Source organism: uncultured Amnibacterium sp. (assembly GCF_964250715.1).
In the GTDB taxonomy this organism is placed as follows: Bacteria; Actinomycetota; Actinomycetes; order Actinomycetales; family Microbacteriaceae; genus Amnibacterium.
This window is the reverse complement of sequence record NZ_CAXUGX010000003.1, coordinates 115344-172703: the sequence shown is the minus strand read 5'-3', so window position 1 is coordinate 172703 and position 57360 is coordinate 115344. Positions and strand designations below refer to the sequence as shown.

At 67.7% G+C, this 57360-nt stretch carries 50 protein-coding genes (1 of these 50 cut by a window edge); 12 read left to right on the top strand and 38 right to left on the bottom strand.

Annotated elements, in window-relative coordinates:
* The 6 genes from ACFE7H_RS04900 to ACFE7H_RS04875 all read right to left on the bottom strand — a co-directional run.
* Window positions 1-501 carry the 5' portion of an IclR family transcriptional regulator gene (locus ACFE7H_RS04900; RefSeq protein ID WP_375400099.1) on the bottom strand. Its footprint begins 213 nt before the window's first position, so 501 of the gene's 714 nt are visible here — the first part of the coding sequence; its start codon is at window positions 499-501; its stop codon lies off the left edge, out of view.
* A 99-nt stretch (window positions 502-600) separates the two neighbouring features.
* Window positions 601-1758: a pyridoxal-phosphate-dependent aminotransferase family protein gene (locus ACFE7H_RS04895; RefSeq protein ID WP_375400098.1), complete on the bottom strand. Its 1158-nt coding sequence runs from the start codon at window positions 1756-1758 to the stop codon at window positions 601-603.
* Between the two features lie 51 nt (window positions 1759-1809).
* Window positions 1810-2742, bottom strand: coding sequence for an ABC transporter permease (locus ACFE7H_RS04890; protein ID WP_375400097.1), 933 nt, complete (start codon window positions 2740-2742; stop codon window positions 1810-1812).
* On the bottom strand, window positions 2739-3938 hold the full coding sequence (locus tag ACFE7H_RS04885) for an ABC transporter permease (protein WP_375400096.1): 1200 nt from the start codon (window positions 3936-3938) through the stop codon (window positions 2739-2741). Before ACFE7H_RS04885 ends, ACFE7H_RS04890 begins: the two co-directional genes overlap by 4 nt.
* Window positions 3925-5544, bottom strand: coding sequence for an ABC transporter ATP-binding protein (locus tag ACFE7H_RS04880; RefSeq protein ID WP_375400095.1), 1620 nt, complete (start codon window positions 5542-5544; stop codon window positions 3925-3927). The genes ACFE7H_RS04885 and ACFE7H_RS04880 overlap by 14 nt, the downstream gene beginning before the upstream one ends.
* Window positions 5545-5655: 111 nt before the next feature.
* A complete protein-coding gene (locus tag ACFE7H_RS04875; protein ID WP_375400094.1) occupies window positions 5656-6744 on the bottom strand; it encodes a BMP family ABC transporter substrate-binding protein in 1089 nt (362 codons plus the stop codon).
* 171 nt (window positions 6745-6915) lie between these two features.
* Between ACFE7H_RS04875 and ACFE7H_RS04870 the strand changes: the two genes are divergently transcribed.
* From ACFE7H_RS04870 to ACFE7H_RS04855, 4 genes are all read left to right on the top strand, one after another.
* Window positions 6916-7404: a hypothetical protein gene (locus ACFE7H_RS04870; protein ID WP_375400093.1), complete on the top strand. Its 489-nt coding sequence runs from the start codon at window positions 6916-6918 to the stop codon at window positions 7402-7404.
* 161 nt (window positions 7405-7565) lie between these two features.
* Window positions 7566-8324: an N-acyl homoserine lactonase family protein gene (locus ACFE7H_RS04865; RefSeq protein WP_375400092.1), complete on the top strand. Its 759-nt coding sequence runs from the start codon at window positions 7566-7568 to the stop codon at window positions 8322-8324.
* A 63-nt stretch (window positions 8325-8387) separates the two neighbouring features.
* Window positions 8388-9116, top strand: a complete 729-nt coding sequence (locus tag ACFE7H_RS04860; RefSeq protein ID WP_375400091.1) for an SDR family NAD(P)-dependent oxidoreductase — start codon at window positions 8388-8390, stop codon at window positions 9114-9116.
* Window positions 9117-9119: 3 nt separating this feature from the next.
* Window positions 9120-10667, top strand: coding sequence for a GMC family oxidoreductase (locus tag ACFE7H_RS04855; protein WP_375400090.1), 1548 nt, complete (start codon window positions 9120-9122; stop codon window positions 10665-10667).
* A gap of 8 nt (window positions 10668-10675) precedes the next feature.
* Here ACFE7H_RS04855 and ACFE7H_RS04850 read toward each other — a convergent pair whose 3' ends face one another.
* The 7 genes from ACFE7H_RS04850 to ACFE7H_RS04820 all read right to left on the bottom strand — a co-directional run bounded on the left by ACFE7H_RS04850 (window position 10676) and on the right by ACFE7H_RS04820 (window position 17117).
* Complete coding sequence (locus tag ACFE7H_RS04850; RefSeq protein WP_375400089.1) at window positions 10676-11395, bottom strand: amidohydrolase family protein; 720 nt, start codon at window positions 11393-11395, stop codon at window positions 10676-10678.
* Between the two features lie 2 nt (window positions 11396-11397).
* A complete protein-coding gene (locus ACFE7H_RS04845; RefSeq protein ID WP_375400088.1) occupies window positions 11398-12240 on the bottom strand; it encodes an alpha/beta fold hydrolase in 843 nt (280 codons plus the stop codon).
* The gene (locus ACFE7H_RS04840; protein ID WP_375400087.1) at window positions 12240-13175 is read right to left on the bottom strand and encodes a 3-hydroxyacyl-CoA dehydrogenase NAD-binding domain-containing protein; all 936 of its coding nucleotides are present in this window, start codon (window positions 13173-13175) and stop codon (window positions 12240-12242) included. The genes ACFE7H_RS04845 and ACFE7H_RS04840 overlap by 1 nt, the downstream gene beginning before the upstream one ends.
* A gap of 64 nt (window positions 13176-13239) precedes the next feature.
* Window positions 13240-14001, bottom strand: coding sequence for a class II aldolase/adducin family protein (locus tag ACFE7H_RS04835; protein ID WP_375400086.1), 762 nt, complete (start codon window positions 13999-14001; stop codon window positions 13240-13242).
* A gap of 27 nt (window positions 14002-14028) precedes the next feature.
* Complete coding sequence (locus ACFE7H_RS04830; protein ID WP_375400085.1) at window positions 14029-14622, bottom strand: amino acid synthesis family protein; 594 nt, start codon at window positions 14620-14622, stop codon at window positions 14029-14031.
* A 22-nt stretch (window positions 14623-14644) separates the two neighbouring features.
* The gene (locus tag ACFE7H_RS04825; RefSeq protein ID WP_375400084.1) at window positions 14645-15796 is read right to left on the bottom strand and encodes an FAD-dependent oxidoreductase; all 1152 of its coding nucleotides are present in this window, start codon (window positions 15794-15796) and stop codon (window positions 14645-14647) included.
* Between the two features lie 160 nt (window positions 15797-15956).
* On the bottom strand, window positions 15957-17117 hold the full coding sequence (locus ACFE7H_RS04820) for a pyridoxal-phosphate-dependent aminotransferase family protein (RefSeq protein WP_375400083.1): 1161 nt from the start codon (window positions 17115-17117) through the stop codon (window positions 15957-15959).
* Window positions 17118-17285: 168 nt separating this feature from the next.
* Between ACFE7H_RS04820 and ACFE7H_RS04815 the strand changes: the two genes are divergently transcribed.
* Complete coding sequence (locus ACFE7H_RS04815; RefSeq protein WP_375400082.1) at window positions 17286-18446, top strand: M20/M25/M40 family metallo-hydrolase; 1161 nt, start codon at window positions 17286-17288, stop codon at window positions 18444-18446.
* Between the two features lie 170 nt (window positions 18447-18616).
* Here ACFE7H_RS04815 and ACFE7H_RS04810 read toward each other — a convergent pair whose 3' ends face one another.
* From ACFE7H_RS04810 to ACFE7H_RS04765, 10 genes are all read right to left on the bottom strand, one after another.
* The gene (locus ACFE7H_RS04810) at window positions 18617-20083 is read right to left on the bottom strand and encodes a phytoene desaturase family protein (protein ID WP_375400081.1); all 1467 of its coding nucleotides are present in this window, start codon (window positions 20081-20083) and stop codon (window positions 18617-18619) included.
* Between the two features lie 4 nt (window positions 20084-20087).
* Window positions 20088-21035: an alpha/beta hydrolase gene (locus ACFE7H_RS04805; protein WP_375400080.1), complete on the bottom strand. Its 948-nt coding sequence runs from the start codon at window positions 21033-21035 to the stop codon at window positions 20088-20090.
* Window positions 21036-21076: 41 nt separating this feature from the next.
* Entirely contained in the window at window positions 21077-22450 is a 1374-nt protein-coding gene (locus ACFE7H_RS04800; protein WP_375400079.1) for a carboxylesterase/lipase family protein, read from the bottom strand.
* A 14-nt stretch (window positions 22451-22464) separates the two neighbouring features.
* A complete protein-coding gene (locus ACFE7H_RS04795; protein WP_375400078.1) occupies window positions 22465-23535 on the bottom strand; it encodes an oligopeptide/dipeptide ABC transporter ATP-binding protein in 1071 nt (356 codons plus the stop codon).
* Window positions 23532-25481: a dipeptide/oligopeptide/nickel ABC transporter permease/ATP-binding protein gene (locus ACFE7H_RS04790; protein WP_375400077.1), complete on the bottom strand. Its 1950-nt coding sequence runs from the start codon at window positions 25479-25481 to the stop codon at window positions 23532-23534. Before ACFE7H_RS04790 ends, ACFE7H_RS04795 begins: the two co-directional genes overlap by 4 nt.
* The gene (locus tag ACFE7H_RS04785; protein ID WP_375400076.1) at window positions 25478-26419 is read right to left on the bottom strand and encodes an ABC transporter permease; all 942 of its coding nucleotides are present in this window, start codon (window positions 26417-26419) and stop codon (window positions 25478-25480) included. The genes ACFE7H_RS04790 and ACFE7H_RS04785 overlap by 4 nt, the downstream gene beginning before the upstream one ends.
* 69 nt (window positions 26420-26488) lie before the next feature.
* Window positions 26489-28069, bottom strand: a complete 1581-nt coding sequence (locus ACFE7H_RS04780) for an ABC transporter substrate-binding protein (RefSeq protein WP_375400075.1) — start codon at window positions 28067-28069, stop codon at window positions 26489-26491.
* 29 nt (window positions 28070-28098) lie between these two features.
* Window positions 28099-29556 (bottom strand): mannitol dehydrogenase family protein, encoded by a 1458-nt coding sequence (locus ACFE7H_RS04775; RefSeq protein ID WP_375400074.1) that lies wholly within the window; start codon window positions 29554-29556, stop codon window positions 28099-28101.
* Window positions 29553-31148 carry a carboxylesterase/lipase family protein gene (locus ACFE7H_RS04770; RefSeq protein ID WP_375400073.1) on the bottom strand — a complete coding sequence of 532 codons (1596 nt, stop codon included), beginning with the start codon at window positions 31146-31148 and terminating at the stop codon, window positions 29553-29555. The genes ACFE7H_RS04775 and ACFE7H_RS04770 overlap by 4 nt, the downstream gene beginning before the upstream one ends.
* A 170-nt stretch (window positions 31149-31318) precedes the next feature.
* Window positions 31319-32098 carry a DeoR/GlpR family DNA-binding transcription regulator gene (locus ACFE7H_RS04765; protein WP_375400165.1) on the bottom strand — a complete coding sequence of 260 codons (780 nt, stop codon included), beginning with the start codon at window positions 32096-32098 and terminating at the stop codon, window positions 31319-31321.
* A 262-nt stretch (window positions 32099-32360) separates the two neighbouring features.
* Between ACFE7H_RS04765 and ACFE7H_RS04760 the strand changes: the two genes are divergently transcribed.
* Window positions 32361-32528, top strand: coding sequence for a hypothetical protein (locus tag ACFE7H_RS04760; protein ID WP_375400072.1), 168 nt, complete (start codon window positions 32361-32363; stop codon window positions 32526-32528).
* Between the two features lie 140 nt (window positions 32529-32668).
* Here ACFE7H_RS04760 and ACFE7H_RS04755 read toward each other — a convergent pair whose 3' ends face one another.
* Window positions 32669-33340 (bottom strand): TetR/AcrR family transcriptional regulator, encoded by a 672-nt coding sequence (locus tag ACFE7H_RS04755; protein WP_375400071.1) that lies wholly within the window; start codon window positions 33338-33340, stop codon window positions 32669-32671.
* A 93-nt stretch (window positions 33341-33433) separates the two neighbouring features.
* Here ACFE7H_RS04755 and ACFE7H_RS04750 point away from each other — a divergent pair, with 93 nt between their 5' ends.
* Both ACFE7H_RS04750 and ACFE7H_RS04745 read left to right on the top strand, forming a co-directional pair.
* Window positions 33434-34822 (top strand): MATE family efflux transporter, encoded by a 1389-nt coding sequence (locus ACFE7H_RS04750; protein WP_375400070.1) that lies wholly within the window; start codon window positions 33434-33436, stop codon window positions 34820-34822.
* Window positions 34823-34880: 58 nt separating this feature from the next.
* Window positions 34881-35747 carry a PaaX family transcriptional regulator C-terminal domain-containing protein gene (locus tag ACFE7H_RS04745; protein WP_375400069.1) on the top strand — a complete coding sequence of 289 codons (867 nt, stop codon included), beginning with the start codon at window positions 34881-34883 and terminating at the stop codon, window positions 35745-35747.
* On the opposite strand, the gene ACFE7H_RS04740 is transcribed toward ACFE7H_RS04745, so the two are convergent.
* The 6 genes from ACFE7H_RS04740 to ACFE7H_RS04715 form a co-directional block, all read right to left on the bottom strand.
* Complete coding sequence (locus tag ACFE7H_RS04740; RefSeq protein WP_375400068.1) at window positions 35744-36136, bottom strand: RidA family protein; 393 nt, start codon at window positions 36134-36136, stop codon at window positions 35744-35746. The genes ACFE7H_RS04745 and ACFE7H_RS04740 overlap by 4 nt on opposite strands.
* An 8-nt stretch (window positions 36137-36144) precedes the next feature.
* Entirely contained in the window at window positions 36145-38565 is a 2421-nt protein-coding gene (locus tag ACFE7H_RS04735; RefSeq protein WP_375400067.1) for a bifunctional salicylyl-CoA 5-hydroxylase/oxidoreductase, read from the bottom strand.
* Window positions 38566-38644: 79 nt separating this feature from the next.
* Complete coding sequence (locus tag ACFE7H_RS04730; RefSeq protein ID WP_375400066.1) at window positions 38645-39526, bottom strand: acyl-CoA thioesterase; 882 nt, start codon at window positions 39524-39526, stop codon at window positions 38645-38647.
* Window positions 39523-39969 (bottom strand): cupin domain-containing protein, encoded by a 447-nt coding sequence (locus tag ACFE7H_RS04725; RefSeq protein ID WP_375400065.1) that lies wholly within the window; start codon window positions 39967-39969, stop codon window positions 39523-39525. Before ACFE7H_RS04725 ends, ACFE7H_RS04730 begins: the two co-directional genes overlap by 4 nt.
* A 1-nt stretch (window position 39970) precedes the next feature.
* A complete protein-coding gene (locus ACFE7H_RS04720) occupies window positions 39971-40174 on the bottom strand; it encodes a hypothetical protein (RefSeq protein WP_375400064.1) in 204 nt (67 codons plus the stop codon).
* Window positions 40171-41559 (bottom strand): phenylacetate--CoA ligase family protein, encoded by a 1389-nt coding sequence (locus ACFE7H_RS04715; RefSeq protein ID WP_375400063.1) that lies wholly within the window; start codon window positions 41557-41559, stop codon window positions 40171-40173. The genes ACFE7H_RS04720 and ACFE7H_RS04715 overlap by 4 nt, the downstream gene beginning before the upstream one ends.
* 174 nt (window positions 41560-41733) lie before the next feature.
* Between ACFE7H_RS04715 and ACFE7H_RS04710 the strand changes: the two genes are divergently transcribed.
* The 3 genes from ACFE7H_RS04710 (at window position 41734) to ACFE7H_RS04700 (ending at window position 44978) form a co-directional block, all read left to right on the top strand.
* On the top strand, window positions 41734-42585 hold the full coding sequence (locus ACFE7H_RS04710) for an arginase family protein (RefSeq protein WP_375400062.1): 852 nt from the start codon (window positions 41734-41736) through the stop codon (window positions 42583-42585).
* A gap of 105 nt (window positions 42586-42690) precedes the next feature.
* Window positions 42691-44118 (top strand): dihydrolipoyl dehydrogenase family protein, encoded by a 1428-nt coding sequence (locus tag ACFE7H_RS04705; protein WP_375400061.1) that lies wholly within the window; start codon window positions 42691-42693, stop codon window positions 44116-44118.
* On the top strand, window positions 44115-44978 hold the full coding sequence (locus ACFE7H_RS04700) for an SDR family NAD(P)-dependent oxidoreductase (protein WP_375400060.1): 864 nt from the start codon (window positions 44115-44117) through the stop codon (window positions 44976-44978). Before ACFE7H_RS04705 ends, ACFE7H_RS04700 begins: the two co-directional genes overlap by 4 nt.
* Window positions 44979-45117: 139 nt before the next feature.
* Here ACFE7H_RS04700 and ACFE7H_RS04695 read toward each other — a convergent pair whose 3' ends face one another.
* The 6 genes from ACFE7H_RS04695 to ACFE7H_RS04670 all read right to left on the bottom strand — a co-directional run bounded on the left by ACFE7H_RS04695 (window position 45118) and on the right by ACFE7H_RS04670 (window position 50735).
* Window positions 45118-45801 (bottom strand): ABC transporter ATP-binding protein, encoded by a 684-nt coding sequence (locus tag ACFE7H_RS04695; RefSeq protein ID WP_375400059.1) that lies wholly within the window; start codon window positions 45799-45801, stop codon window positions 45118-45120.
* Between the two features lie 29 nt (window positions 45802-45830).
* Window positions 45831-47282: an ABC transporter permease gene (locus ACFE7H_RS04690; protein ID WP_375400058.1), complete on the bottom strand. Its 1452-nt coding sequence runs from the start codon at window positions 47280-47282 to the stop codon at window positions 45831-45833.
* Window positions 47283-47384: 102 nt separating this feature from the next.
* Window positions 47385-48827: an amidase gene (locus ACFE7H_RS04685; RefSeq protein ID WP_375400057.1), complete on the bottom strand. Its 1443-nt coding sequence runs from the start codon at window positions 48825-48827 to the stop codon at window positions 47385-47387.
* Window positions 48828-48838: 11 nt separating this feature from the next.
* Window positions 48839-49417, bottom strand: coding sequence for a GNAT family N-acetyltransferase (locus tag ACFE7H_RS04680; RefSeq protein WP_375400056.1), 579 nt, complete (start codon window positions 49415-49417; stop codon window positions 48839-48841).
* A 31-nt stretch (window positions 49418-49448) separates the two neighbouring features.
* Window positions 49449-50144, bottom strand: coding sequence for a uracil-DNA glycosylase (locus ACFE7H_RS04675; RefSeq protein ID WP_375400055.1), 696 nt, complete (start codon window positions 50142-50144; stop codon window positions 49449-49451).
* A gap of 63 nt (window positions 50145-50207) precedes the next feature.
* Window positions 50208-50735 carry a phosphoribosyltransferase gene (locus tag ACFE7H_RS04670; RefSeq protein ID WP_375400164.1) on the bottom strand — a complete coding sequence of 176 codons (528 nt, stop codon included), beginning with the start codon at window positions 50733-50735 and terminating at the stop codon, window positions 50208-50210.
* Window positions 50736-51071: 336 nt separating this feature from the next.
* On the opposite strand from ACFE7H_RS04670, the gene ACFE7H_RS04665 reads away from it, so the two are divergent.
* Complete coding sequence (locus ACFE7H_RS04665) at window positions 51072-53450, top strand: phosphoketolase (RefSeq protein WP_375400054.1); 2379 nt, start codon at window positions 51072-51074, stop codon at window positions 53448-53450.
* 676 nt (window positions 53451-54126) lie between these two features.
* Here ACFE7H_RS04665 and ACFE7H_RS04660 read toward each other — a convergent pair.
* Window positions 54127-54972 (bottom strand): hypothetical protein, encoded by an 846-nt coding sequence (locus ACFE7H_RS04660; RefSeq protein WP_375400053.1) that lies wholly within the window; start codon window positions 54970-54972, stop codon window positions 54127-54129.
* A 906-nt stretch (window positions 54973-55878) separates the two neighbouring features.
* On the bottom strand, window positions 55879-56931 hold the full coding sequence (locus tag ACFE7H_RS04655) for an RHS repeat-associated core domain-containing protein (RefSeq protein ID WP_375400052.1): 1053 nt from the start codon (window positions 56929-56931) through the stop codon (window positions 55879-55881).
* Between the last annotated feature and the right edge of the window lie 429 nt (window positions 56932-57360).

The following is a 57360-nucleotide window of genomic DNA, read 5'->3' as shown; positions in this document are numbered from 1 at the left end:
CGTGTCGAGGTCCTTGTCCAGCCGCTCCCGCACGGCGGGGTCGAGCGGAGGCGTGAGCCGATTGAGATATTGCGCGCGCCGCGCGTCGGTGAACCCTGCGAGCAGCACCTTCGCTCCGGCACCGGCGTGGAGCGGCATCACGTGACCCGGCCGGAAGGAGATGCTGATGGCGTGATCTGATTCGGAGATCGTCAGGCACACCGCCGCATCGTTGAGCTGGCGCAGGTAGAGGGCGGTCTCGCCGGTCGATGCCGCGAGCCTGTCGAGTACGGGCTGGGCCTCCACGCGGTAGTCGAGCGTACGTTCCGCGGCCTGGGCCAGCTGCAGGATCTCCGGCGACAGCACGTAGGAACCCTTGCCCCGCTCCTCGATGAGGTACATCTCGCGCAGCAGTGACAGATAGCGATAGGCACTCGGCAACGAGATGCCGTGCATCTCGAGGATCTCGTCCACCGTCAGCTCGGGTTTGCTCTCGCTGAATTGCAGCAGGATCTCGAGCACGCGACGCGCGCTGTCGACCCCCTTAGTCCGCTGAGAGGCCATCCTCGACACCTCTCTGACCGGTCACCGTCAAAACCCGAGCGCGTACGCCACCGCTCTTCACTGCTGGTTACTGAGCAAAGCGAGCGCCGCCTCGACCCCGTCGCCGACCTTCACGTGCTGCCCGAGATCAACGAGGCTCCGCCCGAGCGCAGCAACGCCGACCACGGGATGGAGACCGCTGGCCGTCGGACCCATGTGAGCGACCCTAATGAGGTTGCCGGCGCCCTGACCACTCGACAGCATCACACCGTAGCGTTCGCGCACGTGCGTACGGACCGCGATGTGGTCGACGGCGTCGGGCAGGCGCACGCTGGTCACGCACGAGGCGGCGATGTCGTCGCTGACCGGCCACAGCTCGAGGCCCATGGCCCGGACACCTGCGCGGGCGACCTCGGCCGAGGCGAAGTGACGCGCGATCGACGCATCCACCCCTTCCTCCAGGATCTCGTCGAGGCATGCCTCGAGGCCGTGCATGTCCGAGACCGAGGGCGTGTACGGGAAGGCGCCACCCTCGAGCCACTTCGTCTTCCAGTCGATGAGCGAAAGATAGGAAGACCGCGGCGCATGATCATTCGCGAGCATCGAATCCCACGCAGCTGGGCTCACGGTCACGAGGGCGACGCCGGGAGGGCCCCCGAGGCACTTCTGGGCGCCGGCGACGCAGACGTCGAGACCCCAGTCGTCCGTCAAGAACTCCATCCCGCCGACTCCGGAGACGGTGTCCACGAGGGTCAGGACACCACGGGATCGACAGATCGGTCCGATCCGCGCGATGTCGGTCACGGTTCCCGACGGGGTCTCCGACGCGACCAGGGTGACCAGCTCCACCTCGGGGTGCGCATCGAGGTACTGCTCCACCGCTTCCGGATCGACCGCCTCGTTGTACGGAACCTGGATCTCGTGGAGCACGGCGCCGAAATCGGTGAGCCAGTACCCCATGCCTTTCCCGAACACGCCCTGCACGAGATTGAGCACGTGCATGCCGGGCCGCACCAGGGAACGCGCAGCGCCCTCGAGACCGACGATGGCCTCGCCCTGCATGAGCACGACGTCGTTCTTCGTGCGGAACAGCTCGGCGACCTTGCGCTCGGTCCGCCGGAACAGCGCGAGAAAGTCGGGGTCGTAGTGGTAGGTGATCGGCATCCCGAGCGCCGCAAGCGTGCGCGGGGAGGCGACTGTCGGCCCCGCGGCGAGGGTGAAATCCAACCGGACCAACGTCGATCCTCTCTGTCGTGCGCGGAGGCTGTGGTGAAACGAACTGCGGCGTCAGCGCGCGCCGCGGGTGTACGGCGCACCGAGAACGGGCGAGTTGTTGACGTCCCGGCCGAAGATCAGCAGCACGATCATGACCACGATGTACGGCAGCATCGTGATCAGGTCCGTCGAGACGTTCAGGCTGGTCAGCTGCAGGACGGTCCCGACCGCGATCGTCACGCCGTAGAGCAGGGACACGATGACGACCCGCAGGATCTTGCCGCGCGAGAGCATCGTCACCACGATCGCGATGTAGCCGAGCCCGTTCGTCATGAAGGGCGTGAACGCGCTGGTCGCGAGCACGGAGAGGTATGCACCGCCGAGACCGGAGAGCACACCCCCCAGCAGCACCGCCTGCGAACGGGTTCGCATCACGCTGCCACCGGCGGCGTCGAGTGACGACGGCTTCTGCCCGGCGGCTCTGATGCTGAGGCCCCAATTGGTTCTGATCAGGAACCACGCCACGATGACCGCGATCACGAGCGATACCCAGAACATCGCGGGCTGACTGAAGAGCGAGTGCCCGACCACCGGAATGTCCGACAGCACCGGGATCGTCCAGTTGTCGGTCACGACGCGCGGCGCGGTCTGCGCATAGAGCTGGTCGTAGAGAACGGTTGTGATTCCACCGCCCGCGGCGGTGATCGCGATACCGACCACGATCTGGTTCAGCCCGAACCAGACATTCAGGATCAGCAGCACGAGCGAGGTGACGGCGCCGGCGACCAGGCCTCCGAGCATCCCGAGCCAGGTGGAATGTGTGCCGAGTGCGACGACGTACCCGAAGTACCCGCCCATGAGCATGACGCCCTCGATGCCGAGGTTCAGCACGCCCGACTGCTCACCCACCGTCTCTCCGATGGACGCCAGCATGAGGGGAATCGCGCCCGCGAGGCAGGCGACGATGAATGCCGCGATGAACGTGGGCGTCATGAGGTCGGTCACGGGCGCACTCTTCCTGTGAGGGCGCTGAGGGGTCTGCGGATCGCGCCCTTCAGCTCGTCGGGCAGGTAGCTCTGGCCGAGGTCGCGCTTGGTCCCGATGTATTCCGTCACGGTCATGAACACGAGGATGAGCGCGACGACGATCTGCAGAAAGTTCACGGACACGTTCGACTCCTGCGCGGCGATGGTGCCGCCGGTCGCGAACACCGAGTAGAAGGCGATGAACGGGATCGATCCAACCGGGCTCAGCCGGGCGAGGAAGACGAACGGCAGAATCGCGTTGCCGTAGGAAGGGTTCCAGTTGGTGCGCATGTAGCCCCACTGGCCGAAGATGTCCATCGCCGCCGCCAGACCGATCAAGCCGCCACTGATCAGGAACAGCAGGATCGTCATGGTGCGCGAGTTGATCCCCACGTGACGGGCGGCCTTCGCACTCGATCCGAAGACGTCGAGACGCAAGCCGAACGAGGTGCGGCTGAGCACGAATTGGAACGCGACGGCGACCACGATCGCCACGAGGAAGCCGATGGTCACCTGCGTACCCGGGATGTAGGGCAGGAGGTCCCCCGGATCGATGGCCCTGGTCTGGGGTGTGCGGACCTCCGGGTTCTGAAAGACGTACTCGATCAGGATGTTGGTGAGTCCCACGCCGATCGTCGACATCACGATCGTCGTGATGATCTCGTTGGTCCCGAAATAGGCTTTGAGCCACGCGGGGATGAGAGTCCACGCGGCGGCGATGGCGATCGCGGCGATCGTCAGCACGAGATAGGCGACGCCGGGGGATGTCGCGCCGATGAGCTGCGGGGCGAGACCGGCGACGACGACACCGCTCAGCAGGAACTGCCCGTCGTACCCGAGGTTCCACAGCTGGCCTCGGAACACCACGATCAGGCCGATCGCGATGAGCAGCAGCGGCGTCATCATGACGAGGCTGTTCTGCCAGTTCTGGCCCATGAGCCCGTTCTCGATGACGGCGCCGTAGAACTGAAGCGGATTCTTGCCGAGGGCGAGCAGGATCAGGGCGGCCACGATCAAAGCGAGCACGATCGGGACGATGGAGCGCACGACGATGTCGAAGGCACGCCTGCGGGGGGACGACTTCTGGGTGGTCACCAGTTCCGCGTCGTCGTCGAGCGGCGTGATGTCGCTGGTGAGTCCGTCCGTGCTCTCGGTCGGGGTCTCAGTCGAGGTCATGCGCACCGCCTCCGATCATGTGATTGCCGACTCGTTCAGCGACATCCGCCCCGCCGTCGTTCTGTACCGTGCCGACGATGCGACCACGCGAGATCACTCCGATCCGATCGCAGAGCTCGATCAACTCGTCCAGCTCCGTCGAGATCAGCACGGCGCACCCTCCACCGGCGACGAACTCCCGCAGCAGATCGTGCACGAGGCGAACGGACTTCAGGTCGAGTCCGTAGGTGGGCTTGTTCACGACCACGACGCGGGCACCGTCCTCCAGCTCCCTGGCGAGCAGCACCTTCTGGATGTTGCCGCCCGACAGCGTCCCCACGCGGGTGCTGGGCGAGGGAGTCCGGATCGTGTACTGCTTGATCAGGTCTTGCGCGTGGAGGTTGACGGCCGCGGTATTGATCTGCCCGAACCGCCAGAACGGCGCGGTGCCGATCCGTTTCAGCAGCAGGTTGATGGACACGGTCAGGTTGCCCACGGTTCCCTCGTGAAGCCGGTCGTCGGTGACGTACCGCACGCCTTTCTCCTGACGTGATCGAACGCCCAGGCGAGTGATGTCCACTCCGTCGAGCGAGATGCTGCCCGCAGCCGTCGCCCGCTGGCCCGCGAGTACCTCGGCGAGTCCGGCCTGGCCATGGCCGTCGATCCCCGCGATTCCGAAGATCTCGCCCTCGTGGACGGCGAAGGAGACGTCGGCGATGGAGACGTCCATCGACTTGCCGACACTGGACACGCCGGAGAGTTCCAGGCGCACCGGCCTGCCGTTCAGGTCGACCCGACTCGTCGCGGGGGCCGCCTCGGTGGCACCGGCGAGCTCCGCCGCCGATTCGAGTCCGCCGGCCGCGGCAAGGTCCTCGCCGAACATCGCCTGCAGGATCTCTGCCTGGGCCTGCTCCTCGGTGAGGATCTTCAGGTGCTCCCGGGAGAGCGCTCCGACCTTGCGGCCGCCCCGCAGCACGGTCACGCAATCGCCCATGGTGTAGGCCTCGCGCAGCTTGTGGGTGATGAAGACGATCCCCAGCCCCTCCGCCTTCAGTCGGTTCATGCTCTGCGCGAGGCTCTCGATCGCCGACGGGGTGAGCATGGAGGTGGGCTCGTCCAGGATCAGCAGCCGCGTTCCCGTCCACATCGCTTTTGCGATCTCGACCTGCTGCTGCTGGCCGAGCGCAAGGTCGCTGGCGAGGATGTTCGGGTCGATCGATGCCCCGAGAAGTCCGGACAGTTCCTGGAGCCGCTTCGCCGCCTGACTCTGCTTGAGCCTGAGGCCGCCCTCGCCGAGCATCAGGTTCTCGAGCACCGTGAGCGACGGAACGAGCGTGGAGTGCTGGTGCACGACACCGATGCCGTGTCGCATCGCCGCCTTGGGCGAGTCGATCGTGACCGGCACGCCGTCGATCGCGATCGAGCCGGAGTCCGGAAACTGCATACCCGCGAGGATGCTGATCAGCGTCGATTTGCCGGCGCCGTTCTCGCCGAGGAGGCAGTGCACCTGGCCGTTCACGATGTCGAGCGAGATGTCGTTGTTCGCAATCACACCCGGAAACGCTTTGGTGATGCCGCTGAGTGACACCACGCCGGGCTCCGGGACGAGGGTGGAGGATGCTGACATCGCGGTGTCCGGCCCTTCGATTCGTGGTCGGTGCAGTTCGTGACCGGTGCAGTGGGGAGAACGGGCGAGAGTCTGACTCGGGCCGCCCGGCCTCCCCCTGCTCCGCTCGAGTCAGTTGAGCAGCGCCGTCAACTGTTTCTTCGTGGTGGTGTCCGGCACCGCGATACTGCCGTCCTCGATACCGGCTTGCGCCTTGGTGGTCGCAGCCGTGATGTCCGCGGTCATGTCGGCGGTCTTCTGGAGCTTGATGCCACCATTCTTCAGATTGAGGTCGTAGGGCGCCCTGGCGAACGAACCGGCCTTGATGTCCTTGATCGCCTGCGTGTACGCGCCGTCGAAGATCCACAGCACCGAGGTCAGCACCTCGTCGGGGTTGGTCACGAGATCGGAGACATCACCGATGTCGGCGATGTACTTCACCTTGTTACCGGCCTGGTTGGCCTCGTCGACTGCTGCGACGTAGCCGACCGTGGCGCCGTCGCCCATGCCGAAGATCACGTCGTCACCCGCGGCGATGAGCTGCTGGACGACCTTCTTGCCGCCGGCCGAGTCGTCGTAGGAGGCTGCGCCGATGTAGGCGACATTGACCTTGATTGAGGGGTTCACGCTCTTCGCGCCGGCGATGAAGCCGCCGGACATCGTGAACCAGTTGACATCGTCGGCCGAGATGGCGATCCCGAGCTTGTTCGTCTTCGTCGTCTTCGCTGCGGCGATGCCGGCCAGGTACCCGCCCTGCTGCGCACTGAACGTGATGACGCCGATCTTGTTCTTCACCTGTGCGGTCGGCACGTCGGTGATGAGGAACGGCACGCCCGTCTTGGCGTTCGCCGATGCCGCGGCCTGGCCGAATCCGCTGGCATGGGCGATGACGAAGCCGACGCCGGACTTCTGAGCGGCCTGCGTGAGGATCGTCTGGGTGTTGTCGTATCCGACGTTCGTGTCGCTTGCGAGCTTCATCGAGGTGGCCGCGGCGGCCGCCTTCGCTCCCGCGAGCCCCATCTGGTTCCAACCGTGGTCGGACTCGGTTGCAGGGGTGACGATCGTGACGGTCGTGAAATCCGTCTTCGCGGAGGGGTTGGCCGGGGCGGTGCCGCGGCCCGCGCATCCGGTGAGGACGGCCGCAAGCGCGATCGCCGTGAACAGGGGTACCGCGCGTCTGGTACTGAACGATCGCCTGGCGAACGAGGTGGGGCTGTGCATGAGAAAGCGTTCCTCTCGGTCGGTGATCCGGTCTGGCGGGATGCCACCGATTCTCACGATGTGTCAACGGTTGCTGACACTATGAGAACGACGAGACGCCGGTCAACGCATGAGAACGGGTTTTTACAGGGTCGAAACGTAACCTTCACGCCCGGACCGCTTAATGAACGGGTGACCCTGGTGATGCGAGCCCGGTCCCGGTTCGCCACCTGCCTGATCATGCTGCTCGTGCTCGCCGGATGTGCCCGCCAGACAACGAATCCGCCGTCGGCCAGCTCGACACCAGCCGGCTCGCCGATGCCGATGGCCACCAACGTGGCAGTCGTCCCGCTGGACACCGCCGCGTTCGTGCAGCTCTCGAACGTGGCACCGAAGGCGCTGAAACTCCGCGGAGGGACGGTCCGGTCGACCGCCTGCTGGACCCCCTCCGAACATCTCTTCAACGACCCCGCCGTCGCCAAGGGGGGCACCTGGAAGGTCCTCTGTCGCGTGTACTACGACCTGCACGGCACGCCCAGGTACCAGGACGCCACCTGCATCGGCGACTTCGACACGACGCCGATGCTCGACCATTGCTACGTCTGGGAGCTCTACTCCGGTGAGGCGCGCTTCGAGGACGGCCGGCGACTGGCCACGCCCCCACCCACACCGCTTCCGTGACCGCTCTGTTTCAGTCGTGTGAAGACGGGCTGGGCGCCACCGGCCGAGGTCTTGACCCGTGCAGGTCACTTCTCATACTGTGATGCCGAATTAGCGCAGGGTGAAAACTCGCGCACTGCGACCATCGTGCTGGAACGAGACAGTCCCCTCCGGAGGAAGCAATGACCGATTCGAAGGTGTACCTGCTCGACGGCGGAACCCTCGTCATCGACGCGTCGGACGTCCACTGGCACATCGACGCCGGAACCCCCGTGCGATTCCCCGTGTACTCGGTGCTCATCGAGCATCCCGATGCACTGATCCTGTACGACACCGGCTACGACCTGGACCACGTGAACGCCGTGCTGCCGTTCGAGGAGCCGCTCCAGACCCCCGAACAGACGATCCCCGCGCAGCTCGCCCTCTGCGGCTACAAGCCGGAGGACGTGGACATCGTGGTCAACTCGCACTTCCACTTCGACCATGTGGGCGGCAACAAATACCTCACGAACGCGACCACGCTCGTGCACAAGGAGGAGTTGCGCCACGCCAAGGTTCCCGAGCCGTTCGAGCGCCTCGGCTACTCCGACGTCTCGTTCGACCACCCCGCGGTCACGTACAAGCCGATCTCCGGCGACTACGAGATCGTCCCCGGCGTCTGGCTCTTCGAAACCCCCGGCCACACCATCGGTCATTACTCGCTGCTGATCGAGCTGGAGCACGAGCGCAACATGCTGTTCTGCGGCGACGCCGCGTACACGCGCACCACGCTCGAGAAGGAGTGGATCGCGGGATTCCACCTGGACCCGACCAAGTCGGTCGAGGCGATCCGCCGCCTCAACTACCTCGCCCGCACGCGCGATGCCGACATCTATCCGTCGCACGAACTCGCCTCCTACCAGGGCTGGAAGCTCGCCCCGGACAACTACGGCGGCGCGTGAACGACGCTGACGAACACGACCCGATCCGACCCGATCCTCCAAAGAACGAGAGAGCAAGAGCACATGACTGAGCAGCGCGTCGCCGTCGTCACCGGAGCAGCACAGGGCATCGGTGCCGCGATCGCCAAGGAACTCGCGTCGGACGGCTGCACAGTGGTCGTGGCCGACATCAACCTCGACGGCGCGACCACGGTCGCTGCAGAGATCGGCGGCGTCGCGAAGAAGCTCGACGTCAGCGACCCCGAGCAGGTCGCCGCCTTCGCCGCGGAGGTCGTCGACGAGTTGGGCCGCATCGACATCCTCGTGAACAACGCGGCGCTGGTTCCCTTCGTGCCGTGGCCCGAGCTGGATTTCGCCGAGTGGCGCCGGGTCATGTCGGTGAACCTCGACGGCATGTTCCTCATGACGAAGTCGATCATTCCGGTGATGGCCGCGGCGGGGTACGGCCGCATCGTCAACATCGCCTCGAACACCTTCGTGGCGGGCACGCCCAACCTCGCGCACTACGTCGCGACCAAGGGTGGGTCCATCGGCTTCGTCCGCGCGCTCGCCGGTGAGATCGGCAAGGACGGCATCACCATCAACGCCGTCGCCCCGGGGCTGACCGAGACCGAGGGCGTGCTCGCGAGCCCCCACAACGAAGGGTTCGCCTATGTGCTGCCTGCCCAGGCTTTCGACCGCAGGGGCGTGCCGGCGGACATCGCTCCCGCCGTCGCCTTCCTCGCCTCGGAGAAAGCCGGCTGGATCACCGGACAGACCCTCGTGGTCGATGGCGGCCATACCCGCAACTGAGCCATGACCGCTCATGACGTTCTGATCATCGGAGCGGGCTCCGCCGGATGCGTGCTCGCCAACCGACTGAGCGCAGATCCGTCCAGGCGCGTCGTGGTGCTCGAGGCGGGCGGACGGATCACCGATCCCGACATGCGTCGGCCGGAGCGATGGCCGTTCAACTACGGCAAGTCGTACGACTGGGCTTACGAGACGACTCCGCAGCCCGGCCTCGCCGGCAGGTCACTCGACTGGCCACGCGGCAGGGGCCTCGGTGGATCGAGCACGATGCACGCCATGGCGCACATGCGGGGGTGCCGTGCCGACTTCGATCGCTGGGTCGCCGCCACGGGCGATGACCGCTGGTCCTGGGAGTCTCTCCTGCCGTACTTCATCGGGTACGAATCGTTCTCGGGTGGCGCGAGCGACGTGCACGGCGCAGACGGTCCGCTCCCGGTGCTGCTGCCCGGCCCGGACCTCAGCAGCCCGCTCGTGCAGAGCTACCTCGACGCCTGGACGACGCTCGGCGTGCCCCGCATCCCCGACCACAACGGCGGCGAGATGCTGGGTGCGACCCCGAACTCGCTGACGATCCGCAACGGCAGCCGCGTCACCGTCGCCGACGTGTACCTCGACCCGGTGCTCGACCGCCCCAATCTGACCGTCGTCGAGGGCGCGACGGTACATCGACTCGTCATCGACGGCGACCGCGTCGTCGGAACGGAGTACGAGGTGCGCGGCAGGCTCGAACGCGTCGAAGCGGATGCCGTCATCCTGTGCGCCGGCTCGCTCGCCGACCCGCTGCTGCTGATGCGCTCCGGAGTCGGGGATCCGACGGTGCTCGCCGCGGCGGCCGTGCAGACCCTCGTCGAGTCGACCGGCGTGGGGCGCAACCTGCACGACCATCTGCTCGGTGCGGGCAACGTCTACGCGGCAGCGCGGACCGTCCCTCCGTCGCGCCTGCAGCTCTCCGAGTCGATGACCTACCTCTCGCTCGGCGCACTCGATGCCGTCAGCGGAGCGCCGGACGTCGTGGTCGGCTGCGTCGTCGGGCCGAGTGGCTCGGAGGTCTACCAGCCCGGCCTTGCGGACCTGCCCGCCGGCGGCGCGTACTCGCTGCTCTTCGGGGTGACCAACCCGACCAGTCGCGGGTCGGTGCGGATCAGCGGACCCGCCGTCGACGCGGCGCCGATCGTCGACCCCAACTACCTCGACACAGAGCACGACCGGGCGACGTTCCGTGCCGCCCTCGAGCGCGCCCGGCTGGTGGGCTCGTCGGCAGGTATGGCCGAGTGGCGCGGCGAGGAGCTGCTGCCCGGGGCATCCGTGGCGGCCGCGGATGCCGTCGACTCGTTCATCCAGCGGGCGGCGATCACCCACCATCACCCCGTCGGAACCCTGAGCATGGGTGCGACCGACGATGCTCCCGTCACGCCCGACCTGCGACTGCGGGGCCTCACCAACTGCTCCGTGGTCGACGCGTCAGTGATCCCGTCGATCACCGCCGGCCCGGTCCATGCTGCGGTGTTGGCGATCGCCGAGTCGTTCGCCGATCGATTCGTGAACGGCTGATCCGCAGCTCAGGCGTGCGGCCCGAGGAACAGCCGTTCGGCCGTGCCCGCCATCACTTCGACCAGATCGGCCGCGTCAAGACCGGCGAGTTCCACCTTGAGCTGCTCCACCCTCGGCTGGTGGAACGGACCGTCCGATCCGTACATCACCCTGTCGTTGCCGACCCGCCGAACGGCCTCGAGGATCTTCGAACTCATCGGCATGCCCGACGTTTCGAGCCACACGTTCGGATGCCGTGACGCGACCGCGATCGCTCCGTCGATGTAGACGATGTTGCCGTGCCCCATGTGGCCGAGGATGATCTTGGCCTCCTCATATCGGGTCACCAGCTCCTCGATGCTCCACGGCAGCGTGAAGATCGGGTGCCCGCAGTGGATGAGTGCGGGCAGCCCGTGTTCGATCAACACCTCGATGACCGGCCAGACGAACGGCTCGTCCGGGTGGTAGCCATCGAGCAGTGGATGCAGCTTGACACCGCGGAACTTCGGATCGGCGAGGTAGTCGCGCAGCTCGGTGGCGCAATCCGGGTTCTTCGGGTTGGCCCAGTAGAGGCCGTACGCGTTCTCGACCTCGTGCACGGTGTCGCGCACGAGCGCGTTGTCGGGATTGAAGATCATGCCGACATCGATGCCGTTGTCGCCGAGGTAGCCGGCCAGGCTGTGCCGGTCGAGACGAACATCGAAGAGCGGGAACTCGCCGACATGCATGTGGGCATCGATGATCCGCACGATCAGCGCCCGAAAGCGAGGAATCGCTGCAACTCGGCGATCACGAGCTGCGGGTGCTCCTCGGGTAGGTAGTGGTCGGCATCGGGGTCGACGACGGCTCGGTCCTGCGGCCGGGCATCGAGGGCGGTCTGCCAGGCCGTGTCGCTGACGATGGCGCTGTGCGCGCCCCGCAATTGACTCATCGGCACGCCGACAGCCTCGAACTCCTCGGCCCACGGGGTGCGGAACCCGTCGATCAGCTGGTCCATGGCAACAGGGTCGGCGAGCGGCCGCCAACGACCGTCGGCACCCTGGCGGTAACCCCACTCGGCCCGTCGGACGACCGCGTCGGTGGGGAGCAGCGGGTAGCGGCTCTGCAGGTACGCCTCGATCTCGTCGACGGAGGTGAATGCGCGATCGCCCGCCGCGACCCGCACCTGCAGCACGTCGATCACCTCGGTCTCGACCCAGGGGGTGTAGTCGACGGCGAGTACTCCCCTGATGCGCTCCGGGTGCAGCGCTCCGACCAGCCACGCGTTCCGAGCGCCGAGCGAATGACCGCCAACGATCGCGGAGTCGATTCCCAGGGCGTCCAAGACGGTCACGACATCGCCGGCGAAATCGGGACCGGTGTATCCGGTCGGCGGTTTGTCGCTGCGGCCGTGGCCCCGCTGATCCAAGGTGATGACCGTGGCGAAGGACGCGAGCGCAGTCGAGATCGGCTCCCACACCGCATGACTCGCCGATGTGCCGTGCAGCAGCACGACCGCGGGGCCGCTGCCGCGGATCCGGAAGGCGATATCGACATCCGCTCCCCGGGTCCGCTGCAGTCCGTCGGCCGTGCGCTCCACCGCGAGTGCGGACATCAGACCGGGGTGATGCTCGACAGGGTCTTGCGCGCTGCGACCAGCCCGGCGGTGATGTCCTTCAGCTTCGCCGCGACATCGCCCTCGCCGTACTCGTACATGCCGCCACCGGTCTTGAAGCCGAGCTTGCCTGCCGCGATCATCTCGGTGACGACCTGGGGCGTCTCGGTATCGGAGTTCAGCTCCTTGTTCAGGTAACTCGAGACCGCTGCGTAGATGTCCATGCCGGCCATGTCCAGCAGCCGTGTGGGGCCGATCACCGACAGCTTGTATCCGATGCCCCACTTGACCGCCGTGTCAAGGCCTTCCGGCGTGACGATCCCCTCTTCGAGCAGGGCGACGCACTCGCGGAGGATCGCGTAGAGCACGCGGTTCTCCACGAAGCCCGCGATCTCCTTCTCGATCACCGGGTGATAGCCGAACGCCTTCACGATGTCGACCAGCTGGTCGGTGACCGCCGTGTCGGTGGCGTCGCCCGGGATCACCTCGATCATCGGGATCAGGTGCGGCGGGTTCGACCAGTGCATGCCCACGAGCCGAGCAGGCACCGTCATCGACTCGGCCATCGTCGAGATCGGGATGCCCGAGGTGTTGGTCGCGATGATCACGTCGTCGCCGACCAGGCCCTCGATCTGCTCGAGCACGCTCTTCTTCAGCTCGAGCTTCTCCGGCACGGCTTCGATCACGAACAGGGAGCCGGCCAGCGCCTCGCCGATGTCGGTGGTGAAGCTGACCGAGCCGCCCTCGACCGAGTCACTGCCCAGCTGGTCGAGCACACCGGAGGCGAACGCGAAGGTGTTCTCGGCACGGGCGAGTGCTTCTGGGCTGATGTCGTAGACACGAACCTCGGCGCCGGCGCGGGCGAGTGTCGCCGCGATACCGGGGCCCATCGTGCCCGATCCGACGACGGTCGCGATAGTGGGAAGTGAGCTCATGGCCTGTCTCGCTTTCTTCTGGGAAGTGCGTCTGGGTACTGGTGATGGTGGGCGGGACGACTGGTCAGACCTGGGCGATGCCGATGCCCTGAAGGGCCTCGACACGATCCAGCTTGCGGTTGAAGTACATCCAGTAGTTGCGCTGGGCCTTCGGCGGGTAGATCCGGCGACGCTTCTCGACGCTCTCCTCGTGGTCCGGGCGATCGAACGTCACTCCCGTCGAGAGCAGGTCGAGTTGGAACTTGGACGCCCACTCGAGGAAGATCCCCGCGAGCATCATCTCGGCCACGTCGTCGCCGACGAACGCGATGCCGTGGTTCTTCAACAGGATCGCCTCGGCGTCGCCGAGTTGCCTCGCCACCTCGACACCGAGCTCGACTGTGGTCACGATCTGGCTGGTGTCACTGAAGCGGGGCACGCCGTGGTCTGCGAACCACACGCCGTGGTTGTTGAACGGCCCCAGCTCTTGGTCGGTGGCACCGAAGACGGTGGCGTAGTGCGCGTGCGAGTGGCCGACGAAGTGCACGTCGGAACGGGCACGCATGATCTCGGCGTGGAGCGGCCACTCCAGATGGCGGAGGCCCGTTCCCTCCAGCATGGTGCCGTCGAAGTCGATGAGCACGAAGTCGTTCCCCTCGACCTCCGACAGGGCCAGGTTCCCGCGCTTGAGCCACAATCCGCGGCCGAACGGATCACGGTAGGAGATATGGCCCATCGACATGTCGCCGTGGCCCTCGAGTTCGAGGATGCGGTGCGCGCGAGCGACATCGTCGAGGGCGTTCGAGATGGACTCGTCCTGGTGGAACCTGCCGGCTGTGTACGCCATGCGCGTGCCTTTCGTTACGAGGGAGGGCTAGTTCGAGAGTCGGGCGATCGCCTCGTCGCGACTGAGACCGCCCACGCGCTCGTGGATCCGGCCACGGGTCGACGCACCCACGCAGATGAGCAACTCGTCCGGTCGCGGCGCGTCCGGCACGGTGAGGGTGACGGCGTCGTAGTGGGAGCGGACATACAGCTCGTCTTTGAACGCCAGCGGGATGTCGATGGGTGTTCCAGCCGACGCCGTCTTGGACGCCGACGAGATCCAGGCGGCGCCGCCCCCGACCCCGGCGCGGAACGCATCGCCGAAGACCGTGGTGATGCACGCCACCACGTGATCCTGGTCGCCGTTGACGCCCGCGATGCCGCCTTTGCCATAGCCCTGCACCGGGCGTCCGCCGAGCAGGGCGAGCACGCGTGCACCGAGGGCGGTGCCGAGGCTCGCACTCGGCGCCGTCAGCGGCGAGAGATCCTCGACGTAGCGGCCCGCGAACGGATTGGCGATGACCACGCCCGACACCGCCTTGTAGAGCGGCTCGTCCGGCACGGGGCCGCCCTCATGGCTGATCTCCTGCACGAAACCGAACCACTCGCGCACCCGGTAGTAGGGATCGATCTCGGGGAACATGCCGGCCTCGTCTCTCTGCCGCTCACGCCACCGCGTCCTGGCGGTGGCGCTCGCGGTGCGTGGGGTCGTAGAGGGTCGTCTCGTTCACGTCGCCGGTGAACTGGTTGCCGTAGGCCATGCCCCGGGTGTTCGCGTAGTCCTGCGAGCGGCTCTGGCAGCGATCGGTGAGAGGCCGCTCGAGCCGCTCCCACTCCCCCAGTGCCTCCGGGATATCGGCGATGTCGGACTCTGATGCCGCCTGGGCGACGGTGTAGGCGTTCATGATCGCGCAGCCCCCGCCTTGCGCCAGAGCCGGGCACATCGCGTGCGCGGCGTCCCCTACCAGCGCGACGCGTCCCTTGGTCCACTGCTCGAGGCGGGTGGTCTGGTACCCGTAGTACTTGCCCTCGACCTTGACCGCCTCCTCGAGCACGGGAGCGAGCTGCGGATGGATCGACGTCCAGAGATCGAGGTCGATCGGAACCGCCGATCCTTGCGGGTCGTCGGAGGGTGCCATGAGCGCGATGTAGAGCTCGTTCTCGTTCGCCGGCGTGTAGAGCACGCGGAGCACCCGGGGTTCGAGGTTCCAGAAGTCGATCATGTTGTCCCAGTCGGTGTCGGGCTCGATCGCCTGGAGCTCGGCCTTCTTGCGCGGGACCAGGAACCGGGAGATGCCGTCGCGACTGGTCTGCCGGTCGAACTCGATCCCGAGGGAGTCGCGCACGGGCGAACCGACACCGTCCGCACCGATGACGAGGTCCGCCTCGAACTCCGTGCCGTCCGTCAGGCGCAGGGTGCCCTGTTCGGTGGCACCCACCACCGTCGAGCCCGTGAGGATCTCGACGCCCTCGCGTCGAGCGGCGGAGGCGAGCACCGAGTGGAGGAACGGCCTCGTCATGGTCCGCCACCGGATGCCCGCCAGATCCTCGTCGGAGACGATGCTGTTCTGCATCCGGGTCTCGTAGTAGGGCGGCGTCATCGAACCCGCGTTGATCTCATCGGTCAGCCCGAAGGCGTCGAGCACCCGGAGACTGTTCTGCCAGAGGACGATCCCCGCGCCCTGTTCACGCAGCTGACCGGCGCGTTCGTGGACACGCACCGACCACCCCTGACGCGCGAGGGCGATGGATGCGGTCAGACCGGCGAAGCCGGCGCCCGAGATTTCGGCGTGCCGGGTGTCGAAAGTGGAGCTCATGATGGATTCCTCGAAGTTTTTCTTACCATGTGCAGGCTCTTTATCATCGGGCGAGTAAGACGTTATCCGTTGGAACCCCCTTCTCGTCAAGGGCAAGCACGGGGCCGAAACAATGACTTAACGTGCGAGCGGCTGAGTGGACGGGTTCGGCACGCTCGGGTCATGACGCAGCGCCACCGAGCACACGCATGGCCGCTTCGATCCCCGCCCCGAGGTCGACGTCCGCGCCGAGGTCGATGAGCCCTCCGCCGAGGGCGGCGAGTCCGATGATCTGGTGCATACCGGTCGCCGTGGGACCCATGTGCGCGAGGTGGATCAGGTTCCCGGCGCTCTGGCCGGTGGAGAGCATCACGCTGTACCGCTCTCGGATGTGCGCGCTCAGATCCGTGTGCACGATCCCGTCCGGAACCCGGACCGCGGTGATCGGGTTGCCCGAGATCGCCTCGGACACCGGCCACAGTTGCAGGCCCATGGAGCGGACGCCGGCGCGCGTGACCGCCGCGGCCTTCGCATGACGGGCGATCGAGTTCTCGACGCCCTCCTCGAGAATCGCATCGAGCGCTGCCTCGAGACCGACGACATCCGTGACCGACGGGGTGAACGGGAACGTGCCGTTCTCCAGCCATCCGATCTTCCAGTCGATCAGTGAGATGTAGGAGTAGCGCGGCGCATGCTCATTGGCCAGCATCCGCTCCCAGGCGGCGGGACTGACCGACACCATCGCGACGCCGACGGGGCCGCCCAGGCACTTCTGGCCGCCGGAGACGCACACGTCGAGTTGCCACTGATCCGGTTCGAACTCCACCCCGCCGATCGACGAGAGTGCATCGACCAGGGTCAGCGCACCGTGACTGTGGGCGATCGGACCGATCCTGGAGCAGTCCGAGATCGTCCCCGAGGGCGTCTCGGAGTGCACGATCGTCACGAGCTCGATCTCCGGATGCGCGGTGAGGTACTCATCCACATCGGCCGGGTCGACGGCCTCGTTGTACGCGACCTCGATCTCGTGCAGCACCGTGCCGTAGCTCGCGAGCCACTGCCCCATGCCCTTGCCGTAGACACCCTGCACCAGGTTGAGCACATGCATCCCCGGACGAGTGAGGGACCGCGCCGCCCCCTCCAGCGCCAGGATGCCCTCACCCTGCAGGAGGAGCATGTCGTTCCCCGTGTGGAAGAACGCCGCCGCCTTCTCGGTGGTGCGGCGGAAGGTCTCGATGAAGCTCGGATCGAGATGATGGACGATCTGCGAGCCGAGCGCGTGCAATGTGCGCTCGGCGGCCATCGTCGGGCCGGCGGTCAGGGTGAAGTCGGGTGCTTTCACAAGTTCGTCCTCTTCAGGGGTGCGCCCGGGGCGCTCGGACACCGCCCGCGTGTCTCGTTCGCTCGACGACCTTTCTCAGCATACGACTCGGTACTCTCGTCACCTGGAAGCTCCCCTCGTAGGCGATCGCCGCGGTTCACCTGCGCGAAGGCCGTTCCCGCCGTCTCAATGACCGACCCGACAGTGGAGAGCCACGTGCCATCGAGACCACTCGACGCGACCTACCTCGCAGCACTGTCCGCGCAGCGCGCCTCCATCGCGGCGGCCGTGGACTTCATCAACTCGCATCCCGAGCTCGCACACGAGGAGATCGAGACCTGCGGCTACCTCGCCGACAGGCTCGAGGCAGCCGGTTATCAGGTTCGACGCGGGGTCGCCGGCATGCCCACCGCATTCCGTGCCGAGTTGCGCGGAGCGCTTCCGGGCCGGCGCGTCGGGGTCGCAACCGTCTACGACGCCGTGACGACCCATCGGCCCGATGGGACGATCGAGGCGGTGCCCGCGTGCGGGCACGGACCGATGTCCGGCGGCATCCTCGGCACCGCCCTCGCGCTCGCCGCGATCAGCGAGCGGTTGACGGGCTCGTTCGTGGTCGTCGGATGCCCGGCGGACGAGATCCATTCGGCCGGAACCCGCACGCTCGGCAGCGGTAAGGCGGTGACTGCTGCCGCGGGCGTGTGGGACGACATCGACGTGGCGCTCTACGCGCACCCCGAGTTCATCGACACCGTGTGGCAGCGTGCGCTCTGGATGCGCCGTGAGACGGCGATCGTCGGCGGCCACCGGAGCCTCGTCCGCGGTGCCCCGTCCGGTCCGATGGACGCGCTGCGCGAACTGGCCAGAATCGCCGACGAGACCGATCCGGCGCGCCTCATGGTGGAAACCGCCATCCTGGACGGCGACGTGGAGGAGGGGGTAGGGCTCACCCTCACGGTGCGATTCCTCGCCTTCGCCGACACCGAGGAGGGCCTGGAGGAGGTCATGGCGCCGGCGCATGCCGGGCTCGAAGGGGCCGTCTGGTCCACTTCGTCCCTGATCCAGGCGATCCGTCCGGACGCGGCCGTCACGGCAGTCATGGCCGATGCGTTCGCCGCAGCCGGTCGCACCATGGTCGAAGATCCTCCGGCACTTCCCTTCGCGACGGACTTCGGCAACGTGACGCAGCGGGTGCCCGCGGCGATCGTCGGAGTCGGACGCCCCGAGGGCTGGGGCTTCCACCAGGACCACGGCGTCGAGCAGTTCGCCGGCGCCGAGGGCAAAGAGCTCGCCGAGTCGATCGCGACCGTGGTCGGCCTCGCGGCGATCCGGCTCACCGAGCCGGTGGGCTGACAGCGACTCAGGTCTGCCGCGACCACGGCGTCGTCCCCTGCCGACGCAGGATCTCGTCGAAGAGACCCATCCCTCCCGCTGAAAGCGGCGAAACGGCAGGAGGATGAGGCGGCACGCTTCGATGGAAGCGTGCTTGTCCCGCGTGGGGGTGGATCGAGCAAACGACTCCGTCAGCGCTCACTCAGTAGACCGGCGACGATTGCCGCGGAACCACCGTGTACGCCCCCTCCCGGATGCACGCCAGCACCCGCGCGCCAGAGGCCGGGCACCGACGTCCGATAGTGCTCCACTCCCGGCCGGAGTCGTATCTGACGATCACCGCGTCCCGGGGGCGCGACGTGACCGGCAAGCAGCCGAGGCTCGGAGCCGCCCGCGTAGTCTCTGAGTCTGCTCCAGGTCGCGGCGGAAAGGTACCGACCGATCCCCTCGATCTCCTCACCGCTCAAGGTCTGCACGCCTGGGAATGTCGAGTCGACGAGCAGGAGATCACCCTCCCGCGGACGTTGCGTCGCGTCTGCGATCGTTGGTCGGAGCAGGGCGCCCCCAGGAGCAGGGAATGCTCCCCGTCCGATCATCGCGAGTCGATCGAGCATCTCCGTCGGCTCATCCCAGCCGAAGAACGTCTGCACCGCTCGATCGGTCGTAGCCCGTTCGGATGCCAGCCGAAGCGGAGCATCGAGTACGAGGTGCTGGCGTAATACCGATGTGGTTCCGAGCGTCCTCGCGGGCTCGGCGGGTATTTCGGCCAACTCGTGCGTGGCCACCTCCCCCAGCGTCGAGACGATCGAAGGCGCACTGATGATGCGACCGTCGGCACAGACGGCGCCGGCTACGCGGCCTTCCTCCCGGATCAAGCCGACGACGCGCGCGTCGGTGAACAAGTCGGCGCCGGCGTGCGCGGCAACCGCCCGAATTGCTGCGACGACCGACCCCATCCCCCCGATGGGCACAGCTCGCCGGCCGATCTGCCACGCCACCACACCGAGGAACCCGATCGCGCTGCCGGGCGCGAAGGGATCGCCTCCGAACTCGTGAGCGAGCGCGAGCAGCAGGCTCTGAACCTCCGGTGAAACGAAGGCGGTCGTGATGAGTTCGATTGCGGTCGCCTCGACCGACGAGGGCAGCGGCAGGCCCGAATACACCGCGTGCACCGCGTCGAGGTGCCGAACGACGGTGTCCAGATCCGGTGCTGTCACAAGGAGACGACCGACGGCGATCGAAAGGGTTTCGGACCGTTGGAGGATTTCGACGAGCAGTGTCGCGTCCGCCCGAGAGACTGCGGCGATCGAGTCGTGGGTCATCCGCAAGTGATCGCGCCGATGGAGGACGACGGCCGGGCGACCGTCCGCGAACGCGAGCGCGTGCTGCGCCACGGGCACAGCCCACCGGAGGCCTACCGACCGCAGTTCGTGACGGAGTGGCATCACGTCCGCGAAACCCAACAGCACGGCGTGCGGGTGATGGATCAGGTCGGCGCCGAGGGCATGATCGGCTCGCGCCCTACCACCGAGTTCAGACTCTTGCTCCAGGACCGCGACGTGGCGCCCGGCAGCGCCGAGGAGCGCGCTCAACACCAAACCGGTGTAGCCCCCACCGAGGACAACGACGTCGTACCCCGGGTCGGCGGAGGCGCTCATCAGGTCATCCTGTGCCGACCGACGAACCGAGTGCCCTCCGCAGGGCATCGACGAGGCGAGCCATCAGTACCTGAGGATCGCCCGGGTGCCCCCGTTCCGGATCGACGTGCAGTTCTACCGGAACACCCGCGTCGCGGAGCCTGTTCGCGTACTGCACGTCCTCGTCGCGGAGGATGTCCCAATCGCCGACCGTGATCAGGGCCGGGGCGACGGCGGCCATGGATTCGGCGAGCAGAGGTGACGCTCGCCATTCCCAGCGGTCTTCCGGATCGGCGAGGTAGGCAGAGGTCACGAAATCGCCGTCGCTCTTTCGCAGACCATATCCATCGGCGAACTCGTATTGCGATCGGGAGTCGTTCCGCAGATCCGACGGCCAGGACTCGAGGAACTGCAGCGCGAGTTGCGGCGCGCCGGCGTCGCGGGCCATCAGTGCGAGCACCGCCGCCATATTGCCGCCCGTGCATCCGCCGCCGACCGCGATCTTGGACGTATCCGCACGCTCGCCGACCCCGCCTGCAGCCGCCCACCGGAGCACAGCCCAGCTTTCCTCGAGGCCGATCGGGAACCTGTCTTCCGGAGGGAGACGGAAGTCGGGATGCACGACCAGGGCCGGCACGCCCGCTGCAATAGCCGAATCGAATCCGTTCCACTGATCGAAACCGCCTCCGGCGATGAATCCGCCGGAATGAGTGTGCACGACGATCGGTAACGGTCCGCCGGTGTTCCGCGGTTCGAAGATTCGCACCGGGACCAAGCCATGCGGCCCCATGACCTCGACGTCGCGCCAGTCGACACCCGGCGTCACCGGCATCGTGCGGTTACCGTCTTCGATCACCTGACGCACCCCCGCCACACCGAGCGCGACGAGGTCGGGGAATTGCAGAAGCTGTCGCTGCTCGTCGGTCAACTTCGCGAACCGCGCTTCGCGAAGTCGGTCGTATTCGGTCGTCATCGGCTTGCTCCGCCTTTCTGCCGATGATCTGTCGCCGCGGCTCAGGCCGCAGAGTCAGTGGGGAGTCCGAGATCTCGGACGGTACCGACGCGCGACGGGGTGTCGAACAGCTTGACCGCGCCGGCCCGTTCGTACGCCGGCCAGCCGGGATCTCCGGTGCGGGCGAACGCAGCGAACGCGTCGTGGTCCTCGTCGGCGAGTGCGACCGGTGGGTTCGGCCCGGTGTAGTCGAGCACATAGGCCGCATCGAGCGTGTGGAAGCAGAACGGTATGTCGAGCGAGTGACCCGCGCGGATATAAGGTGCGGCGCTTGACTTCCACTGGAACTCGTAGCGGAAGGTCGGCGCCGCACCGGCGTCGGCCCGCGCGTCGGCGAACCGCTGGATCGGCAGCCGGAACAGCTCATCGGCGAACAACTGCTGCCCCTCTGCCTTCGCCTCCTCGTCGTCCGGACGATCGCGGTAGGTCATCCAGGCGAACTCGTTCGCGGTCGAGCCGACGAGCACCGGTATTCCTGCGCTGCGGCCCTGTGCGACAGCGTCGAACAGGTCGCCGTCGAGCAACGCGCCGTCGACGACCGGCGCCCACGGCGGCATCAACGACCCGCCTTCCTCCACCGGACGGTCGTTGACGCGCTCGTGCGCCGCGATGATTTGATTCGGGGTCGCGGAGCGCGCGCCCTCGAGCGTTCGAGCGATGCCGGCCTCCTGGGTGACGTCCTCTGCAACGGCGATCGCCGCATCCCGCGACCAGATGCTGCTCGCGCTCACGCCGCTGGCGATGATCGCACGGTGGAACAGCCGCTCCGCGGCAGGGGCGCTGAGCAGCGCCGAGACCGCCATGCCACCTGCTGACTGGCCCATGATCGTGACCGCGGCGGGGTCACCGCCGAACGCCGCGATGTTGTCGCGGATCCACTCGAGCGCGGCGATCCAGTCGAGCACCCCGCGGTTCGCGGGCGCTCCCTCGAGTTCCAGGAAACCTTCGGCACCGAATCGGTAATTGCAACTGACGAATACAAGACCCTGACGAGCGAACGAGGTGCCGTCGTACCAGGGGTTCGCACTGCAGCCTGCGAAGAATCCCCCACCATGGATCCACAACAGCACCGGCAGCGGGCCGCTGCGGTCGACCGGTGTCCATACATTGAGGTTGAGGATCTCATCGCCAGCGATGATCGGCTCGATCACGTCGGGTAGACCGCCGGGCGATGCACCCTCCTTCTGCGGTGCAGTCGGCCCGAATCGATCGGCCTGGAACGGCTCGATCCACGGCGCGTGCGCCTGAGGGGCGAGGAATCGAAGCGCTCCGAACGGCGCCGCCGCGTACGGCACTCCGAGGTACCGCTCCACGCCCTCGACCGCACGGCCCTGCACAGGCCCCGCTGTCGTGTCGATGATGGGCTGATCTGTCATCCCGTCCTCCTTACTCACGCCGCGCCGGACTCGTCCGTAGGCAGCCAGGCGGCCGCCGCGATGGAGACCTCGAGCGCCGGGATCTCGTCGGCCGCGGGGATGTCGGCGAGTCGGATGCATGCGGCCTTCCGTCCATCCCCGACATCGACGAGCGGCGGCGTCGCCGCGACGCACTCCGGCCGGGCGTACGGACAGCGTGGCGCGAACGGGCAGCCGATGCCGTCCTTCGGCCCGATACCTGAACGCGTGCTTGCCGCAAAGCGCGCTTCACGCCTTGCGCGCTGCGCCGCCACATCAGGTACGGGCACGGAGGCGAGCAGCGACCGCGTATACGGGTGCGCTGGTCGGTTACAGACCTGGTCGGCCGGCCCCTCCTCCATCACCTGCCCGTGGTACAGAACGAGAACCCGGTCGGAGATGTGCCGAACAACCGCCATGTTGTGAGAGATGAAAACGTAGCTCGTTCCCCGCTCGAGCTGAAGCTCCTCCAACAGGTTGAGGACCTGCGCCTGCACGGACACATCGAGCGCGCTGACCGCCTCATCGCAGACGACGATCTCCGGCTCGAGCACGAGCGCCCGCGCAATTGCAATGCGCTGCCGCTGGCCGCCGGAGAACTCCGCCGGGAACTTCGAGGAAGCGGCCGGGGCGATACCGACCCGGCCGAGAATGGCCCGGACCCGCTCCGCTCGCTCAGCCGCCGAGAGCTCCGGGAGCGCGACCGCCAGCGGTTCACCCACGATCTGACCGACGGTCTGCGAGGGGTCGAGTGAACTGAACGGGTCTTGGAACACCGCCTGCAACGAGGTGCGCAGCGCACGCCGCTGCCTGACCGACGCGTGGGAGATGTCGTTCCCCTTCAGCAAGATCGTCCCGTCGGCGACGGGCTGAAGGCCGAGGATCGCGGAACCGATCGTCGACTTTCCCGAGCCTGACTCGCCGACGATTGAAACGGTCTCGCCGCGACGGACCGTCATCGACACACCTGAAACCGCACGGAACGGCGCCTTGCCGAACCCCCGCGGGTAGGTAACACTCACCTCGCGGAGATCGAGCACGATTTCAGCGCTCTGCAGGTCGCTCATACTGCCTCCCGCACCCTCTCCAGTTCGAGCAGCTCCTCCACGCGGATGCACCGAGCGTCGTGATCCTGGCCGTCGTCGACCACCTCGAGCGGGATCGGTCTCGCAGTGCATGCGTCCACGCGGAGCGGGCAGCGGTCCGCGAAATGACAACCAACCGGCCAGTCCGCGGGGCTCGGCACCGTTCCCGCGATCGACGGAAGCGACTCGCCCGGCGTCGAGACGATCGGGTTCGAGCCGAGCAGCCCACGTGTGTATGGATGCGCGGGCCGCGTGAACACCGTCTCCACGTCCGCCTCCTCGACCACCTCGCCCGCGTACATGACGGCGACGCGGCTGCAGAGGTCGGCGACAACTCCAAGGTCGTGGGTGATGATCACGATTGCCATGCCCGTCTCCTCCTGGAGATGACGCAGCAGCCCGAGGATCTCGCCCTGGATCGTCACATCCAGCGCGGTCGTCGGCTCGTCGGCAACGAGCACGCGCGGTCGGCCCGCGAGCGCGCACGCGATCGCGACGCGCTGGGCCATGCCGCCGGAGAGCTGATGCGGGTACCGCTTTGCGACATCTGCAGGCTTCGGCAAACCGACCTGCGTCAGTAGCTCGAGCACGCGCGCACGGCGGCGGGGGCCGCGCAGCTTGTCATGCCGGCCGACGAGCTCGCCGAGCTGGCTCGCGACCGTGAACGACGGATCGAGCGCGACCATCGGGTCCTGAGAGATGTAGGCGATTCCGGTGCCACGGACGGAAGACCGCAGCTTCTTCGACGCCGCGTTCAGGTTGACGCCGTCGAACACCACCTGGCCGGTTATGACGGCGTTCGCACCAAGGCTTCCGAGCACCGCGGACGCCGTGACGGTCTTGCCGCAGCCGGACTCACCCACAATCCCGAGGGAACGGCCCGGCTCCACGTCGAAGCTGACACGACGCACGACCTCGAGACCCCCAAACGACACCGACAGGTTCCTGACCGACAGCGCCGCAGCCGTGTTGGCCGGGCGGACGACCGACGGGCGCTTCACCACAGTGCGCTGCTCCAGCCCTGACGACCGTGTGGGCGTCCGCGACCGCTTCGCGGACGTCACGTCTCGGAGCGCGTCCGCGACGAGCACGAGCGCCATGATCACAAGTGTGATCAACAGGCCGCTCGGGACGATGAGCCAGGGCTGCTGCGAGAGCGACTGCTGCGCCTCGGATACCATGCCGCCCCAGCTGGGCGCCGGTGGGTTCACACCGAGGTTGATGTAGTTCAGGCCACCCTGAATGCCGAGTATCACGGCGCCGAGCACCGCCGTGTTGACGATGATCGGGCCCCAGATGTTGGGCAGGACGTGCTGCAGCATGATCCTCACCCGACTCATCCCGATGACGCGCGAGGCGGCCACAAACGTCTCCTCGCGCACCGATCGGGCGGCTCCACGCGTGACGCGCAGCACGGTCGGCGTGGACAGCAGGCCGAGCATCACCATGCCGGCGTGCGGGTTGTTATTAGTCAGCGAGTAGACCATCAGCAGCAGCACGATCCCGGGGATCGCCATGACGACCTCGGTGACGCGCGAGATGACGTTGTCGACGCCCTTCCCGAGGTACCCGGCAATGAGTCCGAACACGAGGCCGACGACGAAAGCGACGATCAGCGCTTCGACAAGCCCGAGGAGGGAGAGCTGCCCGCCCCACAGGAGGCGACTCAGGACGTCTCTCCCGAGCCGGTCGGTGCCGAGAATGTGACGCGCGCTGGGAAGCGCGAGGGTGTGCTGGAGATCCTGCGCAAGTGGGTCATACGGTGCGAGGATCGGCGCGAGTACGACACCGATCACCACGAGGACGAGGAACGTCGCAGCAATGACGCCGAGCGGGCGACGCAAGTAATTGCGGAGCAGGCGAAGGTGCGCCGGAGGACGGCCTGCCGCCTCGGCCTGCGCGGTGATCTCCTCGAGCACAGCGGTCATGCGGCACGCACCTTCGGGTTGAGGATGGCAGTCGCCACGTCGATGAGAACGTTGACGATCACGACGACGATCGTGAAGTACACGGCGATACCCTGAATCACGGGCAGGTCCTTCTGCAGGGTCGACTGCAGGGCCTGCGAACCGAGCCCCGGAAGCACGAAAATGTTCTCGACGATCACCGAGCCGCTGAGGGCCCCGACAAAAATGATGCCGAGCACGGTGACGACGGGTCCGGCGGCGTTCCGCAGCGCGTGCTTGTAAACGAGTGAGAACTCGGAGGCACCGTTCGCGCGCAGCGTGCGCGTGTACGGGCTCTCGATTGCGATGAGCATCTGGTCGCGGGTCTGCTTCGCGACTGCGGTGATGCCGGAGAACGCGAGTGCGATCACTGGCAGCACGAGCGACGCGAGCCACAGGGTCGGCGAGAAGGAGGGATCGACGTAGCCGGTCGCGGGCAGCACGTTCAACTGCACGGCGAGCACCGCGACGAGGAGAACGGCGAGCCAGAAGTTCGGCACCGCGACGCCGATGGTGGAGACCGCATCGACGACAGTGCCGACGATCTTGTTCCCGGTCGCCGACAGGATGCCGAGCAGCAGCCCGACGACGGTGAAGACGAGCAGGGCGCCGACGATCAGCGACAGGCTGACGCCGAGCCGCGGGGCGAGTACCGCCTGCACCGGCTCGGAATTGTTGTACGAGACTCCAAAGTCGCCGTGCACGGCACCGGCGAGCCAGTCGACATACCGGCCGATCAGCGGCTTATCGAGGCCGAGCTGGCGGTTGTAGGCGTTCACCGCGGTCTCGGAAGCATTGATCCCGAGCACCGACCGCCCGATGTTCGTCGGCACGACGGCCTGCACGAAGAACGTGACGGTTGGGACGACGATGAGGAGCACGAGCGAGCCGAGCAGCCGCAGCGCGAGGTTCTTGATCATCCAGTGATGTCCGGTCCTTCGAGGGGCGCTCGCCGGCCGGTCCAAACGGACCGACCGGCGAGCTGGTGATCAGTTGGCGGGCTTCCAGTTGCTGGGGTTCGGCCACGGGTATGGCGTGTAGTCGACTCCAGTGACCGACTTCGCCGAGAAAATGACCGAACCGACGCTCGCTACCGGCACGGCGAACGCGTTCTGCACCATGTAGGTTTCGGACGCTTCGGCTGCCGTCTTGCCCTCGGGCGAGTCGAGGTCGAACTTCCGCTGTGCGGTCGCCAAAGCGTTCGCCTTCGCATCCTTGAACCCGAGGAAGTTGTAGACCGCGGGGAAGGTCGTGAGCTGCTGGGTGTCTACGAGCTGCACGGAGTAGTTGAAGGTCAGCGTCGTCGCCGCGTACTTCTTCGACACCGCTGCATTCACGTAGTCCGCGAACGCCGGGATGTTCTTCAACGTCACATTGACGCCGATCGCCTTCCACTGCGCCACCATCGCCTGGGCGAGCTGGTCGCCGCTGTCGACGCCCGGCTGTTCGAGCAGCGAGAAGCTGAAGCCCTTGGCGTAGCCGGCCTCCTTCAACAGTGCTTTCGCCTTGGCCGGGTCGTAGGGGTACACGTCCTCGAGGCTCGCGACATAGCCGGGGATCTCCTTCGGCACGTACTGCGTGGTCGGGGTCCCGTAGTCGCCGTAGAGCGTCTTGGTGATCGACTTCCGATCGATCGCATAGTTGAGGGCCTGGCGGACGCGAACGTCCTTGAGCGCCGGTGCGATCTGGCCGTTCTGGTCGGCGATGTACATACCGACCATGCCGGACGGCGCGGACGTGACGTTCAAGCCTGCCTTCTTCGCGGCCGCCGCGTTCGTCGCCGAGCCCTGCGCGACCTGCACTTGCCCGGACCGCAGCGCAGAGAGAATCGAGTTCTGGTCAGTGATGACCTTCAGGACGACCTTCTTGTAATGCTGCTGCGACTTGAGGTAATAGTGCGGGTTCTTCACGAACACGTAGGACGAGTTGGCGATCGTCGCCTTCTTGTCGAGCATGTATGGGCCGGCGCCGAAGGTCTCGGTTCCGAGGGACTTTCCGCCGTTCTCGAGCCCTGCGGGAGCGACTATGTCGCCCGCGACGCCGCCCTGGTCGAAGCCGTAGGGCAGCAGCGGGTCGGGCGTGCTGAGCTTGAGAGTTACCGCCAGCGGGCCGCTCGCGGTTATGTCGGTGACATTCGCCAGCCAGGCGGCGAACTGGCCCTTCTCCTTGTAGTGCTTCAACCACGCGACGACCGCGTCGGCGGTCAGGGCGCTGCCGTCGCTGAACTGCACGCCCTTGCGCAGGTTCATAGTGAAGGTCAGACGGTCGGAGGAGTATTTCCAGTCAGTCGCGAGGCCCGGCTTGGCCGTGCCGTCGACGTCCCGCTTGATGAGCGGCTCATACGCCAGGTTCATGTACCAGATCAGCGGGATGCCGTTGCCGGCCGCCGTCGGGTCCATGCTGATCGGCGGCGTGGTGAGCGCCACGGTCAGTGTGTCGGAGGCGGCGCTCTTCGCGCCGTTCGAGCTGGTACCGGAGCAGGCGGACAGCGCCAGCGCTGCGACCGCCACCACGGCGAGCGCGCCACCGCGAACGGTGCGCCCTCCCGAGGTTCGTGCTGTGGTGAACATGGGTTCCTCTCTTGGTTGGTGTGAAGTCGTCAGGAAGTCGTAATCGGGGTCCCGACCAGCTCGTCGAGGGCCCTTTGGGCACCGAACTCGCGGATGAGCCGGTAGGCACGAACGAAGGGGGTCACGAACACTGGTTCGGTGGCGAGACCGCCGAACACTGCTGCGCCAGCGCTCAGGAACCGCTCCGGATCGTCGTCCGCTTCAGCCACGATGTGGCGAACTGCGTCGAGCTGGCGGTCGATCATGGGAATCCGCTCGCCGTACTCGTCGACGCCGCGGGCGAACGTCGCCCAGCTTGCCGCGATGGCTGCGGCCAGCTCGACGGACTCTCCCGCCGCGATGCGGTCTCGCACGACCGGCAGCACGAACTTCGCGATGCGGTCCGATCCGTCGGTCGCGAGTCGCAGGAGCGTGTCGCGGACGTGCACGTTGGCGAACCGATCCATGAGGCTCTGCTGGTAGTCGTCGAGGTCGACGCCGGGTACCGGGTCGAGCGTCGGGACAGCCTCCTCGGTCATGTATCGGGTGACGAGGCTGGCGATCAGCGGATCCATTGCTGCCTCGTGCGCGAACCGGTGACCGGAGAGGTAGCCGACGTAGGCGAGGGCCTGGTGGCTGGCATTCAGCAGCCGGAGCTTCATCTCCTCGTAGGGCAGGACGTCGTCGACGACCTGGACGCCGACGTCCTCATAAGGCGGGCGACCAAGAGTGAAGCGCGTCTGGAGAACCCATTGCGCAAACCCCTCGCTGACGACCGGCCACGCATCGATGACGCCGTAGTGGTCCTTAACGAATGCGCGCTCGTCCGGCCCTGTGACCGGTGTGATTCGATCGACCATGCTGTTCGGGAACGCGACTTCACGCGCCATGTACTCGCCGAGGTCTACATCCTTCGCCCGGGCGAAGGCGACGAAGCTCTGCCGAGCGACATATCCGTTGCCCGGCAGGTTGTCACAGGACATCACCGTGAACGGGGCAATGCCTCGGTCACGACGGCGACGCACACCTTCCGCGACGATCCCGTACACAGTTGTTGGGACGGCACCGTCCTGCAGGTCGGCGACGACGACGGGCTCGTCGAGATCGAACTCGCCGGTGTCGTCGCCGACGTTGTATCCGCCCTCGGTGATCGTCAACGACACGATCCGCACCGCAGGATCCGCAAGCTTCTCGAAGACCGCCTCGGGATCGTCGGGCGCGAATAGGTATTCGGCGATCGAACCGATCGTTCTTGCCGGCGCCGTTCCATCGGGGTACCGCTCGACGAGCGTGTACCGCATGCCCTGCGAGCCGAGCGCGTCCCGCATGCGAATATCGCTCGGGAGTACGCCGACTCCACAGATCGCCCAGTCGCGGGCCTTGCCGGCGTTGAACAGCCGGTCGAGGTACATGGCCTGATGCGACCGGTGGAAGTTGCCGACACCGAAGTGGACTATGCCGACGGTCAAGTCCGACCGTTCGTAGTTCGGTTGGGTGACTGAGTTCATTCGACGAATCCGAGGGAGGTGAGGGACTCCACAGACTCGGCCGAGTTGGCCTGCCAGAAGTCGAGACGGTCCGCCAAGCGGTCCTGCACCACCTGGCTGGACCGGTCCATCACCATTGTGGCTCGCTGCTCAGCCGTGAAGACGGGCCAGGTCCCGAGCGGACTGCTGGACAGGTCTCCGGTACGAATGAATTGGGCGACCGACGCACTGATGTCATCGGCGAGCGCCCGCGTTTCATTATCGAAGCGGACTTCGTCGCCGAGGAGGGCTGGAACGCCCGATGCGTCGAGGTTGCCCATGAAAAAAGGCAGGTCGACCAGATGTGCTGCACCCACATCCGGAACCGAAGACTCCCAAGCGAATTCGTAGTGATACGTCCGACCACCCGCGGCTGCATGCTCAGCCGCGACCGCTCGAGCCGGCGTGGCCCAGTCGTGCTCCGTCGCGATGAGGTGGCCGATTGCTGCATCATCCAAACCTGCGTCGGCAGCGAGGCGCGAGTACAACGCGATACCTGTCTCTCGCGCTTCTCCCGCTGGCAGCATGCCCGAGACCGCTTCGTCAGCCGTTTGCGTCGGCGGCGCCCACCCGGTGATGCTGAACAGTCGGTCCTCTTGACTGGTTGTTCCCACGAGCAGGTCGACCTCGGGTGCGATGTCCCGAAGCGCTTCGTTGACGTCGGCGGCGAGGACGACACCGTCCCTCACCAATGGGAACGCCCTGATCGCGATGCCGAACTCCCGCTCAGCGCTCAGCAGCCGCAGCGCGGACATCGAACGGAGATGCTCCATCACGTCGTCGCCTGCCGCATCGATGTGCAGCGCCCTCAGCACGGTGCCGGTCGTGCGCCGGGCGTCCTCGAGGGAAACCGTCGCGGCGAGATGCCCGCTCTCGATGATCCCGCGATGGAACAAGCCGCGAGCAGCCGGTGCGCAGAGCAGGGCGGCAACGGACATTGCGCCGGCGGACTGTCCGCCGATCGTGACGAGGTCGGGATCGCCTCCGAAGGCGGCAATGTTGGCGCGCACCCACCGCAGGGCCTCTATCTGGTCTTGCAGTCCGAGGTTGGAGGAATGCGGATCGTGGTCGCCGAGCCAGAGACCCCCGAGCAGACCGAGTCGATAGTTGAGCGTCACCACGACGACGCCGTGCTCTCGGGCGTGCTGGGCACCGTCGATCCACGCGCCGGTACCGGAGCCGTAGAGGAACGCGCCGCCGTGGATGTACACGTACACGGCGGCAGTACCGCCGGTGTCCGGCGTCCAGACGTTGAGGTTCAAGCAGTCCTCGGATGTGCGGGCGTCGAGCGAGTAGAAGTTGTGTTCGGCGCCCGGCAGAGCCTTCGGCAGCGGGTCGAGGTCTTGCAGCGAGATCGCACCGAACTGTGTCGCATCGCACTGTGGCGCACCGATGTTCCCGACCGCGACCGGCCGGGGAGGCGCGAAGCGCAGGGCACCCACGGGCGCCTGCGCGAACCGGACGCCTTTGAAGACGTGGACCCCGCCCTGGACGACGCCGTGCACCGTGCCGCACGGGGCGGTGACGGTACTGCGCGAAGGATGGTCGATGCAGGCTGGGGACGGATCGACCATTCCGTGATCTCCTTCGATCGGTCTTCGCCCCGACCTCGGACGAGGCGTGTCGAGGTGCGACGACCGCCAATGCAAGCACGACCGATCGTCGACGGGTGAGTGGAAGCACCAGACACGCGTGACCGCTTCACGACCGTTTTCCCGTGGTGAGGACCCAGGAACGACCGGCGTCAGACGCGGATGAGCTGGCAGCCGGCCGCGGTGAATCGGTTGCCGAGTGTCGGAGAGAGCTCGTGGCCGGTGATGAGCAGCTCGAAGTCGCGGACCTCGGCGAACTTCACGAAAGTGGTCGTGCCGAACTTGTGGTGCGCTCCGACGAAGATCCGACGCATCGCGGATTGGACCGCAGCCGTCTTGACCGCGGCGACCGCAGGGTCTGGCGTCGTCATGCCACGTTCGACCGAGACGCCGTTGGCGCCGAGTATCGCCAGGTCGACCGTGAGACGCGAGAGCATGTCGGCCGCCCAGTGATCCACCACACCGAGTGTGTTGCCGCGGACGCGTCCGCCGAGTACGACGACCTGCACGTTCGAGCGAGGCGCGAGCAGCGTCGCGACCGGTAATGACGCCGTGACGACGGTCAGTGGTCGGTCGACCGGCAGGCGCTGTGCGACGAGCTGGGTCTGGTAGCCCTCGTCGAGGAAGATCGTCTGCGCTTCGCCGATTCGAGCAATCAGGGCGCTCGCGACCCTCAGCTTCTCCTCGGGGTTGATGTTGCTGCGCACCTGAAGGGTGCTCTCGAATGCGCCGCTCTCGACCGGATAGGCGACGCCGTAGCCACGGCGGATCATGCCCTGCGTCTCCAACAACCGAAGGTCCCGGCGTACGGTCTCTGCGGACACCCCGAGCAGGTTCGGCATCTCGGCGACCTCCACCCGCCCGTTCGAACGGATCATGGCGAGAAGCTCGGACCGGCGTGAATGCGGCGCGAAGATCGGCGTGGGGAGCATCGAACCGGGCATCATGGGTGATTCGGTCACTCCTGAAGGGTAAGTGCGCCAGGGACGACCGGTTCATGACCATTCGGTGTCGAACCGCGTCGGTTCTCCGAACGATCAAGCGGGCGGCGGCCGCCGCGGACGAGGTGGCGGCGGCGTACAGCGCTGACGCGAATCCAGGTCTGGTCTCCTTCACGGTCCGCTTCGACGAGGAGTCCGCGCTGGCCGGCTATCCGAAGGCGGGGCTCTGGTCGAGGGAACGGGTGCCGACGACATGGACCTGTTCGTCTTCGTCCAGAAGCTGAACGTGCACGGGACGCCGCTGGCGCAGTTCACCGTGCCCAACCAGGGCGCCATGCTGCACGACCTGACCGAGCGAGGCGCCGCGACGTCCCGAGCGCATTTGCGCTGCGACGCTGTCCATTCCGCCCACGGCAGATGACCCCGGCCCAGATGACCGGACCTCCGCGAGCCGCGATTCCCGCGGCGCGTCAGCAGGACCAGGTCCCGACAGCAGGTCGGTGGTCGACCAGCAGCCTGCGATCGGGACGTGGTCCTGCTGAAGTGCTGCCGGGGCACCGGCTATCGGACGGCCTCGATTCCGGTCAGGATCAGGTCGATGCCGGCGAGGAACTGTTCGCGGTCGTCGTGGTCGGCCAGTCGGGCCGCCACGCGGTGCACGAACGGGTACTCCGCGGGGTCGAGCGCGGTCCATCGGGCGGCGACGTTCGCGAGGAGGGCGGTCCTGCTCGTCTCGCGTCCTTGCAGGCGGGCGGCCGCTGCGTACTGTGCCGCGAGTCCGGAGACGTAGTTCAGGAGCGCGGTCGCGCAGTCGAACTGCGCCTTCTCGGGGACGCCGAGCGCGGTGAGCGGCCCGCCGAATCCCTCCAGGATGCGCAGCACTGCGGGTTGCCACGGCTCCTCAGCGAGCTGGGCGCCCACCCAGGGGTGCGCGTCGATCACGTCGAACACCGTCAGGGCGGCCGCGCGGATCGTCTCCCGCGGCTGCTCGCTGTCGGCCGCCTCGGCCATGGCTCGGGCGATGATGTCGTCGGTCGCCGCTGCAAGCAGCTCGTTCTTGTCGGCGACGTGCCAGTAGATCGCTCCCGCTCCGGTCGCCAGCCGCGCCGCGAGCGCCCGAAACGTGAGCGCCTTCTCGCCGCCGCTGTCGAGGATCTGGATCGCGGCCGCGACGATCCGCTCCTTCGACAGCGCATCCGCTCGTCGTTCGCTCCGCTGCGTGGTGGTCGTCATCTCCCCATGTTGACAGATCTAGAACGCCGTTCCAAGATGGGGACTAGAACGGCGTTCCAACAGCGCCGAGCCGACCCGGAAGGAGCGCGTCCGATGAACGATCACGACGTCCTCGCCAAGGCGCCGCTCTGGCGCGCGCTCGCCCACCTCTGCATCCCGATGATGGCCGCCCTATCGGTCAACACCATCTACTCCATCGTCAACGCGGGCTTCATCGGCTCGCTCCACTCCACCGCGCTGCTGGCGGCGATCACCTACGGCATCCCCGTCCTCGCGCTCGTGATGGCGATCGGCGGCGTGTTCGGAGTCGGCGCCGGCACCGCGATCTCCCGCCGGCTCGGCGGTCTGCAGGAGCACCCGGAGTACGCGGACGACATCAAGCGCACCTCCGCGTTCGCGGTCTACGGCTCCCTCATCGTCGGCGCAGTCGTCGGCGGCGTCTGCCTGCTGCTGCTCGGTCCGATCACCGCCGGACTCGGCGCGGTCGGCGCAGCCGCCGCACCGACCGCGATCTACGTCGGAGTGCAGCTCGCGTTCACTCCCGTGCTCACCCTCGCGTTCACACTGGAGCAACTCGTCCGGGCGGAAGGCGCCGCGAAGGCGTCGATGACCGGGCTGATCGTCAGCACCGTCGCGAACCTCGTCTTCGACGTGCTGTTCATCCTCGTGCTCGGCTGGGGCGTCGCCGGTGCCGCACTCGCGATCGGTCTGGCGAACCTCGTCTCCGTCGCCTACTTCGTGCGCCACCTCATCCGGCACAGCATCGTGCAGAGCCTCGCGCCGCGCTGGTTCACGATGCGACCAGCAGTGATGAAGGAGGTGTTCGGCGTCGGCGTCTCGGAGCTGCTGCAGAGCGGATTCCTGCTCGTCTCCTCGCTCGTGCTGAACCACATCGCCACCTTCTACGGCGAGGATCTGCTGGCCGGCTTCGGGGTCGCGCAGCGCGTGGTGCAGTTCCCCGAGTTCCTCTGCATGGGCGTCGGCATGGGCGTACTGCCACTGCTCGGCTTCGCCTACGGCCGCCGCGACACCGCCCGCCTGCGCGGCGCGATCGTACGAAGCGCCGTCGCGATCGCCGCACTCGTGATCGCCTTCGCGCTGCCCGTCTTCCTGCTGCGCGGCGACGTGCTGGCCGTCTTCACCGCGGACCGGTCGCTGCAGCAGCTCGGGGCGACAGTGCTGACTGCGATGCTGGTCTCGACACTGTTCAACGGCTTCACGGGCCTCTTCGTCGCACTGTTCCAAGCAACCGGACAGACGGTGCCCGCGATCGTCATGTCCGTGATGCAGGGCGTGCTGTTCATCCCGATCGTCTTCGGCGCGAACGCGCTCATCGGCGAGACCGGTGTCATCTGGTCGATGGCCCTCACCGAAACCGTCATGTTCCTCGCCGCCATCGGCATCTTCGCCACCCGACGACGCACGATCCTCGCCCCGACACCCGTGGAAGCCGCCGCGGCGGGGACGGCCGTCATGGTGTGACCCGGCGTCTCCGGAGTGCACCTCGGTGTTACCGTGAACCGGAAGGTGAAGGAGTCGCGTGACCACGTCCGTCGTCCCACCTCCGCCCGCCCTCGGCGTGACGGCCGACCATCTCCTCAGCTCGGCGAGTTCGCGCACGATCCTCGTGACTTTTCTCGGCGCCATCGTCCGTCCAGCGGGCGACTGGATGCCGATCAGCGCGGCGGTGGGCCTGATGGGCGGGCTGGGCGTCGACGAGTCGAGCGTGCGCACCGCGGTCTTCCGCCTGAAGAAGCGCGGCTGGCTCGTCGCCGATCAGCGCGGCGACGTGAAGGGCTACTCGCTGACCCAGGTCGCCACGCGCTCCTTCTCCGAGGGCGACAACGTCATCTGGCACTCCCGAGTCCCCGCCGACCTCGCCGACGGCTGGTGCGTCGTCAACGTCTCGGTCCCCGAGCGCGAACGCGAACGTCGTCACCAGTTGCGCGCACGCTTCTCGACGCTCGGCTTCGGCAATATGGGCTCGGGCATGTGGATCGCGCCCGCTCGCGCCGCGGCCTCGGCCAAGGAGACCCTGGAGCAACTGGGGCTCACCGCGATGTCGGCGACCTTCGTCGGGCGCTACGAACCGGGGCGTCCCCTGGCGCAGATCGTGCGCAGCGCCTGGGACCTGAAGGCGCTGAACGACGGGTATCGGGACTTCCTCGCGACTTACTCGCCCGTCGAGTCGGCGGTCCGAGAGACATCCCCGAGCGACGCCGACGCGTTCCGCATCTATCTCGCGGCCGTGGACCAGTGGCGCAAGCTGCCGTTCCGGGATCCGGGGCTGCCGCCGGAACTCCTCGACGCTGAGTGGCGTGCCTCCGACGCCGGGCGGGTGTTCGAGCGCCTCGTCGACCGGCTCGAACCCGCGGCGCTCCGCTGGGCGGGCGCGCACTGGAGTTAGTCAGTCAGCACCGCGATCGCCTGGATCTCGATCAGGGCCTCGGGCTGCCACAGGGCGCTGACGCCGATGCCGGCCATCGCCGGGTAGTGCGTGCCGGCCAGCTCGCGCCACACCCGGCCGATCTCGCGACCGTGCCGCTGATAGTCCGGGATGTCGGTCAGGTAGATGGTGATGGTGACCAGGTCCTCCGGACTGCCGCCGGACGCCCGGAGCGCCTCCAGCACGTTGCCGAACGCCTGCCGGAACTGCTCGACGATGCCGCCGGGCACGATCACGCCGGATGCGTCGAGCGCCGTCTGGCCCGCGAGGTAGACCGTCCCTCCGGCTTTCACCGCGTGGGCGAAGCCACTCGGCGGCAGCAGCGACGGCGGGTTGATGATCTCGTGCATGGTGCCTCTCAGACGGTCGCGGCGGCGGACTGCGGAGCCATGAGCAGGGCCGGAGCCGCAGCGCGCTCCGGAGTCGGGGTCCACCGCACGTGGATGTTCTCGGGCGCAGCGGCGGTGCGCAACAGTTCGAGCCGTGGGCGCACTGCATCGGTGCGGCCGGTCGGCGGCTTGCGGCTGCCGGCCCGGAACGGCAGCGGCCAGTCGGCGCCGTCGCCGCGGTAGCCCTGATCCGCGGCGGCGTGCAGCGTCCACTGCGGGTCGAACAGCTGCGACCGGCCCAGTGCGCAGAAGTCGGCGCGGCCCGCCAGCAGGATCGAGTTGACGTCGTCGTACGAGGCGATCACGCCGACAGCGATGACCGCGGCCCCGGAGCCGAGCGCGACCTGGTTGCGGATGCGGTCGGCAAACGGGGTCTGGTAGCTGCGCCCGAACGCCGGCTTCTCGCTCTTCGTGACCTGCCCCGTGGACACGTCGACGCCGGCCGCGCCGTGCTCGATGAACACCCGCGCCACGGCGATCGACTCGTCGTGACTGAGTCCGCCCTCGGCCCAGTCGGTGGCCGACACCCGCACGGTCATCGGCTTCTCGGCCGGCCAGCCCGCCCGGACGGCGTCGAAGACCTGCAGCGGGAACCGCATGCGGTTGTCGAGCGACCCGCCGTACTCGTCCTGCCGGCGGTTGGCGATCGGCGACAGGAACGACGAGAGCAGATAGCCGTGCGCGGCATGCAGCTCCAGCAGATCGAACCCGGCGGTGGCCGCATTGCGCGCCGCGGCGGCGAACGCGTCGCGCACCTGGTCCATCCCCGCCCGGTCCAGCTCGCGCGGCACCTGACTGGAGTCGCCGTAGGCGATCGCCGAGGGACCGACGACCTGCCAGCCGCCCTCGGCGAGCGGGTCGTCCATGCCCTCCCACATCAGGCGAGTGGAGCCCTTGCGCCCGGAATGCCCGAGCTGCACCCCGATCTTCGCCGTCGACGAGTCGTGCACGAACCGTACGATCCGCTGCCACGACCGCGTCTGCTCGTCGTCGTAGAGACCGGTGCAGCCGAGCGTGACGCGTCCCTCCGGCGACACGCACACCATCTCGGTCATCACGAGGCCGGCGCCGCCCAGCGCCTTCGAGCCCAGATGCGCCAGGTGGAAGTCGCCGGGCACCCCGTCGGCGGCCGAGTACATGTCCATCGACGACACGATGATGCGATTCTTCAGTTGCAGCGATCCGATGCGACCCGGCTGGAACATGGCGGGCCTGACCTCGGCCGCGCCCTGCTGGCGGGCGAACCCCTGCTCCACCCGCCGGGCGAAGTCGGTGTCCCGCACCTTCAGGTTGTCGAAGGTGATGCGGCGGCTGCGGGTCAGCAGGTTGAAGCAGAACTGCACCGGCTCCTGCTGCGCGTAGATCGCGATGTCCTCGAACCACTCCAGGCTGGCCTGCGCCGCGCGCTGCGTCGACAGCACCACGGGGCGCCGCTCCGTCTCATACGCCGCCAGGGCGCTCGGGATGTCCGCATGCTCGTGCAGGCAGGCCGCGAGGGCGAGCGCGTCCTCCATCGCCAGCTTGGTGCCGGAGCCGATCGAGTAGTGGGCGGTGTGCGCCGCATCGCCCAGCAGCACGATGTTGCGATGACTCCAGTGCTCGTTCCGCACCGTGGTGAAGTTCAGCCACTTGGAGTTGTTGGCGGTCAGCGAGAAGCCGCCCAGCTCGTCGGCGAAGAGGTCGCGCAGCAGGTCGATCGAGCGCTCGTCGCTGACCCCGGGCGGCAGGGCCTGCCCCGCGTGGTCGGCGAATCCGGCCCGCTGCCACACGTCCGGGTGCATCTCGACGATGAACGTGCTGCCCGCCTCCGAGTAGGGATAGCCGTGCACCTGCATGACGCCGAACTCGGTCGTCTTGACGAAGAACTTGAACGCCTCGAACACCTGGTCGGTACCGAGCCACATGTATTTGGAGCGGCGCACGTCGAGTGTGGGCCCGAAGTGCTCGGCGAGCTGGGTGCGGATCGCGGAGTTCACGCCGTCCGCGGCGAGCACCAGATCGAACTGCGCCGACAGCTCGGACACGGACGGGGCGGCGGTGGAGAAGCGCAGGTCGACGCCGAGGCCCAGGCACCGCTGCTGCAGCAGCTGCAGCAGCTCCTTTCGGGCCATCGCCGCGAAGCCCTGGCCGCCCACGGTATGCACCTCGCCGCGGTAGTGGATGTCGATGTCGGTCCATTGCGCGAACCGTGCGGCCATCTGGCCGGACACGACGGGGTCGGCGTTCGTGATGCCGCCGACGGTCTCGTCGCTGAAGACGACCCCGAACCCGAACGTGTCCTCGGCCGCGTTCCGCTCCCACACCACCACCTCGTGCGTGGGGTCGAGCTGCTTCATGAGCGCGGCGAAGTACAGGCCTCCGGGCCCGCCACCGACGACGGCTGTCCGCACGGCATTTCCTTTCGGTCGTGCTCGTCGCGCGCCCGTCGGATCGGGCTCCGCGCGAGCGGATGGCAAGAGTGACGGAGGGTCAGGATCCGGCGTGCCGGACGACGCCCTCCTGCAGGGCCGTCGCGATCAGCGATCCGTCCCGGGAGTAGAAGGAGCCGGCGCCGAGCCCACGGCCCGACTGGGCGGAGTCGGCGTGCTGCAGGAACAGCACCCAGTCGTCCATGCACGGGTCACGGTGCAGCCACATCGCGTGGTCGAGGCTGGCGGTCATCAGGCCCGGATCGCTCCATGCGCGGCCCTGCCGGCGCAGCACGGGTTCGAGCATCGTGTAGTCGCAGACGTAGATGAGCGCCAGTCGATGCACCGCCGGGTCCGCCGGCAGCGGCGAGAAGGGGTGGATCCAGACGGCCTGCTCGGCTGCGCTGTCGACGTGCCCGCCGCCGTCGCCGGCGCCGCCCGCATCGACGTAGATCGGTCCGGGGACGTGCCGGATGTCGAAGCTGCGGCCGGCGGACCAGTACTCGGCAGCCGCACCGGCCACGCCGGCCAGCGCCTCCGCGGTGCTGGGCAGCGACTCGGGATCGGGAATCCCCTGCGGCGCCGGCGCCTGGAAGCCGCTGCCCGCCTCGGACACCTGGAACGAGCAGGTGGCGACGAACAGCAGGTCGGCGCCGGCATAGCCGCGCACATGTCGCGTGGAGTAGGAACGGCCGTCGCGAAGACGCTCGACCTCATAGCGGACCTGCGCATCGACGCCGGCACCGCTCAGGAAGCTGCTGTGCATCGAGTGCAGCACACGGTCGGCGTCCACGGTGCGCATCGCGCAGGCGGCGGCCTGGGCAAGCAGGTCTCCGCCGTACGCCTTCGGCCACGGAACGGGCTGCGTCCGAGCGGTGAAACTGTCCCCGCCGTTCTCGTGCAGCTCGACGGCGCGCAGGAACGAATCGACCGTGCCCGTCATGTGCGGCGGAATCCGTCGAGCGTCGCATCGTCGACCTCGGGCAGATTGACCACGATGTTGTCCGGCGTGCGGGCGGTCAGCCAGACCAGTTCGTCGGTGGTGCTCATGTTCGCCTCGACGTGCGGCAGGAACGGCGGCACGAAGACGAAGTCGCCGGCCGACAGGTCGAGCCACTGCGCATACTGCTCGCCGAAGTAGATCCGGGCCACCCCGGTGAGCACGTAACCGCCGGTCTCGGCCTCGCCGTGGTGGTGCGGGAACGACCGGAATCCGGGCTCGTTGCTCACCTTGCCGAACCAGATGCGCGTCGCCGGAGTGTGCTCCAGGTCGACTCCGGAGACCCGGTGTGCACCGCCGGACTGGCCGGTGTCCTCGAACTCGTGGCCGGCCTTGGTGACGACAGGGACGACCTGGCCGGCGACGACCGGGGATTCGGTGGCCATCTCAGGCGCCGATGTCTATGAGGTGCTCGAACTTCAGCCCCAGGCCGGTGACGGCCACCCCGGTCGCGGCCAGCGCCGCGAGCAGGTTGGACCGGGTCCCCGGCGCGAGCGCCTCATCCTGCACGAGCGACTTCAGCGACTCGTAGACCTCGATCAGGCGTTCCTCCTGGGGACTCAGCGGGTTGCCGATCAGGTCGGTCGTCATGATGCACGCCCCGTCGTCTCGATGGTCTTGAGCTGCGTGGTCTCGAACGGCATGGTGATCAGATCTGCAGCGCGCAGGTCGACGAGCCGGCGCGCCTTCAGCTCGAACCGCGGCAGGGTGCCCGGGTCGGCCTTCACCAGCTCGAACCGCAGCCCCTCGTGCCCGTCCGCCAGCTCCTTGGCGAGCCGGTCCGCGAGCAGCTCCCACTGCGGGTCGGTGACCTCGGGCACCGTCTCGACCACCAGCGCGATCTCGTCGCGGATGCCCTCGCTCGTGAGCCGGATCTGGAACTCGTCGACCTCGGTGAACCCGCGCACGATCCCCTCGACCGCCCGCGGGTAGACGTTGGTGCCGCGGACGAGCTTCATGTCGTCGACCCGGCCGAGCACGCCGCCCTCGTAGAGGTCCCAGGTGCGGCCGTTCGCCGCCACGGTGTGCGGCACCTTCACGACCAGGTCGGAGGTGCGGTACCGGATCAGCGGCATGATGCTGCGCCCGAAGGAGGTGGTCACGCGCTCGCCGGGCTCGCCGAACGGCAGCTCGGCGCCCGTCCCCGGGTCCACGACCTGCTCGATGAAGCTGTCCTCGATGATGTGGCAGCCGCCCGGCTGGTCCTCCGGCTCGAACATGAAGATGGTCGAGATCTCGGTCATGCCGGCGGTGTCGAAGGCCTTGGCCCCCCACTGCTGCTCGATCAGATGCTTCGTCGCATCGGGCGTCGGTTCTCCGGAGAGGATCACGCGCGTCACCGCGGAGCCGGGCAGGTCGATGCCGAGCAGCTGCGCCTCCTGCGCCAGGCGCAAGGCATAGGTGGGCGTGGACGCCACGACCGTGCAGCCGAAGTCGACGATCTGCCTGACCCGAGCGGGCGTGGTCTGCGCGCCACCCGGGATCGTCAGGGCGCCGATCTTCTCCAGGCCGTTGTGCAGGCCCCAGAATCCGATGAACGAGCCGTACCCGAACGCCACGTAGCCGATGTCGGCGGGACGCACCCCCGCTCCCCACAGCGCGTAACACCACATCTCCGCCGCCCACGCCCAGTCCTTGCGGGTGTCGAGCGCACGGAGCGGCTGCTTGCCGCTCGTGCCGCTGGTGGTGTGCAGGCGGACGGCTTTGTCGTGCCCGGCCACGGCGATGTCGCCGAAGGGCGGCTGCGCGATCTGGCCGGCCATCCACTCGTCGCGCGTCAGGAACGGAATGCGCTCGATGTCGTCGAACGACCGCAGCTGATCGGAGGAGAACCCGGCCTGGCGGAAACTCCCCCGATACAGCGGGCTGCGCGCCTCGGCCCACTCGACGACCCGAGCGAGTTTGGCGAACTGCAGTCGGCGCAGGTCGTCGCGGGGAAGGGTCTCGGTCTTGGGGTTCCACAGATTCGAGTGCACGGTTCACTCCCTGGTCGGTCAGACGGAAGCAGCATAGCGTCTTCGTGACGGTCGTCGCGAGGAAGAAATGTCGGGGGAGGCGACCGTGTTCCGGTCGGTCGGCGAGGGGCTGGCGGAGGGGGCGACACGCCGGGCGCCGGTCCCGTGTGCGGGCGCGAACTACGCTCGGGAGCCATGACGGCGAAGTTCGTGGTCGTCCCGCAGTGGCAGGGCTCTGCCTCCAGCCGGTCGATGCGGCTGATCGACGGCGCGGAGGCGATCCGCGGCGACCTGCCGTCGGGCGCCACCACGACCGTCGAGATCCCGCTCGGCGCCGGCGACGCGGTCGACACGGGCGTGCACCGCTACTCCACCCTCGCCGTCGTGCGCGAGCGCCTCAGCATGGTGCTCGCGAACATCGACCCGGCCGACACCCCCATCGTCATCGGTGGCGACTGCGGTGTGGAACTGGCCGCGGTCGAGCACGCCGCCGCCCGCGCCGCCGCCGCCGGCGAGCGCCTGGGCCTTGTGTGGTTCGACGCCAACCCCGACCTGCACACCCCCGACTCCAGCCCCTCCGGGGCCTTCTGCGGCATGGTGCTGCGGGCCCTGCTCGGCGAAGGCGCTCCAGGCCTGGTCGCCGAACGGCCGCTGGCGCCCGACGACGTCGTGCTCGCCGGTACCCGTTCCGAGGACGACGGCGAGGCGGAGTACCTGGCGTCGAGCCCCATCACGCTGGTGCGGGCCGAGGAGCTGGACGGCCTGGCCGATGCCGTCGACGCCCTGGGCTGCGATCGGGTGTATCTGCACATCGACCTGGACGTGCTGGACCCCGGCGAGTTCGCGGGGCTGACCGATCCGCAGCCGTTCGGCGTCTCGCTCGGCGACCTGACGAAAGCGATCAGCGTGGCCGTCGGGTCCCGCCGGCTGGCAGGCGCCGGCATCGCGATGTTCGCGCCGGCGACGCCGGCCGCCGCGAACCCCGATCTGCCCGCGGTGCTGCGCATCCTCTCCGCCGTCACCGCTCCGGTCCGCGCCCGCGCCTGACGCGCTGACGCACACGACCCCCCTACCCAGGGGCCGCCGGTCGGCCCCCAGCGGGCGGTCGGCGAGCGCTCGGTAGCGTGACGGGAGACGCGCGGAGGAGTGCAGATGCCCACCTATGACCTGATCGTGATCGGTGCCGGACCGGTCGGCGAGAACGTGGCGGACTACGCCCACCGCGAGGGGATGTCCACCGTGATCGTGGAGTCCCAACTGGTCGGCGGCGAGTGCTCCTACTGGGCCTGCATGCCGTCCAAGGCGCTGCTGCGGCCGGAGGCGGCGCGGCGCGCGGCCCTGCACGTGGACGGGGCCAAGGAGGCGGTGACCGGCGGTCTCGACGTCGCGGCCGTGCTGAAGCGGCGCGACGCCATGGTCAGCAACTACGACGACTCCGGCCAGGTGTCGTGGCTCGACTCGGCCGGCATCGACCTGGTGCGTGGATTCGCGCGCATCACGGGCGTCAAGCAGGTCACCGTCACGCAGCCGGACGGCGCCGAGACGGTGCTGACGGCCAATCACGCCGTCGCGGTCAGTACCGGCTCGACGGCCCTGGTGCCGGATATCCCCGGTCTGGCGGAATCGTCGCCCTGGACCTCGCGTGAGGCGACCGGGGCGGAGCAGGTGCCGGCCAGCCTGGTGATCATCGGCGGTGGCGTGGTCGGCTGCGAGATGGCCACCGCCTACACCTCGCTCGGCTGCTCGGTCACGCTCGTCGCCCGCGGCGGTCTGCTGGGCGGCATGGAGGCATTCGCCGGCGAGCTGGTCGCCGACTCCCTCACCGAGAGCGGCGCGACGCTGAAGTTGGGCGTCTCCCCCACGACGGTCTCGCGCGACGACTCGGGAGTGACGGTGCAGTTCGACGACGGCACCTCCGTGACCGCCGAGCACGTGCTGGCCGCCACCGGCCGCCGCCCCAACACGGTCGACTTCGGCCTGGCCAGCGTGGGGCTGACCGACGGCGAGTGGCTGGATGTCGACGACACGCTGCTGGTGAAGGCCGACACCAACGACGGCGATCCGTGGCTGTACGGGGTGGGAGACGTGAACCACCGCGCCCTGCTGACCCACCAGGGCAAGTACCAGGCGCGCGCCGCCGGCCGGGTCATCGCGGCCCGCGCCAAGGGCCAGACGCTGGACGACGGGCGGTGGGGCCGCCACGTTGCGACTGCCGACGCCCGCAGCGTGCCCCAGGTGACGTTCACCGACCCGGAGGCGTCCGCGATCGGCCTGACCGAGCAGCAGGCGAAGGATGCGGGGCTCACCGTGCGGGCGCCCGAGTACGACCTGGCCGCCGTCTCCGGCAGCAGCGTCTACGACGACTCCTACGTGGGCCGCGCCAAGCTGGTGATCGACGCCGAGCGCGACGTCGTGGTCGGCGCCACCTTCGTCGGCCGCGACATCGGCGAGCTGCTGCAGTCCGCCACGATCGCGGTCGTCGGCGAGGTGCCGATCCAGCGCCTCTGGCATGCCGTCCCCTCCTATCCGACCATCAGCGAGGTGTGGCTGCGGCTGCTGGAGACGGACGGTGTCGCATGAGCGTCGAGCTGCCGGCGCCCGGCCGGATGGAGGACCGGGTCGTCGTGATCACGGGCGCCAGTTCCGGCATCGGCCGGGCCGCCGCCCGTGAGCTGGCACTGCTGGGGGCGACGATCGCCGTCGTGGGACGGAATCCCGAGCGCACACGCGCCGTGGCCGCGGAGGTCAGCGGTACTGCCTACCTGGTCGACTACGCCGACCTGCAGTCGGTACGGGACCTGGCCGAGCGGCTGCTCGCGGATCTGCCGCGCATCCACGTGCTGGCGAACAACGCCGGCGCCATCGGCCCCCGGGCGACCACGCGGGACGGCTTCGACCAGACCTTTCAGCAGAACCATCTGTCCCCGTTCCTGCTGACGAACCTGCTGCTCCCCCGCCTCGTGGACACCGCCCGGGACGCGCCGCCCGGATCGGTGCGGATCATCCAGACCTCCTCCGCCGGCAACCTGTTCGGGCGCGTGCGCATCGACGACCTGGACAACCGGCACGTCGGGCCGTGGCTCGGCGGTTTCACCGCCTACGGGACGAGCAAGCTGGAGAACATCCTCTTCACTCGCGAGCTGGCGCGACGTCATCAGGGCGACGGGATCAGCGCGTACGCCTTCCATCCCGGCTACGTCGCCAGCGGATTCGGCGGCGACGGACCGGTGTCCAGCCTGATGAAGCGGGCTGCCGTCTCCCCCGAGGAAGGTGCGGCTCCGCTCGTCCGGCTCGCCTCCACCGCCCGGGTGCCGGCGCCGAGCGGCAACTACTTCGACCGCCTGACGGCACCCGGTCGCACGCGCCGGCAGGCGAACGACGCGGGCCTGGCGGCGGCACTGTGGGCCGAGAGCGAGCGGCGCTCGGGCCTCGCCGGCTGACCCGCCTCCGCCTGGTCCGCCTCCGCCTCGGCCGAAGAATTCAGGAGGAATCGAGCAACGAAGGACGAATCGGCCGGATCCGGTCACGAGTTCTCGAATTCGCCTGAATTCCTCGGCACAGGCGAACGAGCGGTGGCGGTCAGACGGCGACGGCGGTCCGTTCGGTGACCTTGCCCTGCTTCAGGTGCAGGCGTCGGTCGGCTCGGGCGGCGACCCAGGAGTCGTGGGTGACGACGACGAGGGTCAGTCCGCGGTCGCGCCAGGCCGCTTCGAGCAGTCCGACGATGTCGCCGCGGGTGTCCTCGTCGAGGGCGCCGGTCGGCTCGTCGGCGAGGAGCACCTGCGGCTGCTTGACGAGCGCCCGGGCGATGGCGACGCGCTGCTGCTGACCGCCGGACAACTCCGACGGCAGGTGGGTCGTCCGGTCGCCGAGTCCGATGGCTTCCAGCGCCTCTCGGGACCGCGCCCGCCGCTCCTTCGCATCGACGTGAATGGGAGCGAGGGCGGTCTCCACGTTCTCCAGCGCCGTGAGTGTGGGAATCAGATTGAAGCTCTGGAAGACGAAGCCGATGCGCTCCGCCCGGATGCGGGACAGCGCGGTCGCGCCCAGGCTTCCCAGGTCCTGGTCACCGAGCCGGACCGCGCCGGACGACGGGCGGTCCAGCGCGCCGAGCAGTTGCAGCAGGGTGGACTTGCCGCCCCCGGTCGGTCCCTGAATGGCGACGAAGTCGCCATCGGCGATGATCAAGTCGACGCCGGTGAGCGCGTGGACGGTCTTCGCACCCTGCTTGTAGGTCTTGGCGACCGCGGCGAGTTCGTACATCTGCGGAGGATCCCTTCGTCGAGAACGGTTCAGGCGACGCTGCGGAGTGCTTCGGCCGGGCGGAGGCGCGCGGCCCGCCAGCCGCCGAATGCGCCGGCGATCAGTCCGCCGAGCACCGCCAGGGCGACGGCCAGGGCGATCACGGCCGGAGTGATGGGCAGGCTGAGGGCGATCTCGGACGCGGTGGTCGCCGCCTGGTTGAACGCCCTGCCGAATCCGCCACCACCGCCCACACCCGGTCCCCGACCGGTTGTGGCGGCGGCGCTGAGGGTGGGGTGCACCAGGTTGACGATCAGGATGGCTGCGAGGCCGAGCACGATACCGATCGCGCCGCCGATCAGCCCCTGCACGAACGACTCCCCGGCGACCTGACCGACGATCCTCCGGTTGCTCCAACCGATCGCCTTCAGCGTGCCGAACTCCCGGGTGCGGCGCGTAACTCCGGACACGGTGAACAGCACCGCGATCAGGAACGCGGCCGCGAGCACGAGCACGGAGAGCCACGTGCCGAGGTTGTTCGCGAGCGTCGCCGCGGTCGAGAGCGAGCCGGAGACGGAGGAGGCGAGGTCCGACTGCGTGTTCACCGTCACCGACGAGCCGAGCGACTTCGACAGTGCCGTCTTCACCGCCGTGATGTCGTTCGCGTTCGCCGCCTGCACGTAGACACTGGAGATCTTGCCGGTCTGGCTGCTGAGCTTCTGCGCCGTGTCGAGCGGGACGTAGACGTTCGAGCCCGTGGCGCCGGTCGCGGAGGTCGAGGTCACGATGCCGACGATTTTGAACGTCGTACCGCCGATCGAGACGGTGCCGCCGACCTTCTTCTTCGCGGTGGTCGCGTAGTCCGCATCGAGCACGGCGACGGATTTGCCCGCGTCGGCGGCGGTGAGCGAGCGCCCGGACGTCAGCGTCGCCGAAGTGAGCGGCCCGACTGTCGCGCCCGCCACGTTGTAGCCGAGAACGCTGAACGAGTTGACGCCGAAGGAGCTGCCGCCAGCACCGTCGGGTCCCCCGCTCGGGCGGGCGCCCTGTCCGAAGCCTCCCTGACTCCGCTGGCTCTGCGACGGCAGCGCTCCGGAGAAGGTGATGTTGTTCAGGCTCAGCACGCCGGTCGCGGCCTTCACACCGGTGGTCGCCGCCGCCTTCGTCGCGGCGGACGACGCGAAGGTGGTCACGGCCGGACCGGTTGTCAGCCTGGTGCGGCTGAGGGACTGCGTTCCGTTCCGCGTGCTGCCCGCTCCGGAGCCGAAGTCGAACTGCTGGCGGCCGCCGTTCGCGGACGGCGCACTCGCCGGCTTGGTGACCGTGATGTCGGTGCCGACTCCGTAGACGGACTGCAGGGCGCTCGCCTGCGCCGACCGCACTCCCGCTGCGGTGGCGTTCACGAGGATCACGAGGGCGATGGCCAACGCCATCCCGATGGCGACCACGATCGTCTGGCGCCGCCGATTCGACAGCTCACGCCGCAAGTAGGTCCCGAACATGTGACCGAAGCTAGAGACGACCCTGAGAAAACACCCCAGGTGACCCCCTGTGTCGCCTATGAGGCCGCCGGGGCGGGGCGGGGCGGGGTGGGCCCGAGCGGGTCACCAGAAGGCGGGCGGGTGCCGGCGCGGCCAGTCGAAGCGGCGCTCCAGCTGGCGGGCGAGCGCGAACAGGGTCGCCTCACCGCCGGGGCGACCGATCAATTGGACACCCGTCGGGAAGCCCGCATCCGACTCCCCCACCGGCAGGGTGATCGCCGGCAGGCCGGCGACGTTGACGAACGATGAATACGGCGCCGCCTGCACCTGCCGGTCGAAGACCGTGTCGACACCCGCGTCGCCGTCCGCATCCGCGGTGTACCAGCCGACCGGCCGAAGCGGCAGCGCCAGGGCCGGGGTCAGCACCGCGTCGAAGGCCGCGAACGTCGCGATGGTGCGGCGCTCGAACGCGGCGGCCGCGGCGAGGGCGGCGACCACCCGCTCAGCAGCCAGCGCGCGGCCGCGCAGCACCAGCTCGCGCGTGTACGGCTCGAGCAGGTCGAGCTCGGCCGCGGAGTGCGCGGGGATGGTCGCGGCGGAGGCCTGCCACAGCACCCGGAAGAAGTCGGGGTAGTCCTCACCCTGCAGGCGCACGTTCTGCCGCCCGTGTCCCAGCGCGTCTACGGCGTCGGCGGCCCGGTCCACCGCGCGAGCGGCCGCGGGATCGAGCCGGATCGACACCGCGTCGTCCCAGACCGAGCCCTGCAGCACGCCGATCGAGAATCGGCCCTCGCCGCGGATGGCCGCGCCGAGAAACCCGGACTCGCCCGGCGCGACGAGCGCGGTGACCGGCGCAGGGGCCCGCCCGCCGGGCGCGACCAGCGCATCGAGCAGCATCGCAGCGTCGGCCACGGTCCGCGCGATCGGGCCGGCCGTCACCAGGCCGGCGAGCGAGCCGTGGCCGCCCTGAGCGGGCACCCTGCCCCGCGACGGCTTGACGCCGATCACGCCGCAGGTCGCGGCCGGGATGCGGATCGATCCGCCGCCGTCGGAGCCGACCGCGAACGGGACCAGACCCGCGGCGACCGCGGCGGCGGCACCGCCGCTGGACCCGCCGGCGCCGGTGCCGACATCCCAGGGATTGCGCGCCGCCGGCCGGCCGGCCGGCTCGGTGAAGCCGGTCAGGCCGAACTCCGGCGCCGTGGTCGCCCCCAGCACCACGGCGCCGGTGTCGTCGATCGCGGTCGTGATCGCGTCGGACACGGTCGCGGGCCGGCCGGCGAACAGCCGCGAGCCGGAACCCGACACGGTGCCGGCCCGGCGCGCCAGCTCCTTCTCCGCAATCGGAACACCGGAGAGCGGAGCGGCGCCCTGACCGTTCGCGTCGATGCGCCGAGCGGCATCACGAGCGGCGTCGGCATCCACTCGCGCGAACGCACCGATCCGCGGGCCGAGCCGCGCGATCCGCTCCAGGTGGTGCTCCGTCAGCTCGAGCGCGGTGACCTCGCGGCGGCGCACCCAGTCCCACTGCTCCTGCGCGGTCAGGTGGTGCAGCTGGAACGCCACGAGTCGATCCCCTACTTGAGCGACTTCTGCAGCAGCACCGTGCCGATCCAGTGCCCGAACTTGAACCCGACGTGGCCCATCCGCCCGGTGTCCTTGAAGCCGAAGCTGTGGTGCAGCGCGAGCGACGCCTCGGCCCCGGAGTCGGCGATGATCGCCAGCACCTCTTTCAACCCCGCCTGCTTGGCGGCGTCCAGCAGAGCACCGAGCAGCGCGTGGCCCAGCCCCTTGCCGGTGGACGCCGCCCGCAGGTAGATCGAGTTCTCGGCGGTGAAGCGGTAGGCGCGCTTCTGATTCCACGGCGCACAGAGCGCGTACCCGAGCACCTGCCCCGATGGCGACACCGCGACCAGGAACGGCAGCTTGAGGCGCATCAGGTAGGCGTACTTGGACTTCCATTCCGCAAGCGACATACGATCCTCGTCGAACGTGACGACGCTGTTGGTGACGTAGTGGTTGTAGATCTCGCGCACATCGGGCAGGTCGCGCGGCTGCGCGCTGCGGATCTCATAGGCGAACGGCGCCTCGGGCGGATCGAAGCGGCGCAGGTGGAACGGCTTGACGCGGCGTTCGGCGTACTCCTCTTCCAGCATGATGGCTCCTCCTCCAGCACGACGGGCGAGCTTACGCGGGCAGGCTCCAGTCGATCGGCTGCGCGCCCTGCTGCGTCAGCGACTCGTCGATGCGGCTGAAGGGGCGGGAGCCGAAGAAGCCGTTGCGTGCGGAGAGGGGGCTCGGATGCGCGGAGTGCAGTTGCGGGACGCCGACGAGCACCGGTGCCGCGGTCTGCGCCTGTTTGCCCCACAGCACCGCGACGAGGGGGCCGCCGCGATCGGCGAGCGCCTGCAGGGCCGCGGCGGTGACCGACTCCCAGCCCTGCTTGGCGTGCGAGCCCGCCTGGCCGGCCCGCACGGTCAGGCAGCGGTTGAGCAGCAGGACTCCGCGCTCGGTCCAGGCCGAGAGGTCGCCATGGGCTGCTGGAGCGAGCCCCAGGTCGCTGCGCCGCTCCGTGTAGATGTTCACGAGGCTGCGCGGCAGGGGCCGCACGTGTCGTTCCACCGCGAAGGCGAGCCCGATCGGATGGCCGGGGGTCGGGTAGGGGTCCTGGCCCAGGATCACGACCCGCACGTGATTCAACGGCGTGCGGAACGCGCGCAGTACGTCGGCGCGCGCCGGCAGCACGGTCTGGCCCGCCGCCTCCTCGGCGTCGAGGAACGCCTGCATGCGGAGCAGGTCGTCCTCGACCGGGGCGAGCGCCGCGGCCCAGCCGGGATCGATGCGGCCGGTCGAGGCGAGTTCGGCGAGTCCCGGCGCACTCACGAGGAGGGAGTCGTCCGCCCGACGGTCATGCAGGTCGGGCCGCGGAGGTCGTTCCACACGCGGTCATTCCGCGCGGGCTCCGGTGACCGGCGGCTCGGCGGACCACGGGAAGACGATCCAGCGGTCCGTCTCGCGCCACGAGAAGTCGGGCACGAACACCGTCTGGGGCTTCGTGTAGTAGCAGGCGGTGCGCACGTCGGCGCCCATGCGGCTGATGATGTCGACGGCCAGCTTGAGCGTCAGCCCGGATTGCGAGACGTCGTCGACCAGCAGCACGCGCCGTCCGGCCAGCGACTCCCCGTCCAGATGCGGCGCGAGCAGCAGCGGCTCGGGGAGGGTCTGGTCGACGCCGGTATACAGCTCGACGTTGATGGAGCCGCACCGCTTGACGCCCAGGGCGTAGGCGAGCGCACCGCCCACCAGCAGGCCGCCTCGGGCGATCGCGACCACGATCTCGGGGTCGAATCCGCTGGCGGTGATGTCGGTGGCCAGTTGCCGCGCGGCCGTGCCCACCTCGTCCCACCGAAGGATCTCCCTGGGCGGTACCGCCACCGCCTGCGCCTGCGTCGACTCGCTCGGGAGGGCCGTCACCGTCTGCTCGATGCTCACGGCCTCACGTTATCGGCAGGTGCCGACGGCCGGCTCGACGGCAGCCCGCCAGGAAGCCGGCTTCGCGGCGTCGGTGAAGACGGCGCCCTCAGCGCTCCCCGCCCAACTACGGAGATCCCAGCCGACACGCCGTGTTCGGGCCCGATTCATCCGTAGTTGAGCACGGTGCTCCGTACTTGGGCTGGTACTCCGTACTTGTGCGGGGTGCGCCGTAGGAGGGCCGGTGGGTGTGTCACGTCCACAGGGCGGGCGGCCAGCTTGACCGGCCACGCTGACCGGTGAAGGGGCGCCGGCCACCGGCGTCCGAGAGGAACACCGATGACCAGCACCGCGGAACGCACCACCGCCACCGACGACGACCTCGCGCTGATCGACCGGTACTGGCGCGCCGCCAACTACCTCTCCGTCGGGCAGATCTATCTGCTCGACAATCCCCTGATGCGGCAGCCGCTGGAGCCCGCCCACATCAAGCCGCGGCTGCTCGGCCACTGGGGCACCACGCCCGGGCTGAACCTGCTGTACTCGCACTGCAACCGGGTGATCCGCGAGCGCGACCTGGACGCGATCTTCGTCACCGGTCCGGGCCACGGCGGTCCGGCGGTGGTCGCGAACACCTACCTCGAAGGCACCTACACCGAGGTGTACCCGCGGATCGGCCGCAACACCGAGGGCATCCACCGGCTGTTCCGGCAGTTCTCGTTCCCCGGCGGCATCCCCTCCCACGCCGCTCCGGAGACGCCCGGCTCGATCAACGAGGGCGGCGAGCTGGGCTACTCCCTGATGCATGCCGCGGGCGCCGTGTTCGACAACCCGGACCTCGTCGCGTTCTGCGTGATCGGCGACGGCGAGGCCGAGACCGGGCCGCTCGCCACCAGCTGGCAGTCGGTCGCATTCCTCGACGCCGCGCGCGACGGCGCCGTGCTCCCGATCCTGCACCTGAACGGCTACAAGATCGCCAACCCCACGGTGCTGGCCCGCATGCCGGAGGAGCAGATGCTGTCCCTGCTGCGCGGCCACGGCTACGCCCCCGTGGTCGTCTCGGGCGACGATCCGGCCCTCGTGCACCGCGCGCTGGCCGACGCCCTCGACGGCGCCCTGGACGACCTGGCCGCCATGCAGCAGGCGGCGCGCGACGGCGGCGCTCCGCAGCATCCCGTGCCGTGGCCGATGCTCGTGCTGCGAACCCCCAAGGGCTGGACCGGGCCGAAGGTCGTCGACGGTCAGCAGATCGAGGGCACCTTCCGCGCCCACCAGGTGCCGCTCTCCGAGGTGCGCACCAACGAGAGCCACCTGCGGCAGTTGGAGCAGTGGCTGCAGAGCTACCACCCCGACGAGCTGTTCGACGACGAGGGCGCGCTCGTCCCCGAGCTGCAGGCGCTCGCCCCGCAGGGCGACCGCCGGATGGGCGCCAATCCGCACACCAACGGCGGCCTGCTGGTGCAGGACCTGGAGCTGCCCGACTTCCGCGACTACGCGGTCGACGTGCAGCAGCCCGGCACCACCTCCCACTCCGCCACCGGCGTGCTCGGGCAGTACCTGCGCGACGTGATGCGCCTGAATCCGGAGCGATTCCGCATCTTCGGCCCCGACGAGACCGCCTCCAACCGCCTCTCCGCCGTCTTCGAGGAGGCGAACCGCACGTGGGAGGCGCCCATCCTGGACACCGACGACCATCTGGCGCCGGACGGCCGGGTGATGGAGGTGCTGAGCGAGCACCTGTGCCAGGGCTGGCTGGAGGGTTACCTGCTGACCGGCCGCCACGGCCTGCTGAACTCGTACGAGGCATTCGCGCACATCGTCGACTCGATGGTCAACCAGCACGCCAAGTGGCTGCACGACATCAACCGAATCCCGTGGCGGGCGCCGATCGCCAGCTTGAACTACCTGCTCAGCAGCCATGTGTGGCGGCAGGACCACAACGGCTCCAGCCACCAGGACCCCGGCTTCATCGACCACGTGGTGAACAAGAAGGCCGAGATCGCGCGGGTGTACCTGCCGCCGGACGCGAACTGCCTGCTCAGCGTCGGCGACCACGTGCTGCGCAGCCGGCAGTACATAAACGTGATCGTGGCGGGCAAGCAGCCGCAGCTGGACTATCTGACGATGGAGCAGGCGATCGCACACTGCACGCGCGGGCTCGGCATCTGGGAGTGGGCGTCGACGACGAACAATGAGCCGGAGGTGGTGCTCGCCTGCGCGGGCGAGATCCCGACGCTGGAGACCCTGGCGGCGGCCGACATCCTGCGCCGCGCCCTGCCGGACCTGGCGGTGCGGGTCGTGAACGTGGTCGACCTGATGCGGCTGCAGAGCGACTCCGAGCATCCGCACGGCCTGCCGGACACCGAGTTCGACGCCGTCTTCACGCCCGACAAGCCGGTGATCTTCGCCTACCACGGCTACCCGAGCCTGGTCCACCGCCTGACGTACAAGCGGGCCAACCACGACCAGTTCCATGTGCACGGCTACATCGAGGAGGGCACGACCACCACGCCCTTCGACATGGTGATGATGAACGCGCTCGACCGGTTCGCGCTGGTCATCGACGTGATCGACCGCGTGCCGAGCCTGGGCACCCGGCACGCGGAGTTGCGGCAGCGCATGCAGGACGCGCGCCTGGCCGCCCGCCGCTACACCCGCGAGCACGGCGAGGACGACCCGGCGATCGCCGACTGGACCTGGCCGCACGGCCGCGCCTGACCCCGCGACGCGTCTGTTCAGATCCGAGGTGGAAAGGGTCCGTTGAGTCGGGCGGGACACTCGCACTGACCGGCCTAACCGTTACGCAAGTGCGAGTCGACTTTGGCTCGACTATCGTGTGCAATGATGTTGCACAGCTCAGAATAGAGACGCCTTCTCTTCTGAGTTCAGGTGAATCAGTTGACCCCGAGCAGGCCAGCAGTCTCGGAGCGGTATTACCAATTATCCACCGCGGTTTTGGTAGCGGAGGTAGATGGCTTGACGCGCACTAACACTCCAGGCAGGACAGCTGACCCTCGTCGTCAACGCATCGGACTCGTACGAAGCGTGGAGCTTTAGCCCTGACCTTGGAGAAAGGCTTGTCCGTCTGACCCGGGGTGCACTCAGTTACTGGCTTCCAAAGTGACCGTTGCTTCGGAAGCGAGCCTTCGAGAGCGACCACGTGCGCCGATAATGGATCTTATCGGCGCTCGCGTCGACCGTCCATTCCCTGGTATGTCGTTGGCCGCGCACAGTACACGACCCCCTTGCGTCTGATTTCCTGAGCCTCATCACATCGCAGTCGGTGGGTTTTCGGACTACCGCCCTCCTGAACTAGGATTCAGGCAACTACGAAAAGCTCAGCAGAGTCCGCCGCGCTCGAATCACCCAAGTCATCGATGGTAACTATCTTAGATCAATTCCGAGCAATGATTGCTTGCTGCAGGTCCGGCACGCTAGGTACATAGCTTCGACGGCTTCGCATGCGGAAGTCGCGCAAGCGAGGCAGCTTCGTAATGGGCGTTAAATCGTTATCGACAATTCGAGTAGATTCGTACAGGTAGAGAGACTCGAGCCGCCCAAGTCGCGCAATCGGCTGCAAGGAGGCAATGTCGCCACAGTCTCCCGCGTTCAAGAACGTCAGCGCTTCACAGCAAGCTATCGCCTCGAGCGTTTCTATGCGACGACATGATTCGAGTTGCAGCCGTTGCAAAGTTGGTGATGCGGTTCGCCTCAGTTCCGAAAGGTCTTCTAGATCTCGAGCGGAGTAGATGCCGAGATCTGTCAGCCATGGTAGGCGATCGAGGCCGGCCAGAGAGGCGACCGCGGGATGGTCCTTGAGAGCAAGACTTGACAGCGAGGTGAGAGCCCCGAGCGGTGTCAAATCGACCTCCTCGTATGAGAGCAGCAAGCATTTCTCGAGTTTTTCTGCCGAACCGATGGTTTGTCTTACCTGCCGCCACGAAGCGGCAAGAATACGAAGATGAGGCAGTCGACCCAGGTCGATCGGCGTTCGTTCGTCAGTCTCGACACTCAACTCCGTAAGAGTTGTTGCAAGCTCGTACACGGGATCGAGGTCAGACATCGTGCGAGCAAGAATCGTGAGGCGTCGTATTGGAAGTCCTTTAAGAAAGGACAAGTTTCGCTCCTGGAATCCTCTCGCATAGTTCAGGGTCAGCCCATCGGCAAGACCGTTGTGGAAGCATTGCGCCATCTGCGTTGTCCAGGGACCTGAGACAACCAGGTCCGAACCCTCGGGCACGGGCTCGAGTGAGTAGCTCAACGCGCGTACCCAGTAGGCAGTAGGTGGAAACGGCGAGGTCCGTACTTAATGACCGGGCCAGTCGGTCACTGGACCGAGGAGAGATCCAGGCCACTCCATTGTCGCCCGGGCTCGCGAACAGGGTCTCTCCGTTGAATAGGTTTTTCCGTTCGTCATTCCGTTGATTGGATTGGGGTGTTCACTCTTTGAGTTGTTGTAGCCGGAATAACTCAGGGGGTTTTTAGTACCTGCACGAGCCTTGCTCACAGGTTTTATCCTTGGTCCGTGCGTTTCATGGTGAAACGATCATGAAGGTCGGGGTCACCCAGAACGGCGTAAATCTCATAAGGGTTCTGTACTCTGAATAAGAGTCCTGATCCTAGGGCTCTCGGAGCACCTGCGAACTGTATGGTGATGAAGGGAACGTCGTCGTTCGAACGCTGGTGTCCTGTCACGGGGGATCCGATCGTCCATGTGCCCGGGGCGGTTATAGTGTGACGTGTTGCGGCTTTAGGAATGGGCTGCCCAGCGGTGACTGCATCCGGAATGCGCGTGACAACGCAACTGTGGTCAACCATAAGTATCATTTGGCTGTTGTATTCACCGCGCCAAGTTCCGACAAGCTGGCGCGTCTTCGGAATTGGCTGCTCCACGCATGAAGAAAGAGAAAATGCCACGAGGACGGGCATCGCTCCCATTAGGAATAGTCGGCGAGAACTCACCAGCGAATGCCCTCGGTCCAGGTGATAGTCTGATTTGTTGGCGAAAGTGGGCCTTTCTTGAAGAGCGAGTTCTCAAACCGCTCTACGTTGTGGTAGCCGGGAATAAGTCCATACAGTGGAAGATGAACTGAAGATGCAAAGTTAGAAGTGTTCGTCACCGTGAACCGAACATTTGCGCAATCACCTACCGCTGATTGAAGCGCTGTTGCCGTGACGCTATAGGCACCCAAAAGGTCACTGCTAGGTTGCCTGTTGTACCAAAGGTCGCGAGGGTCGAGTAATCCTTCACAAATTTTGCAGGTCCGTCAATGCCTCCGAGCTCGTACGACAAGTCGCCGGCGCTCGTGATGGCTTGTCCTGGTGTATATGCGTCCTTCTCAAGGGCTTCCCGAATCGCGTTCCGGTCCTGCCGGATTTGTTCGTGTTGACGAAGCTGTTCTGTGAAGGGGTCGCCCGCGTGGAACTCCTGATGCCTGGGCCCCGTACCCGTGAGCCACTGAAGCCCGAGCTCCCATGGACTCGTGTCGTTTCGTTTGTAAAGACCGGTTGGGTCGGTGGTATTGAGGGGGTTGTTGTTGCCGTAGGTGTAGGGCTGGTGGGTGGTCTCGAGGGCGGGGTCGACTTGCAGGAATTGGCCGGTGGCCGGGTCGTAGTCGCGGGCTCGGAGGTAGACCAGGTGCGTGTCGGGGTCGGTCCACGCACCGGTGTACTGCATCCGAGTGGTGGCGGTGCCGGTGTGGGTGGTGACGGTCCCGTACGCGTCGTATCGGTAGGCGCCGGTCGCGGTACCGGTGCTGTCGGTGATGAGTCGGGTGGAGCCAATCAAGTCGCCGTGCAGGTAGTCGATGGTGCCGGTGCTGTCGTCGATCTGAGCGATGGGCGCGTTGCCGGGACCGTAGAGGTAGGAGTGGGTGCCGTCGTCCAGGAGCAGGGGCAGGCTCCCGGCGGTGTCCCACACGAACCCGGTGGTGGTGCCGTCCTGGGTGCGGGCCTGGCGCAGGCCGTCGCCGTCGACGTCGTAGTCGACTGCGGGGGTACTGCCGGGCAGGGTGACGGTGGTGAGGTTCCCCGCCGGGTCGTACCCGTACCCGGTCGTCGCTGCGGGGCTCGACCCGTCCGCGGCGATCGTGGAGCTGGTGCGATCGCCGTTGCCGTCGGAGCTGTAGCTGGTCGCCGGCCCGGCGATAGGGGGCGACGGGAAGGAGGGGCCGCCAAGTTCAGTTAACGCAAGGTTCATTGTCGGCGTTTCTACAATACCTAGGACCTCGGCTCGTCTACAGGCCCGCCAAACCACTTAGAAACCTTTCAGCGTAGCCATGTCCCATCAGTCCATCGACAGGCATTTGCTCGGCTTCCCCCGGCTGTACTTCACGCTCGAGGACGACGGTATTTGGGTCGTCGTCTCTGTAGCAGACGAGAAATGATTTACCCGTAAGCTGCTCATATCGAACGAATTGAGTGTGTGACCATCGGTCGCGCTCCCAGGGCTTGATGGCTCCCGTGATGGGCCACGCACCGCTGGTGACGCCAAGGTGACCGACATGTGCGACAGCGTCAGCTTCTTGAGGCTGCAAGTTGGAGGGGTCAAACTCGGAGGAGAGGTACTGCGGCCGAGGGATATACAGGCGCATGAGTAACACGCCTCCTCGGTTGACGCGGCAAATCA

Excerpts from the sequence above, each read along its gene's own strand:
- ACFE7H_RS04885 (WP_375400096.1), bottom strand. The coding sequence starts at position 3,938 with ATGACCTCGACTGAGACCCCGACCGAGAGCACGGACGGACTCACCAGC.
- ACFE7H_RS04880 (WP_375400095.1), bottom strand. The coding sequence starts at position 5,544 with ATGTCAGCATCCTCCACCCTCGTCCCGGAGCCCGGCGTGGTGTCACTC.
- ACFE7H_RS04875 (WP_375400094.1), bottom strand. The coding sequence starts at position 6,744 with ATGCACAGCCCCACCTCGTTCGCCAGGCGATCGTTCAGTACCAGACGC.
- ACFE7H_RS04865 (WP_375400092.1), top strand. The coding sequence starts at position 7,566 with ATGACCGATTCGAAGGTGTACCTGCTCGACGGCGGAACCCTCGTCATC.
- ACFE7H_RS04860 (WP_375400091.1), top strand. The coding sequence starts at position 8,388 with ATGACTGAGCAGCGCGTCGCCGTCGTCACCGGAGCAGCACAGGGCATC.
- ACFE7H_RS04855 (WP_375400090.1), top strand. The coding sequence starts at position 9,120 with ATGACCGCTCATGACGTTCTGATCATCGGAGCGGGCTCCGCCGGATGC.
- ACFE7H_RS04845 (WP_375400088.1), bottom strand. The coding sequence starts at position 12,240 with ATGTCCGCACTCGCGGTGGAGCGCACGGCCGACGGACTGCAGCGGACC.
- ACFE7H_RS04840 (WP_375400087.1), bottom strand. The coding sequence starts at position 13,175 with ATGAGCTCACTTCCCACTATCGCGACCGTCGTCGGATCGGGCACGATG.
- ACFE7H_RS04835 (WP_375400086.1), bottom strand. The coding sequence starts at position 14,001 with ATGGCGTACACAGCCGGCAGGTTCCACCAGGACGAGTCCATCTCGAAC.
- ACFE7H_RS04830 (WP_375400085.1), bottom strand. The coding sequence starts at position 14,622 with ATGTTCCCCGAGATCGATCCCTACTACCGGGTGCGCGAGTGGTTCGGT.
- ACFE7H_RS04825 (WP_375400084.1), bottom strand. The coding sequence starts at position 15,796 with ATGAGCTCCACTTTCGACACCCGGCACGCCGAAATCTCGGGCGCCGGC.
- ACFE7H_RS04815 (WP_375400082.1), top strand. The coding sequence starts at position 17,286 with ATGACCGACCCGACAGTGGAGAGCCACGTGCCATCGAGACCACTCGAC.
- ACFE7H_RS04810 (WP_375400081.1), bottom strand. The coding sequence starts at position 20,083 with ATGAGCGCCTCCGCCGACCCGGGGTACGACGTCGTTGTCCTCGGTGGG.
- ACFE7H_RS04805 (WP_375400080.1), bottom strand. The coding sequence starts at position 21,035 with ATGACGACCGAATACGACCGACTTCGCGAAGCGCGGTTCGCGAAGTTG.
- ACFE7H_RS04800 (WP_375400079.1), bottom strand. The coding sequence starts at position 22,450 with ATGACAGATCAGCCCATCATCGACACGACAGCGGGGCCTGTGCAGGGC.
- ACFE7H_RS04795 (WP_375400078.1), bottom strand. The coding sequence starts at position 23,535 with ATGAGCGACCTGCAGAGCGCTGAAATCGTGCTCGATCTCCGCGAGGTG.
- ACFE7H_RS04790 (WP_375400077.1), bottom strand. The coding sequence starts at position 25,481 with ATGACCGCTGTGCTCGAGGAGATCACCGCGCAGGCCGAGGCGGCAGGC.
- ACFE7H_RS04785 (WP_375400076.1), bottom strand. The coding sequence starts at position 26,419 with ATGATCAAGAACCTCGCGCTGCGGCTGCTCGGCTCGCTCGTGCTCCTC.
- ACFE7H_RS04780 (WP_375400075.1), bottom strand. The coding sequence starts at position 28,069 with ATGTTCACCACAGCACGAACCTCGGGAGGGCGCACCGTTCGCGGTGGC.
- ACFE7H_RS04775 (WP_375400074.1), bottom strand. The coding sequence starts at position 29,556 with ATGAACTCAGTCACCCAACCGAACTACGAACGGTCGGACTTGACCGTC.
- ACFE7H_RS04770 (WP_375400073.1), bottom strand. The coding sequence starts at position 31,148 with ATGGTCGATCCGTCCCCAGCCTGCATCGACCATCCTTCGCGCAGTACC.
- ACFE7H_RS04765 (WP_375400165.1), bottom strand. The coding sequence starts at position 32,098 with ATGCTCCCCACGCCGATCTTCGCGCCGCATTCACGCCGGTCCGAGCTT.
- ACFE7H_RS04760 (WP_375400072.1), top strand. The coding sequence starts at position 32,361 with ATGGACCTGTTCGTCTTCGTCCAGAAGCTGAACGTGCACGGGACGCCG.
- ACFE7H_RS04755 (WP_375400071.1), bottom strand. The coding sequence starts at position 33,340 with ATGACGACCACCACGCAGCGGAGCGAACGACGAGCGGATGCGCTGTCG.
- ACFE7H_RS04750 (WP_375400070.1), top strand. The coding sequence starts at position 33,434 with ATGAACGATCACGACGTCCTCGCCAAGGCGCCGCTCTGGCGCGCGCTC.
- ACFE7H_RS04740 (WP_375400068.1), bottom strand. The coding sequence starts at position 36,136 with ATGCACGAGATCATCAACCCGCCGTCGCTGCTGCCGCCGAGTGGCTTC.
- ACFE7H_RS04730 (WP_375400066.1), bottom strand. The coding sequence starts at position 39,526 with ATGACGGGCACGGTCGATTCGTTCCTGCGCGCCGTCGAGCTGCACGAG.
- ACFE7H_RS04725 (WP_375400065.1), bottom strand. The coding sequence starts at position 39,969 with ATGGCCACCGAATCCCCGGTCGTCGCCGGCCAGGTCGTCCCTGTCGTC.
- ACFE7H_RS04720 (WP_375400064.1), bottom strand. The coding sequence starts at position 40,174 with ATGACGACCGACCTGATCGGCAACCCGCTGAGTCCCCAGGAGGAACGC.
- ACFE7H_RS04710 (WP_375400062.1), top strand. The coding sequence starts at position 41,734 with ATGACGGCGAAGTTCGTGGTCGTCCCGCAGTGGCAGGGCTCTGCCTCC.
- ACFE7H_RS04705 (WP_375400061.1), top strand. The coding sequence starts at position 42,691 with ATGCCCACCTATGACCTGATCGTGATCGGTGCCGGACCGGTCGGCGAG.
- ACFE7H_RS04700 (WP_375400060.1), top strand. The coding sequence starts at position 44,115 with ATGAGCGTCGAGCTGCCGGCGCCCGGCCGGATGGAGGACCGGGTCGTC.
- ACFE7H_RS04695 (WP_375400059.1), bottom strand. The coding sequence starts at position 45,801 with ATGTACGAACTCGCCGCGGTCGCCAAGACCTACAAGCAGGGTGCGAAG.
- ACFE7H_RS04690 (WP_375400058.1), bottom strand. The coding sequence starts at position 47,282 with ATGTTCGGGACCTACTTGCGGCGTGAGCTGTCGAATCGGCGGCGCCAG.
- ACFE7H_RS04680 (WP_375400056.1), bottom strand. The coding sequence starts at position 49,417 with ATGCTGGAAGAGGAGTACGCCGAACGCCGCGTCAAGCCGTTCCACCTG.
- ACFE7H_RS04665 (WP_375400054.1), top strand. The coding sequence starts at position 51,072 with ATGACCAGCACCGCGGAACGCACCACCGCCACCGACGACGACCTCGCG.
- ACFE7H_RS04655 (WP_375400052.1), bottom strand. The coding sequence starts at position 56,931 with ATGAACCTTGCGTTAACTGAACTTGGCGGCCCCTCCTTCCCGTCGCCC.